This window comes from Pelagibius sp. (assembly GCF_028289705.1).
In the GTDB taxonomy this organism is placed as follows: Bacteria; Pseudomonadota; Alphaproteobacteria; order Kiloniellales; family Kiloniellaceae; genus Pelagibius.
The window spans coordinates 1-57,671 of sequence record NZ_JANQOI010000034.1 but is presented as its reverse complement, the minus strand read 5'-3'; the positions used below and the strand labels follow the sequence as shown (position 1 = coordinate 57,671).

Here is a 57,671-nt window from a genome sequence, read left to right as displayed (position 1 = left end):
CGAACTGGGCCCTTCCGGCATCCCGGCGATCGCCGGGCGGGGGCGCTGGTGCTTGATCTGCAGCCCGTAACCGACGGTGTCGCCGATCAGATTGTGCTCGATCAGGCCGCGGACGAAGGGAGCACTGCCGTCGGAATCGCCCAGGTAGAGGCCGGTTCCGACGTTGCGGATGCGGTTGTTGCGGATCACCCAGTCCCAGGCCGGCGCCTTGGTGCTGATGGCGACGTTCTGCTGGTGGGAAGCGTGGTTCCGGATCTCCAGGTTTTCCAGGGTGATATGATGGGTGACATCCTGGGCCTTCACGGCATCGATGAAGGGGATGTTGCGGCCATCGAGAGTGAGGTGGCGAAGGACGAGGTGGGAGGCGCGGCGCAGTTCCACGGTATTGTGGTTAACGCGGCCGAGGAACACCGCCGAGCCGTCGGGTGGGCCGCTGATCACGATGGGTCGGCCCGGGCTCCCGTGCAGGTCGATCAGAGCCAGGCCCTGGCGGTAGAGGCCCGGTTTCAACCGCAGGCGGTCGCCCGGCCTGAGGTCCCTCACCACCGACCGGTAGGTGGCCGGGTCGGCGGCGAAAGTGGCCGCGCCGGCCTGGACGGGGACGCCGAAGCCTGCCGTCAAGCCGACCAGTCCGGCGAAGCCGATCACTCCGGCCCGCACCTTATCCAACCTTTGCCGAGCCGGCATCGACCCTCCCTTGGCTGCAGGGACCCGCGGTGTGCCTGCGAGTATGCCAGCCGTCGGTGTTCTCCGCAGCCCGCCGCTGCTGGTCCGGCGGGACGGCCAATGGCAGCCCCTTGGCTGGGATGGTCGCTGGTTGGACTGTCGCCGAACCGGCGAGTTGGCTAGAATGCGCCCGGCGGAGAACCGGCGATGGCAGGAACAGCGGGCAAACCCTGCCGCAACGCCGAGGCAAGGGAGCGCTCCGAAACCGGGCCGTATCAGGTAGGACCAACAGATGCGCAGGACCGTCCAGAGAGACTCGCAGAGACTGACCAAGGGGGCCAGGGCGCTCGCCCTCGCTCTTGCATGTTGGTGGCTCGGCGCCGCACCGCTTTGGGCGAACACGCCCACCGAGGAGTCCCGGGTCTTCTACGACAAGGCGGTGGACTACGCGGATCAGGGCGACATTCGCTCGGCCATGATCGAACTGAAGAACGCCCTTCAGCGCGATCCCGAGAATGCCGAAGCGCGCCTGCTGCTCGGCCGCATGCACCTGCTTCTCGGCGACGGTGACTCGGCGGAGAAGGAACTGAAGGCGGCGGAGCGCTACGGCAGTCCCCCGGAAGAAACTCTGGTCCACATGGGCCGTGCCATGCTGCTGCAACGGCGCTTCGAGGAGTTTTTGAAAGCGCCGGTCCCGAGAGATCAGAAGCCCGAGATCGTTTATGAGCTGCTGCTGATCCGCGCCGAGGCCTTTGCCGGCCTGGAGCAGACCGAAAGGGCGCGGGCTGCCTATCAGGAGGCCTTCGAGCAGAACCCCGATGACCCGCGGGTCTATGTTGGGCTCGCCGGTCTGGACATGGCCGAGCGCAAGTTCGAGCTGGTGGAAGAACGCGTGGTGGCCGCCCTGGCACTGGACCCGAACATGGTGGAGGCCTCGGTTCTGCGCGCTGAGGCCCTGCGCCTGAAAGGCGACCCGGAAGCCTCGGTTCCGGTCTACCGAAGTATTCTGGACGCCGAGCAGCAGGAGGCGGTGGCGTCGGTTCGCGCTCACCTCGGCCTGGCCGCTGCACTTCTGTCGCTCGGCAATGACGAGGAGGCCGAGGCGGAGGTGCTGGCCGCCCGCGCGCTGGCGCCCTTCTATCCTCTGACCTCCTATGTTCACGCCCTGGTCAAGGTCCGTGGTGGCGACTACGAGGCCGCCAAGGAGATCCTGGACGGGGCAGCGCCGACGCTGGAATCCTTCGCGCCGGCTCAGTTCCTCTTCGGCTTCGTCTATTATAATCAGGGCAGGCTACAGACCGCGCGCACCTGGTTTTACAAGCACCTGGCCGCCCATCCCGGCAATCTGCAGGCGCGCAAGCTGCTCGCCTCCACGCTGCTCGGCCTTGGCGCGGCCACCGAAGCGATCAACGTCCTGGAGAGCGGCCTCGAGCAGGCACCGGAAGACCCCCAGATGCTCTTGCTGATGGGCAATGCGCATCTGCGGAACAATCAGCCGGACAAGGCCTCGGAATTCCTGCACAGCGCTGCCGACCACTCCCCGGGCGATCCGCAGGTTCTGGGCCAGCTCGCCATCAGCCAGTTGGCCATGGGCAGAAATGAGGAGGCGCTGGCGGTTCTCGACACGACCCTGGAGCTGGGAACCGACAACGCCGGTCTCGGTTTTGTCCTGGCCTTCGTTCATCTCCGCTCCGGCGCCTTCGACGAAGCCCTGAAGGTCGCCCAGCGCCTGCAGGAGAGCTTTCCGGAGAGCCCACTGGCGCCGAACCTGCAGGGCGGCGCCTACGTCGGCCTCGGCCGCTTCGAAGAGGCCCAGGCCGCCTTCACTGCGGCCTTGGACATCGATCCGGACTTCCACGAGGCCAGGGCCAACCTGGCCGCGCTGATGGGCCGCACCGGCGATCTGAAACAAGCGGAGATCGAGTACAAGACGATCCTCGAAGCCAACCAGAACAATATCACCGCCCTTGTCGGGCTGGCCGCGGTGCTCCGGCGCGGCGGCGACACGGCGGGATCCCGCCGCGTGCTGGAAACTGCGGTGAAGGCCGATCCTCAGGCCTTCAGGCCGCTGCGCGCCCTGGTCGAGGACCATATGGCGGCAGGCGAGGCGGAACAGGCAATGCAGGTCCTTGCCGACGCCGTACGCCGCAATCCCGACAGCGCCCAGATGCTCTCCGAACTGGGCCGTATTCAGATCCAGACGGGCCGCACCAAAGAGGCCGTCAGAACCTACGAACGTCTGGTGGACGCAACAGAGAATGCCAGCCCGGCGAACCTGCTGCTGGCGCGCGCTCACATGGCCCAGGGTGAGACCGAAAAGGCACGTGGCATTCTCGAACGCTCCTTCGATGCCGATCCGGAACACCTGCCAACCCTGGAAACCCTGATCCAACTCGTGCTTCGCACCGAAGGATCGGAGCAGGCGCTGAGCTATGCCGAACGCATCTGGCGGCGACACCCCAACGCCACCTGGGGCAACCAGATGGTGGGCGACCTGCACCTGCAAGCCAATCGGCTGGGCGAAGCCATGGCCGCCTACAAAAGAGGCTGGCGCGATCAACCGACGGGGCGGATCGCCATCGGCCTCTATCGGGCGAGACTGCAGCGGGACCGTTCTCCGCCGGTGGCCAGCGATACGCCCTTCACGCCGGTGGACGAGGTGCCGGCGCTGGTTTCCCTGCAAGACTGGCTTGCCAAGGAGCCCGGCGACGACGGTGTGCGCATGGTCCTGGCTGAAGCCCTGCTGGGCCTAGGCCGTCTGGAGGAAGCGCAGAAGGAATACGAAGCGCTGAAGGAGAGACAGGGCGGCAATCCCATCGTCTGGAACAACCTCGCCTGGCTCTACAGCCAGGCGGGCGATGCGCGCGCCGTCGCCCATGGCGAACGCGCCCTGGCGCTGGCGCCGGACAGTCCTGCGATCAAGGATACGCTGGGCTGGATCCTGCTGGAGCAAGGGGAGACCGCGCGTGCTCTGCCCCTGCTGCGCGAGGCCCATGAGGCCATTCCGGACAACGCGGAGATCGCTTTCCACTACGCCGTCGGCCTCCACCGTGACGGTCAGGGCGCGGCGGCCAAGAGCCTGCTGCAGTCCCTGCTGGCAAACGGGAAGAGCTTTCCGGGCAGCGCCGAGGCCGAGGATCTTCTGAACAGGATCTCGCAGTAAGGCACTCCGGTTCAGGGACGGCCCCGTATTCGGGCCGTCGTTTTTTATGCGCGGACGGCGGCGGCGCGATCCGCGCTGTCCGCTTCGACAATGGGGGAGGAACAAGAACCATGGCATCGCCTTTGACCGTCAGTCCACGGCAATTGCACCAGACTTTTCTAGGCTTCGATCTGGCTCTCGACCTCGAATCGCTGGACGCCGATGTTGCAATCTTGGGTATCCCTTACGGCGATGCCTACAACATCGACGAGGTCACCAACGACCAGACCAACGCGCCGACGGCCATCCGGCGTGCCTCGCGGCGGGTCAGCGGCGGCCTGGAACGCTGGGACTTCGATCTCGGGGCTCCGCTGCTCGACGGCAAAGCGGTCCGCGTCGTCGACTGCGGCGACGTGCTGGGCGATCCCCGGGATTTGCGCGGCCACTCGCGCCGGGCCGAGGACGCTGCGGCGCTGATCCTGAAGGCCGGCGCCCTGCCGATCGTCATGGGCGGCGACCACGGCGTCTCGATCCCTGTGCTGCGGGCCTTCCAGGGGCGCGGGCCCATCACTCTGGTGCAGATCGACGCCCATCTCGATTGGGTCGACGACAAGTTCGGCGTGCGCGAGGGCTACTCCAGCCCGATACGCCGCGCCGCGGAGATGGAGCATGTTGGCGAGATCTTTCAGATCGGCCTGCGCTGCCAGGGCAGTGCCCGGCGCGCGGAGGTGGAGGCGGCGATGGCCTATGGGTCCCACCTGATCACCGATCTGGAGCTGCAGGACTGCGGCATGGATGACGTGCTCGACCGGATTCCCGACGGCGGTTCCTATTACCTCACCATCGATGCCGACGGCCTCGACCCCTCGGTGATGCCGGCGGTGGCCGGCCCGGCCCCGGGGGGCGTTACCTATCCGCAGGCCCGCAAGCTGATCCAGGGGCTCGTCGCCAAAGGGCGCGTCGTCGGGATGGACATCGTCGAGATCACCCCCAAGCGCGACGTCAACCAGATCACGGCAATCACCGCAGGCAACCTGATGCTCAACCTGATCGGCAAGGCAGTGCAGGCCGGCTACTTCGACTGACCTGCGGACCGGGCTTCAGGCTTCGTTCTGCAGAGGGATCGGATGTTCGGCTGCCGGGGCTGCGGTGACAGCCTCTTCCTCTTTCCGGAGGATCAACTCGGAGAGCGGGCGGCGCACCGAGCGCGGCTTCGGCCCCTTGCGTTTCGGCGTTCCGATACGTCCGAGGAAAACAAGATCGTCGCCGCCGTAGCCGCCCTGCTGCAGGGCTCCGGCCAGGTCTTTGGCCCGTTTCCGAACCTTGTCATCTTCGGTGAAGGACTCGTCGTGGCGCCCGTAGTGGGCGAAGATGGCGGTCGCCAAGGCCGGTTGAAGGACCAGCCCGCGGTGTTCGGCAACGAGCCAGAAGCGCTGCAACGCGATGCCGATGCGCAGCAGAGCCTCGCTCTCAGACCCATTGGCGTCTGCCGGCCCTACGCGGCGTATGGTGAACAGTGCCGCTGAGAAGATTGCCGGCAGATAGTCCATCTGCAGGATCGTCGGCAGAAGGCCCCCGGGCATGCCGTTCATCCTTTGCAGGCGCCGCCAATCCTTGAAGCCCCAGCGCATAACCTTCAAGGTCCCGGCATCGAGCCCGACGGCCTTGGCCGGAATGCCGGTCGGGCTGAAATCGCGATCCCAGTCCAGCATTGCCCTGTGGACGCGAAAGGCTTCCTCGATGCGCAGGCGAATGTCGGTCGCCATGGCGTTGAGCCGCGCCAGCTTCAGCCGGTCACCCAGCGGCTCGTGCCATTCGATGGCCAACTCCTCGCCCAGCGCTTCGGCAAGTGCGGCCTTGTCGGCCTCGCCGAGCTTGCGCCGGGCGTAGGGGGTTCGGTCGACGGAACGGGTCTTGATGGTTGGGACCAAGGGGTCTTCGACGGTGCCGGGAGATTTGGGCAGTTCCACGCGGACCTGTTGAGTCAGTCCGCTCCCGCCGGCATGGGACCAAAGCATAATGCGGCCGAACTGAGAGGCGGCGATCCGGAGCGTCTCAAGCAGCATGCCGCCGGAGAAGTGCGTTGGCTGGCCGTCCTTGTAATCGTAAAGATCCCAGTCCGACTGAGCGCGCAAATGCACGATCAGCGAGTCTTCGTCGAGGATCTCGAACCGCCAGGGTTGTGAGTTGTCGCCGCTGGGCGCCCAGCGGGCGAGATCGAGGATCTTCTCGATCTCCGGGGCGTCTGCCGACAGGTCGCTGCGCTGTGCCTCCGCCAGAGCCAAGGTCATGGCAATGTTCTGCTCGACGATCTTGAGCTTCAGCCGCTGCAGGGGGTTTCTGTTGCCCATGAACAGCCGACCGCAAACGAACCGGCCTTGAAAAGCGTCGAACTGGTGGTAGTAGGGGGCGGCGCGGACCTTGCCGCGGCCGAGCAGGATCTTCACCGCTTCGCCGCCGACCACCCCGGCACAGAGCTGGACCGCCGCCGCCGAGGAGGGACCGCGCTTTTCCACCAGGTTCAGGCGGCTGGGGTCCACCAGATAGCTGCGGTGCAGGCCCTTGGGCGTCAGGCCCAGGAGGAAGCGCGCGTACTGGCGTTCCTTGGGCAGGCCTTCGATGCGGAAGTATTCCTCGAAGGTCATGCGCCCCGGCAGGAACACGATGTAGCTGGTGCCGAAACCGATGGGGCCGGCGGTGATCGCCGGAATGCCGCGTTCCGCGCAACGCCGGAAGACCTTGGCCCGGATGTCCGGCACGAAGAAGTCGAAGCCGTCGACGAAGAGGTCGACGCCGTCCAGAAAGGCGTCGATGTTGGCCTCGGTCACGCCGTCGCCGAAGGTCTGGAGGTCGAGGGCGGGATTGATGTCCTTCGCCATCCCGGCCATCACCTCGACCTTGGATTTGCCGATGGTCGAGAGGGCTGCCCCGGCCTGGCGGTTGAAGTTCGCCAGCTCGAAACTGTCGAGATCGGCGATGTTGAAGGCGCCGACACCCATGCGGGTCAGAGTAAGCAGATGCACGCCGCCGACGCCGCCCATGCCGGCAATCGCCACACGCTTGTACTGCAGGCTGCGCTGCTCGTCCTGGGTTACCCAGCCGATGTTGCGGTCGAAGGCTTCATCGTAGTCGAAGCCGGCGTCGGCCATGGGGTGCGCCGTCCGAAGCTGTCTCATTGCCGACTTACCCTACTGAGAGTCGGCTGCCAGGGCACACTCTAGTTGATCCCAGTGCCGTCCGCCATCGGTCAGAATTTGCCAGACGTCGGGACGTTCCTCGTGAACGCGGCGCAGCAGGGTCTCGAGGGGAATGAAACAGGGCTGGCGTCGGCCGTGGTAGTCCACCAGCGGTCCGATGTCGTTGAAGTGAATGCCCAGGCGCGAGAGCAGACGCAGCAGGGGTCGCTCCATCACAGCGCACCAATAGGTGATGCCGTTCTCCAGGCTCATGCGCACCAGGCCTTCGATCAGCCCCAGGGTCATATTGGGGATCACCCGGCGCTCGTCGCTGTTGTCCTCCGGCTCATTGCTCTGGGGATAGAGCCAGTCGCCCTGGCGGCGTCGGAAGTCCTTCGAGATGCAGAACCGCGACACCTCCGCCATCTTCGCAATGGGAAAGCGCTCGCGGTCGGAGATCAGCGGGTCCTGGCAAACTTCCTGGAGCGCGAAGCTACGGGCCGGATCGTCTTGGTTGGGCAGGACAAGGCGAACCGTGCCGGCCATGGCGCGGCTGCGCTTGTGCTGCAGAAGGCAGTGAACGGCACGCGCGTCGAAGGGATCGCTTTCAAGACCCTCGGGGTTGTCGCCCGGATCCTCAAAGGGGTTCTCGACGCAGTAGACCTGATAGCGCAGGCGAAGGGCCTCGTCGCGCAGCTCCTTGTCGTCGTCTGTGACCACCAGGGTATCGAAGTACTGCCGATAGAGATCGCGGGCGACTCGCGAGGCGACTGCGGGGTTCGGTCCGCTCTTCGAAGAGCGGGCGACGGCCGGAGGCTGTGCCTTCGTGAGACCCGGGTTTTCAACGATGATGGACATGGATTCTTGTCCTTGTGACGCAGTTTTCAGACGAAAGCCGACCCACTCAACCACCGTCCTCGTCACCTATGCCCGGTCACTGCTACAGCAAGACTTCCTGAGCGCTGTTAAATCACCGAGACGACCGATACATCTAATTTGTTGTCTCTGTGACACAAAAATACCTTGCCGCCGTTAATGCTCGGTAAATGCCGGCACCGGCGGAACACCCGTTCGATTTTGAGTTAACTGAAGCCTACGAGGAGTTTTACGTTTTAGTTGTTTACTCGTATGACTTGTTGACGGCAGGCAAGACTTCGTCCGGCGCGAGCCGGAGGCGCAGCGCGGCCCATTCGCACTGACAGGGTCGCGGCGGCTAGGCGGCCTTCATGACGCGGTTGGCGGGGGTCAGAAATCCGCCCTGCGTGATCACGCTCCAGAACTCCGGGCGCTCCTTCTCGGCCCGCTCCAGGAGGCTCTTCAGTTCGGCATAGCAGACCTGGCGCAATCCCCGGTGGTCGACCAGGGGGCCGGCATCCTTGAAGTGCAGGCCAAAGCCGCGCAGACGCCGCAGCAGGCTGGGCTCGGCTGCCAGGCACCAATGGGTGATGCCCTGCTCGATGCTGAGCCGCACCAGGCCGCGGATCAGGCCGAGGGACATATAGGGCAGCAGCCTTTCGCGCAAGCGCGGCTGCTCCTCCAGCTCGGTACCGTCCTGCCTGGGAACCAACCGCAGCAGCTTGCGCGCCGAGCGCGCGATGGCGAAGCGGGAGACTTCTGCAGTCGCGCCGGCGGGCAGCCGGAGCAACTCCTCGACGCTCTCCGGAGGAGCATAGGCGGCCAGGGGCAGCTCGGACAGCCAATCGGACGCGGCCTCTGGTTTGATGAGCCTGACAGTGCCTAGGGCATGACCGCTTTTCCGATCCGTCAGCAGCGTGTGGAAAGCGTCGTCGTCGTATTGGTCGCGCTCCATGCCGCCGGCGAAGGCCTCGGCCTCCTCGAAGCCGCGCTCCAGGCAATAGACCTGATAACGCAACCGAAAGGCCTCGGTGATCTCGTGGGGTTCACTCGCCGTGGCTTCCTTGAACACCTCATCGAAACGGCGCAGGGCCTCGGCCCTGGCGTTCGGAGGCGACGGCACCGGTGGATTCGTGCTGCTTCCGAGAGCGAGGGAAGTCGCTGGCAGTGAAGGGTGCAGGTCTTCGGACGAAGGGTAGTATCCCATTACTTTCCGTTCACGTTAGGAGGTTGGTCGAAACGGCCGTCCTGGCGGGTTTAAGACTCTCAAAGAGCCAAGAAAAAAAAGTTAACGCGGTCGGGCCGAAACGCCTGAATGAACAGAAGTCTCCGATTTGACACAGATCCCCGGTTTTTACTTCACGGCGTCTTGCAAGAGCCCCTATTGAACTCAAGCGATTACAAAACGCCTTGAATTTTTCGTTTAGAATCAAGACTCTGGGGATGAGGGCCGCTGGACGTGAGGTGAGGTCGGCGTTTTTGCGGGGCTTCAGAGCCGACTCCTTTCAGCGGCGAATCGGAAGGGATTTCCCTATTCGAAAGTGTTAACCATATATATCGGGAGCCCATCCCCTGACCAATGACATTTTTGGTTCTTGTTGTTTCTATTCAGCAAACTCCGCGGTTAGTCTTTATTTCTTGTTTCGCTAATTGAAACAGGTTGGTTGCTGGGCATCACTTTGGTTGCTGTCTTCAATCAATTGTCCCATGAAGGGTTCAATTTATTCCGAGTTTTATTTTCTAGTGGAATACAGCTATGGGTCGAGTCGCCGCTCTTTCCAGGTCTGTGCGGGCAAGCGCGATGCGTGAATGACCGAAGGCTCGCACACGGCGAAGCAGCCTTGTTGCGTCCCAGCGCGCCCTCTACCCTCCAGCGTCATGGAAATCCGAGGGTCCGAGCGGCCGCTGGGCAGAGGCGCGAGCGGCGAGGGGCCGGAGCGCGGTGGGCCCCATCGGCAGAACGAGCGGTCGCCGCGGAAGCCGGCGGGGCTGAACGGCGCGGTCGATCTCTGGCCGATCGCTCTGGATGAGGTCGCGGGGCAGGGCGAGGCGGCACTGCTCAGCGCGGACGAGACCGCACGGGCTGCGCGCTTCCGCTTTGACCGGGACCGGCAGCATTTCATTGCCGGCCGGGCGGCCCTGCGGCGGATCCTGGCCCGCTATCTGGACAGGGATCCTGCGGCCCTGCGCTTTGCCTATGGCTCGGCCGGAAAGCCGGCGCTGGGCGGACCGCCGCAGGGCGAGGATATCCAATTCAACCTCTCCCACAGCGCCGGCCAAGCCCTGCTGGCGGTGGCGCGCGGGCGTGCGTTGGGTGTCGATCTTGAGGCGCTGCGCCCGAGCGACGATCTGCCAGCCGTGGCCAAACGTTTCTTCGCCCGCGGCGAGCTCTCCGCCCTGGCGGCCATCCCGCAGGCGCTCTATGCGCAGGCCTTCTTTGCCTGCTGGACGCGCAAAGAGGCCCTCTTGAAAGCCTATGGCGGTGGCCTCAGCCTGCCGCTTGACGGGTTTTGCGTATCGGTGGATCCAAGGGCGCCGGCGCGGCTGATCTCCACCGACTTCGACCCCGGTGCGGCGGGGCGATGGTCGCTGATGGATCTAGCCCTCGAGACACCCCTCGACCAACGCTTCAGGGCCGCGCTGGCGATCGAGGGGCCGCCGCCGCTCTGCCGCTTCCGCAGCCTGGACCGCTAGTCCCCGCCGAGGGTCTTCTTCAGCAAATCGCTGAAGTTGGCGATGTGGTCGTCGTCCAGCCAGTTGCCGTGGTCGCCCGGCATGACCTGGACCGACCCGCCCTTCGTGGTGTTGTCATACCATTGCTGGTTCAGATCCCGGGAATTGCGCGGACTGGTTTCAGTGCGCACGATCACGACCTCACCGTCGAAGCGCCGGGCCGGAAGGTAGCCATCGATTGCCCGGAAGATCTTGTAGTCGATGTATTCGTGGCGCAGCTGATGGGACAGCGTGGCCCTGCGCAGGTTGCTGTAGGCGCCGCTGCTGACGAATTGATGCAGCTGCTTGGCCACCCGGAAGGGGAAGGTTCTGCCCAGCACGAAGCCCGGCGCTTCACGCATGGCCGGCGGGATCCAGAGAACCAGGCAGCTCACCTCCTGGCCTTTTTGCTGCAGTTGCAGGGCCGCTTCGAAGGCGACATAGGCGCCCTCGCAGCCGCCGCCCAGCTTATAGGGTCCCTCAGGCTGCACCGACTGGAGGTGGCGCACATAAGTGGTCGCCATGTCCTCAATCCGGTCAAAGGGCTTCAGACCCTGAGACATCCGCTGGCTTTGCAGCGCATAGATGTCGAGCTGGTAGAAGGGCTGGTCGGTACCCAGCCGCCGCGCCAGCTCGCGGTAGCGCGGATGGCTGCCGCCGGCGAAGAAGGGCGTGCGCGATCCGGCGCTCTGTACGGCAAGGAAGCTCTCCTCGCCGGTGAGCTGGTCCACCTGGACAGCGCTGGGCGCCGGTGCTTCCACCTCTGTCGCTCCCAGCATGCGGGCGATTGCCTCGATGGTCCGGCCCTGCAGCAGGGCGGCCAGGGTAATGCGCTGGCCCATGCGTTTCTCGATCGCCGCGACCAAGCGGATGGCGAGGAGGGAATGCCCCCCAACCTCGAAGAAGTCGTCGTGCACGCCAAGCGGCGAGACGCCGATCACCTCCTGCCAGATCTCCTGCAGCTCCTGCTCCACCGCATTGCGCGGGGCCAGGTAGCTGGCCGCTGCTTCGTCGCGAATGCCCTGCGGCTCCGGCAGGGCCTTGCGGTCGATCTTGCCGTTGGGCGTCAACGGCAGGCTGTCCAGCACCACGGCGATGCTCGGTGTCATGTAGTCCGGCAGATGATCGCGCAGACGGGAAAGGATCTCTCCCGTGGTCCCGTCGCCGCCCTCACCGGCCAGAACCAGATAGGCCACAAGGCGCTGGTCGCCCGGTACGTCCTCACGCAGCAGCACCACGGCCTGACGCACGGCGTCCTGGCGTTCCAGCAGCGTTTCGATCTCGCCCAGTTCGATGCGAAAGCCCCGCATCTTGACCTGGTGGTCGGTCCGGCCCAGGCAGACCAGCGTTCCGTTGGCTTGATAGCGCGCCAGATCGCCGGTGCGGTAGATGACGCCATCCGGCGCGTCGGCCACGGGATTCTCGATGAAACGTTCGGCGGTGAGCTGCGGGCGGTCGAGATAGCCGAGGGCCACGCCGGTGCCGCCGATGCAGAGTTCGCCGATGACCCCCGGCGGGACGATCTTGCCGTAGGCATCGATCAGATAGATCTGGGTGTTTGCGATGGGCCGGCCGATCGGCACCGGTCCTTCACCGCTCTCCACCGGGTGCACCGCCGACCAGATGGTCGTCTCGGTCGGGCCGTACATGTTCCACAGGCGCTTGACCCGCGGCAGCAACTGCTCCGCCAGCGTCCGCGGCAGTGCCTCACCACCGCAGAGTGCGGTGAATTGCGGATCGCCCTGCCAGCCGCTGTCGATCATCATCTGCCAGGTCGTCGGCGTCGCCTGCATGACTGTGGCGCCGGTTTCGCGAAGCTGCTCGGCCAGCAGCTCGCCGTTGGTCGCCACCGCGCGGCTGGCGATGATGACCCGCGCGCCGACGGTCAGCGGTAAATAGAGTTCCAGGCCGGCGATGTCGAAGGAGAGGGTGGTCACCGCGAAGAGCCGGTCCTCTGCCGTTAGCCCAGGTTTCTCGGCCATTGTCGTGAGGAAATTGACCAGGGCGCGATGCGGCAACCGCACGCCCTTGGGCAGGCCGGTGGAGCCGGAGGTATAGATGACGTAGGCGAGGTCCTCCGGGCCGAGGCCGACTCCCTCTGGCGGTGTCTTCGGCTGTTCCGCCAAGGCCGCGCTGTCGGCATCGAGGCGCACCAGGGTCACCGTTTCGCCCACCAGGTCCCGGCAAAGATCGCCTTCGCTCACCAGCAGCCCGATCTTGGCGTCCTCGATCATGAAGCTCTGGCGTTCGCGCGGGAAGGTCGGATCGATGGGCACGTAGGCACCGCCGGCCTTCATAATGCCCAGCAGGCCGATCAGCATGGCCGGCGAGCGCTCGAGGCAGAGGCCGACCAGCGTGCCGGGGCCGACCCCCAAACCGCGCAGGTGGTTGGCCAACTGGTTGGCGCTCAGTTCCAACTCGCCATAGGTGAGCTGCCGGTTCTCGAAGACCACGGCGACGGCGTCGGGGCTGCGCGCCGCCTGGGCCTGGATCAGGTCCGGCAGGCATCGGTCGCCCGGCAGTTCGGCCGCCGTGGCGTTCCACTCGACGAGCTGCTGGCGGCGCTCCTCCGGGCTGCCGATCGGCAGCTCGGAGATGCGCTGCTCGGGATCGGCGACCATGGCCGCCAGCAGGATCTTGTAGTGCTCGATCATGCGGGCAATGGTCGAGGTCTCGAAGAGATCGGTGTTGTGCTCCCAGATCATGGTGAGCGCATCCTGATCGCTGCCCTGCTTCAGGCCCACGTTCTGGGCGGAATGGGGGATGCCGATCACGCCGAGATCGAATTTCGCCGAGCCGTTGCTGAGCACCGGGGTCAGCTTGACGTCCAGCCCCTCCAGGGTCTCTTCCGGCATGGGCTCGTCGTGGAAGCTGAACATCACCTGGAACAGCGGGTTGTAGCTGAGGTCGCGCTTCGGCTGCACCGCCTCCACCACCCGGTCGAAGGGCACATCCTGGTGTTCGGCGCCTTCGAGCAGCAGGTCGCGTATCTGGGCGATGAATTCGCGCACCGTGGGATTGGCCTCCAGGGAGGCGCGGATCACCACGTTGTTCAGGATCATGCCGATCAGGCCTTCGGAGGCCTGCTGGCGCCGGTTGGCGAAGAAGGTGCCGATCGCCACGTCGTCCTCGCCGCTGTAGCGATGCAGCAGCGCCATGAAGCCGGCCAGCATGGTCATGAAGAAGCTGCTGCCTTCCTGCCGGCTGAGCGCGCGCAGGTCGTTACAGAGATCGAGCGGAATCTCCGGGCGCAGCGAGGTGCCGCGGAAGGTCTGGCTGGCCGGGCGCGGGCCCTTGTGCGGCATATCCAGAACCGGCGGAATGGTCTTGAAGCGCTCCTTCCAATAGGCCAGCTGGTGGTCCGATACGGCCCCCTGCATCCACTGGTGCTGCCAGGTGCCGAACTCGGCGAACTGGACCGGCAGCTCGGGCAGCGGCGAGGGCTCGCCCTTGGCATAGGCGCGGTAGAGATCCACCAGCTCGCGGAGGAAGACATTGAACGACCAGCCGTCGTGGACCAGGTGATGCTCCGAGTGCATCAGGCGGTGGTCATCCTCGCCCATCTTGACCAGGTTCCAGTGGACCAGGGGGATCGCACCCAGATCGAAACGGCGGTCGAACTCCTCGGCACACCAGGCCTTGAGCGCGGCCTCGCGCCGGTCTTCGGGCTGTACCGAAAAGTCGATCAGGGTGAGCGAATAGGGCTCGGCCGGATGGATCACCTGTTGCGGCCGGCCTTCGATCATCGGAAAGGACGAACGGTAGCTCTCGTGACGCCGGAGAATCTCGTCCAGTGCCTGTTGCAAGGCGGCGAAGTTGAGCTTGCCGCGGAAGGCAATCCAGGAATGGAAGTTGTAGGCCAGATTGTCGGGATTAAGCGTGTGGATGAACCAGATCCGCTCCTGGGCGAAGGTCAGCGGGATGTGCTCTCCCCGCTTGACCTCTACAAGCGGCAACTCCTCCAAGCCCTCGGCGCTGGGCGGCAGGGCCTCGACCCGCGGCAGCAGGTCCGCCACCGTAGGGTTCTCGAAGAGCAGGCGCAGGGGCATGTTGACCTTGAAGGTCTCGCGAACGCGCGTGGCGATCTGGGCCACCTTCAGGGAGTCGCCGCCAAGCTCGAAGAAGTTGTCGTTGACGCCGATGGTTTCGACCCGCAGCACCTCCGACCACAGCGCGGCCAGGCGCGTTTCGCCCTCGTTGCGCGGGGCCAGGTAGTCTTCGGCCAAGGAACCGCGGTCGATGCTGGGCGCCGGCAGGGCGTTGCGGTCCACCTTGCCGTTGGGGGTCAGGGGGAAGGCATCGAGGGTGACGAAGAGGCCCGGGACCATGTAGTCGGGCAGGCGGGCCGCCAGGGCCTCGCGCAGGTCGCGGCTGGTGGGTTGCTGCCCCTGCTTCGCTGTGAGGTAAGCCACGAGTTGCTTGTCGCCGGGACGGTCCTCGCGGGCCATCACGACGGCCTGATTGACGGCCTCTTGCTGCTCCAGATTGGCCTCGATCTCGCCGAGCTCGATACGGAAGCCGCGGACCTTGACCTGGAAGTCCACGCGGCCCAGGTGGTCCAGCGTGCCGTCCGGGCGGAGGCGCGCCAGGTCTCCAGTCCGGTAGAGACGCTTGCCGCTCGCCGTCTCAAGGGGATGGTCGAGGAAGCGTTCGGCGGTGAGCTCGGGTCGCTTGAAGTAGCCCCGCGCCAGACCCTCGCCGCCGATGAAGAGCTCGCCCGCTTCGCCAGCCGCCACCGGCTTCAGGGCCTCGTCAAGGATCTGGATTTCCGTGTTGGCGATGGGATGGCCGATGGGCACCGGCCCGTCGCCGCTCTCGACGCGCTGCAGTGTTGACCAGATGGTGGCTTCGGTCGGGCCATAGAGGTTCCAGAGTTCGGCACAGCGCGGCAGCAGCTGTTCGGCCAGATCGCGCGGCAGGGTCTCGCCGCCGCAGAAGATGCGCAGGCTCGCCTTGCCGGCCCAGCCCGCCTCCAGAAGCAGGCGCCAGGTCGCCGGCGTCGCCTGCATGACGGTGACTGCCTCTTTCTCGATGGCCTCCGCCAGCAGACGGCCGTCGCCGGCAAGGGTTCGGCTGGCGAGGACGACGCGGGCGCCCACCGTCAGCGGCAGGTAGAGCTCCAGGCCGGCGATGTCGAAGGACAAGGTGGTGACGGCCAGAAGCCGGTCATCGGCATTCAGCCCCGGCTCCTCGCGCAGGCTGGCGAGGAAGTTGGCCAGGGCGCGGTGCTGGATCTCCACCCCCTTGGGCCGCCCCGTCGAGCCGGAGGTGTAGATGATGTAGGCCAGGTCATCGGCCGTCGCCGCGCTCTCGGGAGCCGTCTCGGGGTGTTCGGCGATCTGCGGCCAGTCGCGGTCGAGACAGAGCAGCTCTGCGTCGCCGGCCGGAAGGCTGCCGAGCAGGCCTTCCTGGGTGAGGATCAGCTTGCTTTGCGAGTCCTCCAGCATGAAGGCGATGCGCTCGCCGGGGTAGGCCGGATCGAGGGGAATGTAGGCGCCGCCGGCCTTCAAGACACCCAGTAGGCCAACCACCATGTCCGCCGAGCGCTCGATCGCCAGGGCGACCGGCTGGTTGGGCTGCACGCCGAGGGATTGAAGTTTGTGGGCCAGCTGGTTCGAGCGCCGATCCAGCTCCTGATAGGAGAGGCTCGTCTCCCCGAACACCAGGGCCGTCGCCGCCGGTGTCCGCGCCGCCTGCTCCATGAACAGGTCAGGAAATGTGGCGCTGCGCGGGTCGCCTTCGAGCGGACCGCTCACTTGCCGGACAGTGTCGCTCAACGCGGTCTCGCCTGCGGTCACAGCGGAGTCGTTCATGATGCCTCGGCCCAGTTTGATTGATGCCCCGTATCGCCGGGCATTCTTAGCATAACGCCTAGCGGTTGTTCACCCTCCGATGCCCTCCGAACCCCCAAAGAAGGGGTGCTAAGGGCGCGGCGGCAACCCTTCAGTCGAACTCACAGATGGAGCACAACCATCGGAGCGGAAATTAACCATAAGACTTTGATTGCTTTGTGACTCAGCGCTGCGTAGCTGCACGGCAGGAGGCGGACGGAGCGGTACGGCTCGGCTGCTTGCGCCTCAGAAATACGCGCGCAACCAAGCCTCGGCACTCAACAGCCGCCAGAGCCGCCACATGGCGCCACCCTGGGCGCCGCTGTTCGCGAAAAAGTCGTCGACGATGGCGCCGAGAGGTTTTGGATGCAGGAAGGCCGCGAGCCTTGATGCCTTCTCATCCTTCAGCGACAGGGCAAGGGACTTGAGAGGACCGTTCAGCCAGATGGAGCCGGGGCCGGAGAAGGGCAGCTTCCGGAAGTCGTTAACGATGATGGGGGGAAGTTGACGGCGTTTCGCCTCGCGCAGAAGGTGCTTGGTCTTTCCCTTGCGGATCTTGAGGCCATTGTCCAGTCCGAAGGCAAATTCGATCAAACGGTGGTCGAAAAACGGTGATCGGCTGACCACTGTATGAGCCATGCTGATGCGATCGCCCATCTCGAGCCAGCGTGGCACATTGCTTTCCACCAGGTCGCTTCTGAGTGCGCGGTCGAGCTCGCTCGACCCGCCGAAGCCGGCGCGTCCCCTACCCTGGTCACGCAGTGGGCTGCGAAACAGCTCGGCATCGGGTGACTTGCGTTCGCCACGCAGGGCTTCAAGGGAACCCTGTAGACCGTCATGCCACCGGCGGGGCAGCATCGCGCGCACCAGCTCCTTTGGCACCGAACAGCCGTGCCAGCGTTTCATTCCTGTGAGATTGCCCATTGCCTCGCCGAAGCGCAGACCGTGCAGGCTGTCGCGCAGGGCCAATGGCAGGTGCCGGCCGTAGCCGGCAAAGAGCTCGTCGCCGCCGAGGCCGTCCAGGACGATTTGGGCATCGCTGCCGCTGACCAGCTTCATCAAACTGTCATTTACCAAGATAGCGGGGTTCCAAAAGGGCCCCTCCATGCTGAAGGCGACCGCGTTCAATCGCTCCTCGACGTTGGATTGTTCCGATGGAAAGATCTTGTGCACGGCGATGTCGATGGAGCGGCAGAGTTCCTCGACCTTGTCGGTCTCGTCGATCGGCATGCCAGGGAAACTGGCGGTGAAGGCCTGCAGTCGGTCACCGATCATGCGCCCGTCGCTGGGGCGGGATTCCAGGACAGTCCCGATGGATGAGATCACGCTGGTCGAATCAAGGCCGCCGCTCAGCATGGCGCCGACCCGCAGGTCGCCGCGCAGGCGAATGCGCACCGCATCGGTCAGCAGCTCGTCCAGCTCCTCCGCTGCAGCCGCGTCACTGCGGGGCGAGCGTTTGTCCATGGTGGCAATGTCCCAGAAGCGGGTCTTTGTGACGCTGCCGTTACTGAGGGTCAGATAGGTTCCCGGCTCCACCGCCTTGATGTCCGCGAAGTAGCATTCCTCGCCGATCGGTGACCAGCCGTTGGCCAGAAACTGCAAGAGGGACTGTTCGTTGGGCCGCAGGGCGATGCCGGGATGTTTGAGAAGGGCCTTCACCTCGGAGGTGAAGATCCAATCCCCGTCCAGGCAGGTGTAGAGCATTGGCTTTTCACCCAGGCGGTCGCGGGCCACGACCAGTTCCTTTGTCTGGTGGTCCCAGACGACAATGCCGAAGACGCCGTTCAGGCGATTGAAGCAGTCCGGCCCCCAGTCCTGATAAGCGGCGAGCAAGACCTCCGTGTCGCAGTCGGTGGAGAAGCGATGGCCCCGCTGAACCAGCTCCTCGCGCAGCTCCACGTAGTTGTAGATCTCCCCGTTGAACAGGATCGCGTACCGCTTGTCCGCGCTCACGAAGGGCTGCCGGCCGGCTGTCGAGAGGTCGAAGATGCTGATTCGGCGGTGGCCCATGGCCACGCCGCGCTCACGCAGCGGCGGGGTGTTGTGCGCATTGCGCCAGAGGACCGGGCCGTTGTCGCCGGCGAAACAGAAGCCGTAGTCGTCAGGCCCACGATGGGCCAGCGCGTGGGTCATGTCCTCGATCAGTTGAGGATCCAACGGCCTTTCAGACGCTTTGTAGTAAGCGATCAGTCCGCACATCGTGCTCAGGCCGGTCCTTTTCCCAATCGAGCCGCGGGTCCCGGGAACGCAGTGGTTTTCGTTGGATTAAGGCATTCAGCATATCGCATGGCGCCGCCGTCCCACAGTTCACACACCTGTTGCGCTCCCCGGGTCGATGCCGCTGCGACATCGCAAGCAGACCCTGGAGCCGTCATGCCCGCGTTCACAACATAACCGCGATCTGCGGTTTCCCGGCAGCGCTGGTGTCTCAAAGGGAACCCGGTCACGGCGCCATGCCACTGGCGTCCAGGCCAGCCAGGCCCGCTGAACCGCATCTTACACGGCAGCGAACGGTGATCGTCAATCATTCTCGAAGCCGAGGTTCCGGTTCTTCCGAGTTACGCACTTTCGGGCAGTTTCACGGATTGTTAATTGACTGAGAGGCCAATTAAATGACGTTACTAGGGCGGTGCCTTGTCGCACAACCTAGTGCGCTGAGCGAGCGACGCGGCCGTTGGGGGGGAGAGGTCAGTGTGCGGGATCTTTGGGATTGTCTACGCCGACGGCAGTCGCGAGCCTGACGACGCCCGGCTGCAACGCACGATCGCCTTGTTGGGGCACCGCGGACCCGACGGCAGGGGCACCTATCGGGAGGCGGGCGTGGGGCTCGGCCACACCCGGCTTTCCCTTCTGGACCTCGACGAACGCAGCAATCAGCCTCTGTGGGACCCGGAAGGGCGCTACGGGCTCGTCTACAATGGCGAGATCTACAACTTCAAGGAGCTTCGCCAGGATCTGGAGGCCCGAGGCCTGCGCTTTCGCACCACGAGCGACACCGAGGTGCTGCTGCTGTCCCTGATCACCGACGGCGCGGAAGCCACTCTGCCCCGCCTGCAGGGCATGTATGCCTTCGCCTTCTTCGACAGGCAGGAACGCAGCCTTGTTCTGTCGCGAGACCGTTTCGGCATCAAACCGCTGGTCCTTTACCAGGACGATCAACAGCTTCTCTTTGCATCGGAGGTCAAGGCCTTCCAGCCCTGGGTGAACTTGCGACCGAATGGTCCCTACATGATCCGCTACCTCATGCAGTTCGGCCAACCGGTGCGCGACAAGTGCCTTTTCGAGAATGTCACCATCGTGCCGCCAGGAGCATTGATCCGCATTAAGGTGGGGGAAACGCCGCGCTTCTCCAACCACTGCGATCTGACCGAAATGATCGACCCCGGCAAGGCCGAGGAACTGGCGCGGCTGAGCGACGAGCAAGTTATCGATCGCGCCGATGAGCTGCTACAGAGCTCGGTTGAGCAAATGCTCTTCGCGGACACGCCGGTGGGCGCCCTGTGCAGTGGCGGCGTCGATTCCTCGTTGCTTATGGCGATGGCGGCCAAGCGGCACAACAACCTGGCGATCTTTCACGCCAACGTGGTCGGCCCGCTCAGCGAGTATGACGCTGCGGCGGCCCTGGCCAAACACCTGAAGCTCGATCTCGTGACCGTCGAGGTGCACGACAGCGATTTTGTCGACCGGATGGCCGAGGTGCTACTCCACTATGAGCAGCCCTTTTCCTACCATCCGCACAGCATCCCTTTCCTCCTGGTCTCGAAGCTGGTTCAAGAGCACCGGGTGAAGGCCGTCTTGACCGGCGAAGGATCGGACGAATGCTTCCTAGGCTACAGCCGCCTCGCACAGAAGCCCTTCTGGGATTTTTATGGCCGCCAGATGGATCGTCTGGCCGGCCTGGTTCGGCGGGTGCCGATGATAGGCGACCAGCTCTGGCCCGCGCATGACAAGATGCACGCGCTTATCGGCCAAATGCTCGGACAGTTCGAGGGTCCCAGGCGCCAGCGGCGGGTCTGGGCCCGATATCGGGAACTCACCGGCAAAGAACCCGACCGCAATATCCAGACGCTCGAGCAACTCGGTTTTCACCTCCGCACCCTCCTGCATCGAAACGACACCATGGGCATGACCGCCTCCATCGAAGCGCGCTTTCCCTTCCTCGACGAGAGACTGGTGGAGACTGCGATCAATCTGCCGTTCCGGCATAAGATCCGATGGGATTCGGGTGTCTGGGAAAAGGAGCACCCCTTCGTCCGCGACAAGTGGATCCTGCGCCGCGTTGCCGACCGCTACCTGCCGAAGTCGCTGAGCCAAAGAAAGAAGCTTGGCTTTCCGGTCTCTGCCTATCGACGCATGGACATCGCCTGTGACTACTTCAAGGACGCGCTCGTCGCAGACTGGTTTGATTTGACCGAGAGTGACCTCGAGTTCCTCTTGGGCGAGGCCGACCAGCGCCTGAAGACACGCCTTGTGATGCTGGAAACTTGGGGACAGGTTTTCTTCAGTGGCCAGTCTTTGGGGGCCATCAGCGACAAGCTCCGACAGCATGTCTCTTTTCGATCGGTGCAAAAATGAGGACCGGCGTCCCCTTAATGGCTGTTGCGCGTCTCTGATCGTCGGCAACGGCGCTGCCCTGGCGCGTGCTTCTTGCGCTACGTTTCCTGATGGCCGACGAGCCGCTTGGGCTCGTTCCGGTGCCCCCGGCTCCAGGCGATCAGCGCCTTGCGTGGCCAGACGCGCATGTAGATGGCCGGGATGTAGGTCCCCTCGGCGAAGAGCCGACGCCGGGTGGCGGAGTTCGACAGCGCCCCCGATTTGCCCTCTTGGTCGCGGCTCACGAAGAGCAGGGCCGCACCGTTCTCGGTCGGAACTTCGCGAAGATGCACCAGGTGGGGGCTGATGGTCTCCAGCGCCGGGTCGAGAAACCAGCTCGCACTCAGCCAGCCCTTCATTTGCGGGTTCAGATCCAACAGTTCGGCGAGCCGGTGATAGGTCCTGCGCCAGCCCTCGAGGTTGAAGTCCTCCAGGGACAGCGTGTGGGCATGGAGGGCAAAGAACGGCGCGAGGCCGCGACAGCGAAAGAGGAGGAGCCAAAGGGCGGCAAACATCTGCTTCGGCCCGCCCGCGATGATCAGCCGCCGGGGAATGCCGGCGCCGCCCTCGGCGAATTCCGCACCAACGGGAATCAAGCGGTGTGTCAGGATCGCCAGGTCCTTGAGAAAACCATCGTCGGCGATGTCGAAAAAGCCGTCTTCGAAACTCTCGATCTGGCGCAGGATCCGCTCGATCTGGCCGACGTAGAGGGCCTTGATGGAATGTGGCAGGCGGTAGCGGCTCTGCTCCCGGGAAAAGCAGGCGATGTAGTGCAGAAGGACATATCTGTTGAAGTCGTGCAGCCGGGCCGGCCGTGAGTCTCGCAGGCGCCGATTGATCTTTTCGATGTTCTCCGGCACCCAGGTGTATTTCTCGCTGCCCCCCTCCGCATCCGGCCCCAGGGCGACCCAGTCTTGCGGCACGGCTTCCCCCAGACGCGCCTCCAGGCGAGCCATCTCCTCCTTTGCCGCGCGTTTCAGGTTGGCAAGACTATCCATTAGATTTGATTCGCCTAAATATTCGTCGAGTTTTCTCGACCAAGAATTATAGGTTCTGCTATTGGAACAAACCTGTGGTGAAAATCGGGTAAAGTCATCGATTGAATTTCTTCGCTTCTTATTTGTATCGCTTACTAGTGGTTGTTATTGGGAACAGATAGCACTTAAAGATAGCGTTTTCTGCGTGCAATACAATTCTCCCGGCAAATGAAGGCCGAACGGGCACCTTTGGCCCTGGGCCGGATATCCTTCAGATTGGGTGCCGGACCTGATAAGACCACTGTCTGTTATCAGTGCAGCGCGGCGCGCGCGAGAACGGCGCCAGGTCATTCACGAGGGTCCGGCTTCCCCAATGAAACTTCTGGTTTTCCGCTTCGCCAAGGCTTGCGGCCTCTTTGCTCTCAGCCGCTGGCTGACCCGCCGGGGCTTGCGGATTCTCTGCTACCACGGCATCTGGTTGGGGGAGGGTCATTACGGCAACTTCCTGTTCATGACGGCGGAGAAGTTTGCCGCGCGCATGGCCTTTCTCGCCCGTTCCGGCTACCCGGTCCTCTCCCTGGAGGATGCGGTCGCGGGTTTGAAGGACGGAACGCTGCCACCCGGTGCCACGGCCATCACCATCGACGACGGCTGGCACGGCACCTATCGCCACATGCTGCCGGCGCTGGAGGCCCACCGCCTGCCGGCGACAGTCTATGTGACGACCTACTTTGCCGAGCGTCAGTCCCCGGTCTTCGATCTCGTTGTCCGCTATCTGCTGGATCGGGCGGGACCGCGGGAGCTGGACCTGGCGGCGCTGGGCGTTGCCGGCGGCGGCCGCGTCGCGCTGGGCGAGGCCGAGGCGCGGGCCGAAGCCGGGGCGACGATCATGGCCCATGGCCGCGAGCGGCTCGACGGTCCCGGACGCGACGCCTTCGGTGCGCAACTCGCCGATGCGCTGGAACTCGACTACCAGGTGCTTTTGGAGCAGAAGGTCTTTCACCTGATGGCGCCCTCGGAAATCGAAGATGCGGTCCGCCGCGGCTACGACATTCAGCTTCACAGCCATCGGCACAGCATTCCGCTCGACGACTTCGATGGCCTGGCGCGGGAGATCGCCGACAACCGCGCGCGGCTGGAACCCGTCGCGAAACGGCGTCTGCGCCACTTCTGCTATCCCAGCGGGATCTACGAGCAAAGCGTCTGGCCGCACCTCGAGGCCCTGGAAATCGACAGCGCGACGACCATCGAGCAAGGGATCAATTTCGCCGGGGCGCCGCCGCTGGCGCTCAAGCGGTTGCTGGATGGTCAAGAGGTGGAACTGATCGAGTTCGAGGCTGAGCTGTGCGGCTTCGTCGAGCTGACGCGGCGCCTGCGGCGGGCCTTTCGCCCACGCCGGGGCGCGGGCGCTGTGCCGGCTCCCGCCGATCAGGGAGCCGGCTGACCCGGCCGAATCACGGCGCTGCGCCTTCCAGGGCCTGTGCCTTGATGCGCGCGTGGCGCTTCAGGCTTTCGGCGGCGCGCTCTGCGGTCCGCCCGTCCCAGAGCTCGGGGCGGCGGCCGGACTTGCCGCGGCCATCCAGGATCGCCTGCACCTCCGCGGCCAGGGTTCCGGCCTTGACCAGGCGGTTGGTGCCCTGGGTGATGGTGATGGGCCGTTCGGTATTGTCCCTGAGGGTCAGACAGGGAATGCCGAGGTAGGTGGTCTCTTCCTGCAGGCCACCGGAATCGGTGATCGCCAGCCGCGCGGTCATCACCAGACTCATGAAGGCGTTGTAGGTCTGCGGCTCGGTCAAATGAACCGCCGGATGCGCAGCCAGCCGGTCAAAGAGGCCGAACTCGGTGAGCCGCGCCTTGCTGCGCGGATGGATCGGGAAGACCAGGGGCAGCCGCTGGGCGATTGCCAGAAGCGCCTCGACGATGGTCGTCAGCACGGCAGGCTGATCGACGTTGGAGGGCCGGTGCAGAGTCACGACGCTGTAACCGCCGGGCGCGAGGCCCAGGCCGTCGGCCATGGCCAGAGCCTCGATCTGGGGACGCTGCAGCTCGAAGGAATCGATCATGATGTTGCCGATGCGGTCGATCTTCTCCGCCGCGACCCCTTCGCTCCGGAGGTTCTCGTCGCCGTCGGGCGAGGGGGTCCAGAGCAAGTCCGCCAGCCGGTCGGTGACGATGCGGTTGATCTCCTCCGGCATGGTGCGGTCGCCGCTGCGCAGCCCCGCTTCCAGGTGGGCGATGGGGATCAGCAGCTTGGCGGCCACCAGACTGCAGGCCAGGGTGGAGTTGACGTCGCCGACGACAATCGTCCAGTCGGGGCGGTCGCTGAGACAGACCTGCTCGTAGGCGGTCATGACTCCGGCGGTCTGCTCGGCATGGCTGCCGCTGCCGACACCGAGGTGATGGTCCGGATCGGGCAGGCCCAGATCGGCCAGGAAGGCGCCGGACATGTTGTGGTCGTAGTGCTGGCCGGTGTGGATCAACAGCGGATCGCACCAGGGCGCCCGCTTCAAGACGTGGTAGAGCGGCGCGACCTTCATGAAGTTCGGGCGCGCGGCGGCGATCAGATGAACTTTTATCGCTGCGCTCATGAGGGCCTTTTGGATGCCCGCAGGGGCCGCCTGGGCGCAAAAAGGGATTCTTTCACGGCGGCAAACATGCCATGTATCTCCACGCTGTCGGGCGGGATGGCGGCGGCGTCCACGGTTTCTTCCATGGCGGCTCCAACCCCAGGATGCTGGTTTGCTAACACAGTTTAATGAAGACTTTCCATGGGCATTCCGGCCGGCTTGAGCACGCCGCATGGCTGATTTCATTCTCTGTCGGGGCCGGGACCCCGAGACGGCGGCGCAGCGGCTGCAGGGGCGGCTGGAGCGGGCCGGGCTGACATTTGCGCCCCTGATGGCCGGTCCCGGCAGCAGCCTGCTCTGGCGCAGTGGGTCTGAAGCGCCGGACGATGCATTTTGGCAGACGGCGGAGGACAACTGGATTCTGCGGTCCGGTCTGTTCAGCCATCGGGGAAGGGCCGGCGCGGATGGCCTTCGAAGCTTTCTCGCGGCCTTCGATCCGGCCGATCCGGACCTGACGGAAACGCGCGGCCAATTCACTCTGCTGATCCGCAAAGCCGCACGCCTGTACCTGCTCGGCGATCCGCTGGGGACCAACAAGATCTACCATGACGGGGATCAGCGGGTTTTCTCCAATCTTTTCGTCGGCGTGGCCGAAGGCCTGGAGACCCCGCACCTCGATGCGCAGGGCTGCTACGAATACGTCTGGAACGGCGTGCCCTCGGGGGAGCGCAGCTTCTTTCAAGAGCTGAGTAGCCTGCCTGCCGGCCGCATGGCGGTGATCCCGGCGGAGGGAACGCCGAGCCAGGTCTTTCTGCCGCCGCTCGATCTGGACGAGACTGAGGCGGTCCCCGGCGAGTCCATGGCCGTGGCCGCCCGGCGCCAGTGCGACCGGCTGACCGCGCTGACGGAAGAGACAGGCAGGGCGTTCGGGGAGCGGGTCAACCTGCTGTTCTCCGGCGGCTACGATTCCCGCCTGCTGCTGGCGCTGCTGCTCGCGGCCGGCATCCGCCCGCGGCTGACGGTCTATGGGCCGGAGGGCGACCGCGACCGGGAGATCGCCGCGCTGGTGGCCGGAGGCGAGGGGCTCGACTTCAATCCGGTGGACAAGTCGCAGGTGGCGACACCGCCGCCCGAGGCCTTCGGGGATGTCGTGCTTGCCGACTATGCCGCTTTCGACGGCTGGCGCGTGACCGGGCTCTTCGACAGCGGTGCCGACCGCCTCGACCGCGAAGCCCAGGCCGCCGGCGGCTGGGCCAAGATGAACGGCTCCCTGGGCGAGATACACCGCAACTTCTTCTATCTCCCCGACCGGCCCTTCACCGCCCGCCAAGTGGTCCAGGCCTTCTATGCACGCTACGACCCCCGGGTGACGACGGCACGTTTCGATGCCGTGGCTTACGAAGAGGGGGTGGCCGAAGCGCTGATGGCCGCCCTCGGCGCGGCCGGGCCGCGGCTGACCCGGCGCCAGGTGGAGCTGGCCTACCCGCTCTATCGCGGCCGCTATTGGAGCGCGCGTGAGGTGCCCCTGAACCAGGGCTTCGGGCTCTATCTCACGCCCTTCATGGAACCCGCCGTCATCAAGGGAACGCCGGACTGGAAGATTGCCTGGAAGAGCCACGGCCTCATCGAGGCCGAGATGATCCGCCAGCTCTCACCGCGTCTGGCGGCCTATCCCTCGGTCTATGGCCGGCCCTTCGACCAGCCGCCGGGCTGGCTGGAGCGTCTGCGCGCCCTGGCGAGCTACCGGCGTCCGATCTGGCTGCGCCGCCGCAGCTATCGCCTCCAGCAAGGCACGCCGGGGCCGAAGCCGGCCTATCTGTCGCCCGCGCATCTGGCCGCCGTCATGGAGCCCGGCTTTCCCAACATGCGTGCCCTCTTCGCGGTGGACCGGGTTGCCGACGAGGAGGTCTTCAACCGCATCGCCACCCTGGAGTTCCTGGCCCAGCGCTATCAGGCCAAGCCGCTCTAGCCGACAGCCTTTCAGCGAGTACCGGTCCCGTCCTTGGCCGATCCGAATTTTTTAACAATAAATCAGTAGGTTAATGGCTCTTTCCAGACAAACAGGTTTTGCCCTATGGTCTCCGCTCCCTGGGGGCGGCCATAGCCAAGCCGGTATGAGAGAAGGACAGTCCATGGCGGTCATCGACGAGGTCAAGCAGGTGCTCGGCGAAACGCTTCAGCTTGGCGCGCGCGCCGACGGCTTCTCAGAGGAGACCAAACTGTTCGGTGCCGTCGCGGAATTCGACTCCATGGCCGTGGTGACGGTGGTAACCGCCCTTGAGGAGCGCTTCGGGATCTACGTCGAGGACGACGAGATCGAAGCCGAGGTCTTCGCAACGGTCGGCAGCCTCGCCGATTTTGTGAACCAGAAACTCACTTCTTGACCACCCCCCTGGTCGTGACCGCATCGCAAGCCCAGACAGACCTTGCCGAGGCGCCGCCGCCTCAACCCCTCTATCTCACCGGCGATGCCGGTCCGCTCTTCGGTCTGCTTCACCCACCGGCTGACGGAACAGATCCGAAGGGCGCTCTGCTTTACCTGCCGCCTTTTGCGGAGGAGGCTAACCGATCACGCCGCATGGCTTTCCTGCAGGCGCGGCGCCTGGCTGGGCGAGGCTGGGCAGTGTTGCTGCTCGACCCCTTCGGTACCGGCGACAGCGCGGGGTCGTTCCATGAGGCGCGCTGGGAGATCTGGCTGGCCGACGCCGGGCGCGGGGCGGACTGGCTGGCGGAGCGCTGGCCCGGGCGGCCGGTGAGCCTCTGGGGCCTCCGGCTCGGCGCGCTCCTGGCCTGCAGCCTGGCAGCCACCGCGCCGCGCCGCTTTGCGCGGCTTTTGCTCTGGCAGCCGGTGGTCCGGGGCGATCAGTTCGTGACCCAGTTCCTGCGCCTGCGCGTCGCCGCGGCCATGGCGGCGGGGGAAAAGGAAAGCGGCCAGGATCTGAAAGCCCGTCTGGCGGAGGGCGAAATCCTGGAGGTCGCAGGCTATGAGTTGGCCCCGGAGTTGGTGGCGGGAATCGAAGCCCTGCGTCTGGAGGGCCTGCTGGCGGGCTTGCCCGGCTGTCGCGTCGACTGGCTGGAGCTCTCCTCGCCGGGAAGCGAATCCGCCCTGTCCCCGGCCAGCCGGCGCGTTTTGGAGTCCTTGCCCGCCGAGGGCGGCCCCGAAGTCACCAGCCAGGCGGTTTCGGGCGAGCCCTTCTGGACCATCCAGGAGATCACCCTGGCCCCGGCGCTGCTCGATGCCACCGATGCCCTCTTTGCCTGATCAGCCGCGTTCGGCCCTGGGCGAGGAAGCGGTTGCCTTCCCCTGCGGCGGCCGCCAGCTCCTGGGTATCCTGCATCATGGCGAAAGCGCATCGAAGCTCGGCATCCTGATCGTCACCGGCGGGCCGCAGTACCGGATCGGCAGCCACCGCCAGTTCCTGCTTCTCGCCCGCGCCTTTGCCGCCGCGGGGGTCCCGGCCTTCCGCTTCGATCACCGGGGCAGCGGCGACAGCGAAGGCCCCTTTCTCGGCTTCGAGCAGATCGACGATGACATCGCCGCCGCGATCGATGCCTTCGTCGAACGCGTGCCCGGGCTTGAGCGGGTCGTGCTCTGGGGCATCTGCGATGCCGCTTCGGCCATTCTCTTTTACGCCCACCGCGATCCGCGGGTCGCCGGGCTGGTGCTGGTCAACCCCTGGGTCCGGGAGGAGGAGGGGGAAGCCCGGGCCATGGTGAAGCACTATTACGGGCGGCGGCTGTTGGACCCGGCCTTCTGGCGCAAGCTGGCCTCCGGCGAGGTGGCTCTCCTCGCCTCGTTGCGGGACTTCGGCGGCAGCCTCGCCGGCTGGCTGCGGACTGCGAGTCCGGCCCGATCCAGTCAAGGCCAGGACGCGGCGCTTTCGCTGCCGGACCGCATGGCCGAAGGCCTGGCCGCCTTTCAGGGACCGGTCGGGCTGATCATCTCCGGGCGCGACCTGACGGCCCGGGAGTTCGAGGACGCGGCTGGCGAGCCGCACTGGCGGCGCCTGCTCGCGGACCCGCGGGTCGCGCGCCACGACCTGCCGACAGCGGACCACACCTTCTCGCGGCGGGTCTGGCGCGAGGCGGTGGCCGACTGGACGCTTTCCTGGCTGAAGAGGATCAATCAGGACGGCGCGACAGAGCGCTGATCCCCGGGGGCTTCGGCGCCGGCGGGGACTCTGGCCGCTGATTCCTCGCCGCTTGCCGCCAGCGTCCGGTCGATGATGCGGTCGAACTTTTCCATGGCGCCGGCCCAACTGTGGTGGCTTTCCATGCGCGCCCGACCGGCCAGCGCGAGGCGCCGGCGCTCCTGCGGGTCGGTCATCACCGAGAGCAGCGCCGAGGCCATGGCCGCCGGTTCCTCTGCCGCTAGCAGGTGCTCGCCGGGCACCGCATCGAGGCCCCGCGCCGCCAGGGTGCTGGCCACCACCGGCACTCCCATGGCCAGGCTCTCCAGGATCTTGTTCTGGGTGCCGCGGGCGATGAGGAGGGGGGCGAGGGAGCAGGCCGAAGCGGTGAGAAAGGAGCGGACGTCCGGCACCCGCCCGGTGACCGTCACGCCCTCGACCTGGGCCAGGGCGCGGACCGCCGGGGCGGGCGACGAGCCGACGATGACCAGCCGGGCATTGGGCCGCCGGGCGCGGACCAGCGGCAAGACCTCCCGCACGAAGGTGGTCATCGCCTGGACGTTGGGGAAGTAGTCCATGCGTCCCAAGAAACAAAGTTGGTCGGGGTCGTAGTCGCCGTTCTGGGGTTGGAAGAACGCGAGGTCGACGCCGTTGGGAAACCAATCGCCGGTGGCACCCGGCGCGATGGCCTGGAGGCTCTCCAGTTCGGCCGGCGTTGCGCAGGTGGCGCAGTCGAAGTCCGCTGCCAGGCGTCGCTCGACCCGGCTCAGCTTGTTCCCTTCCAGCCCATAACCCAGGGACAAGGGGAAGGACCGGTGGTCCCGATAGACCAGCCACTTCTGCGAGTCCATGTCGCAGAAGTCGATGATCTTCGGCACGGCGGCGAAAGGGGCGGCATAGGGCCCCACCGAGGAGCTGTGGGCGATCAGCAGGTCGAAGTGCTGCTCCGCCGCCAGGATCCGCAACTGCCGAGCCAGGGCCTGGGACGCGAAGTATCCGAAGGACGACGGCTGCGGGGTCGGCAGCGCGAGAATCGTCTTCATCCAGGCGCTTGCCGGCCCGATGGGCGCGGTGACGACCGCGGCACAGTGTTGACCGAGGTCCGTGATGGCGGCGCGCTCCGCCTCGCTGCGGGTGAGGGAGGCCACGACCACGCTGTGGTCTTCGCTCAGATGGCGGATCATGTTGAAGGAACGGATGTTGCCGCCGGAGTTGGGCGGGTAGGGAAAGCGGTGGCAGAGAAAGAGAATACGCATGGGCGGGCGCGCGGAGGAGAATTCAGCTCATGCGCGGAAATCGGGGCGTCGCCCCGGCATCATGAACTGCTTTCCTGCTTTGCATCCTGTTCCAAGGAATGCTGTTTCAACAGTTGGTAGAGCGTCGGACGGCTGACGCCCAGCAGGCGGGCCATCTCCGAGCGGTTGCCGTTGGCGATGGCCTGGGCGCGCCGCAGGGCCCGGCCCTCGGCTGCGCTGCGCACGGTGGCCAGATCGACGGGCTCCTCCGCGTCGCCTTCCGGCAGGTCAAGGCGCAGGTCGGACGGGCTGAGGTCCGGCCCGCGCGAGGCGGCGACCGCCCGCTTGATGGTGTTCTGCAGCTCGCGCACGTTGCCGGGCCAGCGGTAGGCCAGGATGGCCGCCAGGGCATCGCTGGTGAAGCCTCTGATCGGGCGCTTCAGTTCGTCGGCGTAGAGGCGCACCAGGCGGTGGGCGATGAGCACCGCATCCTCCGGCCGCTCGCGCAGCGGCGGCAGGAAGAACTCGCTTTCGCTGAGCCGATAATAGAAGTCCTGGCGGAAACGGCCCTGGGCGATCAGCTCCTCCAGGTTCTGGTTGGTCGCCGCCACGACGCGCACGTCGACGGGGATCGAGGTGCGCCCGCCGATGCGCTCAACCCGCCGCTCCTGCAGGAAGCGCAGCAGCTTGGCCTGCAGCGCCACGGGCATGTCGCCCACCTCGTCGAGAAAGAAGGTGCCCCCCTCGGCCTGCTCCACCTTGCCGATGGTGGTCTTGATGGCGCCGGTGAAGGCCCCTTTCTCATGGCCGAAGAGCTCGCTTTCCAGGAGCGTCTCGGGGATGGCCGCACAGTTGACCGCCACCAGCTTGCCCTTGCGGCGCGGGCTCAGTTCGTGCAGCGCCTGGGCCAGGACCTCCTTGCCGGTGCCGCTCTCGCCGGTAACCAAGACCGTGATGTCGGTGGTCGCCAGGCGTTTCAGCTCGTCGCAGAGCTGCAACAGTTCGGGATGGGTGGTGATGAAGCCGGGCAGGGCCTCGCCGCCGCGGGCGCTGGCGAGCTGGCGGTTTTCCGCCTCCAGTTCGTGCAGGCGTTGGGCCCGGGCGACAATGAGTTGGATTTCCTCCACCTTGATCGGTTTCTGGTAGAAATCGTAGGCGCCGAGGGCGATTGCCTTGAGCGCATAGGCACGGTCGGTCTGCCCGCTCATCATGATGACCTTGGTGCCGGGGGCGGCCTGCAGGACCGCCTGGAGGATAGCCAGCCCCGCGCTCGGCCCGTCGGGATCCGGCGGCAGGCCGAGGTCGAGCAGGACCACCTGGGGCCGGGCCTTGGCCAATTGGGCCAGGGTGCTGGCCTGATCGTCGGCCACCGCCACGTCGTAGTCCTCGAACGACCAGCGCAGTTGCTTCTGCAGGCCGGCGTCGTCCTCCACTATCAAGAGCGAGCCGTCTTTTTTCGCTGTCTTCCTGGCGGCCATAACCTATTCGCTAATGAAATCGTTTCGCTGGGAAAAAGGTACTTTCAGGATCCTGCACACTTTATGTTTGGCACTAGGCCCGCGATACAGTTTTTTCCGCCGGTTCACGGGGCAGGATCAGACGCATCGTGGTGCCGGCGCCGGGCGCGGAAATGGCTTCCAACTCGCCGCCCAACTCCCGGGCCAGAACTCTACATTGATAGGCACCGATTCCGAAGCCGCCGCTCTTGGTGCTGCGAAAGGGCTTGAACAGCTCTTCCTCGATAAAGCGCGCCTCCATGCCGGGTCCGTTGTCGCGCACCTCGATCACCATCTGGTGGTCCTGGTCGCGCAGCGTCACGGTGATGCGGCCGTGGGCGCCGGCGGCCTCGATGGCGTTCTGCAGCAGGTGGTTGAGCATGGTCTCGATGCGCGCGCAATCGGTCCTGGGACCGCACTGCGCGGACTGGCCGGACAGGGAAAGGTCGAGGGTATCGACGCTGTCTTCGTACTTGGTGACCAGCCGCTGTAGGAGGGGAACGAGGCCGGCCTCGGGCTCTGCGCCGTTCTTGCCCTTTGCCGGCCCGGTCTCGCTTTTCCCCGCTTCGTTCTCCCGCGCGCCGAGGTTGCCGCCGCTCAGGCGCGCCATGACGTTCTCCATGCGGGCCACCGCCGACTTGATGGTTTCGATCATGTCCTCCTGAAACTCGGGCCTTTCTCCGAAGCGCTCGTGATTTTTCACCATCAAGGAAAGCTGGCTCACCAGGTTCTTCAGGTCGTGGGCCACGAAGGCATAGCGCTGGTTGAAGCGCTCGAACTGGCGCGCTTCCGCAAGGTCGCGGGCCAGCCGCTGTTCGGCGAGCAAGCCGGCTGCCTGGCGCGCGGCCGCGGCGAGCAGTTCCCCGTCCTCCGGCGTCAGGTCGCGGGGCGAGCGCGAGCGCGTCAGCAGCAGCAGGGCGACGAGGCGGTCCTGATGCAACAGTGGGATCAGAACCCAGGCATCCGGGATCGCCTTCAGGGCCTCCAGAAGGCGCGCGCAGGCCTCCGGCGCGTCCGCGATGTCGTCTTCGTCGTCAGCGAGGTCCAAGACCTGATCGCGGGACTTCAGGTAGTCTTCGACGCTCGCCATTTCGACGGCGCTGAGGCTGGTCGGCGAGAGGTTCCAGGCTGCCGCGATGGGCAGGTGATTGTCGCCCACGCTCCACAGCGCGCCCGCCGGGCTGTCGACGATGTCGGCCAGCGCCCGGATCACCCGCCGCTCGAAGCTTTCGTCGCTTTCGGCGGCTGCCAGGCGCCCGCTGAAGCGCAGCCATTCGCCGCGGTAGTCGTACTTGTCCGCCAGCACATGATGCGACAGGAAGTAGCGGACCTGGGCGCGGAACGACCCTGACATCAGGAAGGTCACCAGCAGCAGCAAGGCAGCGAAGAGGAAAATGATCTGCACCGCACTGCCCCAGGCGCCGCCCATGATCCTCACGTAAAAAGCGGCGACCGCCATGATGACCAGATAGATCCCGGCGCCGAAGACAACGGTGGAGCCGAAGACCAGCCGCTGGGAGAGCCCAAGGGCGAAATGGCGCACCTGGCTGCGACGGATGTTGATGATCAGGAAGGGAACCACCAAGGCCTGGGCTAGGCCGCGGATGTCCATGAAGGCCGGGTCGATGGCGCGGAAGATCAGGCCTTCGCCATAGAGAAAGATGTCGTAGGCGAAGAGGCCGCCGGTGGCGAGGCAGAGATATTTGACCCCCCAGCGCTCGGCGGAGCGGTAGCCGCGGTAGAGCGTTTCGGTGAGGGACAATCCAAAGAGCGCGATGGCCAGCCCCATGAGCAGAGGCAGCAAGGCGGAATTGAACCCAAAGAAGCCCAGATTGACCCAGGGCAGCCCAAGCAGAAGGTTCACGCCCAGGATAACCAGAGTGGTGACGCTGAGCAGGGAGATGAATATCCAGCCCAGGAGCAGGCGCTGGGGAAAGCGGGCCTTGTAGGGCTCAAGGGACGCGATGAAGTGCCAGAGAAACCAAGCCCAGGCGAGCATCGCGAACTGCTTGAGAAGCAGGGTCCAGGCGGCGAACCGCGGAATGACGTCGTGGCCGGAGAACGCGACCAGCGCCCAGAGCACGGTGGCTGCGACGGCGGTCAGGAAAAAGGGCCCGTGGCTGCCCCAGCGACCGCGCCAGAGATAGAAGCCGGCCAGGACGAGGTAGGCGAGGGCCGCCGTCCCGTAGCTCAGGTATCCAATGGTCAGTCCCTGCAAGGGTTGTAAACTCCCCTGGCCAAACCCGCCTGAGGCGTATCGATCCGCCCCGGGCTGCGCGCCTTCTATGCAAGAACCAGGATACTAGATCAATCCTCCCTAAGCGCCTGTCAAGAAATGCGGCGGAGGTCTGAGATGCAGCGTTCTCCGGGCGGCCTGCGGAGGTCGCCGGCCAGGGCCGCATTGCGGACAGTCCGGCTTTCCCGGTCGGGGCAGGATAGATCGTCGAGGCGCGGCAAGGGCGAACAGCCGCGCTCCATCTTACACACTATGGTTAAGCGCGGGATCCGGGGCCTTGGGCAGGGCGCCGCGATGGGCGATAACGGCCGGGACGGTTGGCAGCGCGCCCGCCCGACGGCCTGCCTAAATGCTTGAAGCAGAGCCCCTTATAGTGCTTTTTGGTCCCGGTCGCGGCCTTCCTCGAAGTGCGCCGCTGACCTATACTGGCGGCCAATTGACTTGGAGCGGCCTCGAGCGGCCCAGATAGGGAAACCACCATGAAGATCCATGCAGTTTCCGCAATCGGCAAGGCAGCCTGCGCAACCATGGTTGAACGCTCTGCCCGGCCCCCGCTGATGGTCCTGGTGGCGAGCTGGCTGCTGGCCGCGGCGCTCATCCTGGGGCCCATGCCCGCCTGGAGCACAAGCTTCCTGGAGCGCGCGCAGCAGTATTACGAGGAAGGTGACCTCGCTTCCGCAGCGGTAGAGCTGAAGAACGCCCTGCAGCGCGAGCCCGACAACGCCGAGGCGCGGTTCCTCCTCGGCAAGGTGCTGTGGCAGTTGAACGACGTTTCGGCGGCGGAAAAGGAACTCCAGCGGGCAGAGGAGCTGGGTTACGGCGGCGAAGAACTCAACCTTCTACTGGCGCAGACGCGGCTCAAGCTCAGGCGGTTCCAAGATGTCGTCAGCGAGGTGCCCGACGATATCGTCATCGAAAGCGATCTGCAGCGGGATCTCTATGTGGCCCGTGGCGAAGCGCTTTTGAACCTTGGCCAGTTCGACGAAGCTCTGGCGATCTTTGACCGGGTGCTGCAGGACGGCCCCCACGGCGCAGCCCTGGCCAACAAGGCACGCATCACGGTTTCGCTCGGCGATATGGCGGCGGCGAGGGAAATGCTCGATCAGGCTCTGGCCGCAGATCCCGACAATCCCCTGGTGACGACGACCGATGCTGCGTGGTCTCTAAGGGCCCGGCAGTTCGAAAGCGCAAAGACCAGTTACACCCGCAGCATCAAGCTGGATCCCACGAGTCCAATACCCTATGTCGGCCTGATCGAAGCCCATATCGGCCTCGGCGAACTGGACGAGGCCGCCCGGATTGTCCGGACCCTCAAATCTACCCAGCCTGACAGCATCCTTGTGGTTCTGCAGGAGGCCATTGTCCTGTTTCTGCAGCACGACTATCGGGCCGCCAAGGTTGCGGCCGACCGCGTCTTGGCGTTTTACCAAACGCAGCCGCAAGCCGCTTTGATCGCGGGCTATAGCTCCTATCAGCTTCTGGAATTCGAACAAGCCAGGCGCAATCTCGCCGTCTATCTGACTCAACGACCCCAAGACGACGCGGCTCGCGCGGTGCTGGGGGCGACGCTGCTGAAACTGGGATACACGAAGGAAGCTTACGGTTTGATGGCGGAGCCTGGTGAGGACATTCCGGATACCACCGCCTATCTGGGTGTTCTGACATCGGCGGCTGCCAGAATGGAGGACCAGAGCGCAACCCTCAAATACCTGAAAAGGCTGGCCGCGAGCGCGCCGGAGGATCCCGAGATTCAGGAGGATCTCGGGCTTTCCCAGATTGCTGCAGGGGAAATCGAGCAAGGCGTGGAGACCCTGAACAAAGCACTGGCGCTCAACCCACGTTCAGAAAAGGCCTACTCACATCTGTTCGGCGTGCATGTTCAAAACCGCAATTACTCTAGTGCCATCCTGTTGACCAAACAGATGCAGCAAAGCCTGCCGGAGCAGGCCGCCGGCTTTACCCTTGAAGCTATGGCCCTCTTCGCTCAGGGCGATGTGGCCGGCGCGGAAGCGGCACTGCGGCTCGCATTGGAAAAGGAGCCCGACAACCCCGAGGCGGTTGGCAATCTCGCCCAACTTCTGCGGGCTGCAGACCGGGCCGATGAGGCGGTCTCTGTGATCGAAGAAGCCCTAAAGCAGAGCCCCGAAGATCCGGCCTTGCTTCTTGTGTATGCGACCTTGGCAAGAAGTGCCGGCGACGAGGCCAAAGCCCAGTCCCTATTGCGCCGCATCTTGGATAACAATCCCGATGCGTGGCAGGCGCGCGCGCTCTTGGCCCGCAGTTTGTCCGAGACCGGCGATTTCGCCGAGGCCGTCGCAGTCGGCGAGTCGGCATTGGATGCCAACCCGAACAATCCTCAATTGACGAAGACCGTAGGCCTGGCCTTGCTGAAGAGCGGCGAAGTGTCGGAGGCTCTGACCCTCCTGGACCGGCTGGTCTCGAAGACCCCCACCGACGCGCGCGCCCATGAGTATCGCAGCCTGGCCCTGATACAGCTCGGGCGAACAGAAGAGGCCTGGACCGCCATCGAAAAGGCTGCACGGCTGGAGCCCGACAATGCAGCCATCAAGCTGGCACAGGCGAACCTGCTATTCTTGTTGGGGCGCTTGGACGAGAGCCAGGAACTCGTCAGTGCTCTGAAGCAGGACGCGCCGGAGGACGAAAGGCTCCTGGTAATCGAGGGCAAGATCGCTCTGGAAGAAGGAAGACCGGAACAGGCGGCAGCGGCCTTCGAGGCCGCTCTGGCGAAAGACGCAAACAGCCTGATTTTTCTGGATCTTGTGCATGCCAGATTTCAAGCCGGTCAGGGCGAAAGGGGCTTGGCTTCGATGGCGGACTGGGTCGCAGAGAATCCGCAAGATGCGGTGGTCCGGCATCGCCAGGCAGAGTACCTGATGGCGCTGGGCCGCTGGGAAGAAGCAGCCGAATCATACGAAGCTGTCTTGGCGCGGCAGCCCAACGATGCGCGGGCTCTGAACAATCTTGCATGGGTCAAGATTGAATTGGGCGATTCCCAGAGCGCCCTCGCCGCGGCGCGCAGGGCCGCCGACTTGGTGCCGCAGAGTATCAGCGTCTCCGATACCCTGGCCATGGCATTGCTGCATGCCGGCCAGGAACTAGACGCGATCGAACTGTTGAAGACCATCACCGAAGACGCTCCGGATGACCGGACCTTCCGATTTCATCTTGCGCAAGCGCTGAGCGCGGCCGGCGATATCAGCCAGGCCGTTATCGAACTGGAGCGGATTCTGAGCGATCCCGAAGCGTTCCGCGAGCGCGAGGATGCTGAAGCCCTTCTCGCCGCCCTGACTCGATGACCGTCTGACAGCGTCGACGCCGCACTGGATCAACGCCCGACCGAATCGACGCCTGACTGCCTGGTCGTGCCTTATGTCGGTTGTGGCGGGCGGAACATCTTGGCCACCTGCTTGATGACCATCGATGGCGGCGCGAGACTGGCAAAGAGACGCTGCTTGCCGGTGCCCTTGGCACTGGTGATCAAGGGCTTCTTGCCGCCCAGTTGTCCGATTGCCGCTTTGACCGCCAGGGCGGGTGGGTCGCGCTTTTCGCTCAACGCACTCCCGTAGGCTCCCGCCCGTTCGTCGAACGCGCTCTGGGTGGGCCCCGGGACGAGGGTGTGAACTGTCACGCCTTTGTCTTGCCATTCGCCGTGCAGCGCCTGGCTGAAGCTGTGGACGAAGGCCTTGGAGGCGGCATAGACCGCCATGTAGGGCACCGGCTGGAGCGCCGCCGGCGAGGAGACGTTGATTACCGCGCTGGTCGGAAAGCGCGCCAGATCGGGCAGAAAGTGATGGCAAAGCGAAACCAAGGCGGTCGCGTTGAGGCCGATCATGGCCTCGTAGGTGTCGGCCTCGGAGTCTTCGAAGCGGCCCCAGCGGCCGAAGGCGGCGTTGTTGATCAACAGCCGTATCGGAATCTCCGCTTCGGCCAGCCTGGCGCGTAAGGCAGCGGCGGCACGGGGCTGAGAGAGGTCGATGGCGAAGGCTTTGGCTTCGATTCCCTGCTCGGCGGCAAGGTCCTTGGCCAGTTGATCGAGGGCAGCCTGGTCCCGTGCCGTCAGGGCGAGATTGAGCCCGCGCGCGGAGAGCTGCCGGGCGAACTCCTTTCCGATCCCGGATGACGCTCCCGTCACCAGGGCCCAGTGGCCTCTGAACTCGTCCATGGCTGTTCCTTTCGCTTCAGTCTTTCTAGCCGCTCCGGTCTCACTGGAGCATGTCGGCGACGCGAAGAGCGTTGGCGGCGATGGTCAGACTCGGATTGGTGCCGCCGCTTGAAGGAAAAAAGGAGCTGTCGACGACATAGAGATTCTCCAGGCCGTGGGCCCGGTTGTTGCGGTCGAGCACGCTGTCCTCTGGATCGTCGCCGAACCGGCAGGTACCGCAGACATGAGCGATCCGCTGGTTGTTTTCCGCCTGTTTGATCACTGTGACGTCATAGGGCTTCAAAAGCGCGGTCATGCGCTTACGAAACTCCGCGATTCTCGTTCTCTCGAAGGGATGCAGCCGGTAGTGCAGGATGGCGTCGCCGCCCTGCTGCTCACCGCCCGCCGTTTCCATGGGAAGCACTCGGTTGTCGCGGTAGGGCAGGTCTTCCAGCAGACTGGCCAGAATCACCGACCGGGAGAGCTTCTTGCCGAGGGCCGAACGAATGAAGGGTTTGGCCAGGCGAAAGCATCCGGAGAGCCAGGGAAGGGGGCCTTCCCGCAGATCCTGCTCCATGGTGTCGACGATCATGGCCGGCGGTGGCAGACGGCCGAAGGACTGGACCGATCCCAGCCTGGCGCTTTCGGCGCCGTAAAAGTCGTTGAAGGCGATCTCCTTGTGGTTCTCCTCCGGGCCAGGCGCCGCCTTGGGCTTGAGGGCATAGAGATCGACGCAATGGCGCATCAGATTGCGGCCGACGAGATCGTGTTCGTTGGCGATCCCCTGGGGCCAGTCCGGGGAACGGGAGCGCAGGAGCAGAAGCGGGCTCTGCAAGGCCCCTGCCGCCAGCACGATCGTCGCGCCCTTGAGCGACAGGTCCCGGCCCCGATGACGGCAGATGACGCTATCGACACGCCCTTTCGTTGCCTCGAGGCGCAGGGCACGGCATTGATCCAGAAGGACGGCGCCATGGTCGCGAAGAGCCGGTGCCAGGCAGATGCGCGCGCTGTCGTTCTTGCATGGCTTGGTACAGAGAAATCCCTGACATTCCTTGCAGTCCGGCAGGAACTCGCAGGCGCTCGGCAGGCGGTAGGGGTGGACGCCCTTGGCGCTGAGGAAATCGAACAGCTCCTGGTTTGCGGCGGTGAGCGGCGGCGCCGATTGAAGGGCGTCGCCTGGCTGCTCGCCGCGCAAGGGATCTTTGCCGCCGCGCACCCTGTAAAGGCTTTCGGCCTGGGTGTAGTAGGGCGCCAGCTCCTCGTAGGCGATGGGCCAGCGTTCCGGCAGGCTGCTCTCGGCCGCCCCCTCCAGCATGCCGGCGAACTTCTCGCGCGGGCGAAAGTCTTCCGGCAGGAAGCGCTCCAGGGCCATGCCGTAGAGGGCGCTGGAACCGCCGGTTCCCGCACCGATGAAAGGCACAAAGCGACGCCGGCGCGGCCCCGAGCGATCCTCTATGAGATCGCCGTAGCGCCCGGCCCTCGACAGGGCATCGCGGTTCTGTGCGTGGGGCAGGCACAAGTCCGCAATTCCGGTCTCAGGATAGTCGCCGCGCAGGGCCGCTTCATCTTCCAGATGCGCGCGGCCCTGCTCGCAGAAGAGAACGCTCTTACCGGCCTTTGCGAGAGCATGTCCGAGGGTCGCCCCGCCCATGCCGGTGCCGATGACGATGACGTCCCAGGCTCGGTTCGCGATGTCGCTCGTGTCGGTCATGGGGCGCCGGTCTCAGATCAGGCTGGCGATGAGTTCAGGGAACAGCCGCTCGGGCCGGTAAATCTCCATCTGCGCTTTGACCGCCGCGGCCTGCTCCCGGTAGGCGCGCTCCCTCAGCAGGCGGTTCACCGCTTCCACGAGCGCCGAATCGCGGTGGCGCTCGGCCCGCAGCGTGAGCCCGGCCCCCCGCCGCTCGATGTAGGACATGTTCAGGTGCTGATCCAGGTTACTCGCGATCCCGATGACCGGAACGCCCGCCTGCAGGGCCTGGGTCGTGGTCGGGCTGCCACCGTTGCAGATCACCAGACTGGCGCGCTGCGCGGCATCGCTGCCCGGCAGGAAATCCGCGACGAAGGCGTTTTCCGGCACGCTCCCCAGCTTCACCCGTTCGGCGGTCGCCGCCAGGACGGTGACGGGCATGGGGGCCAGGATTTCCAGTATTCGCGGCAGGAGTTCGGCCGCGCCCGTGGAGCCGAGGGTCACATAGACCGCCGGTCGGTCTTGCGGAATGTTGTCCCACCACGGAGGTTTGGGGATCTCCGGCTGCCAGGAAAGGGAGCCGATGTATTGGTGATGCGCCGGAAGTGGGCGGGTCGGAATCAGTTCGGGAACGTCCGAGTAAAGCGTCAGGTCGGCGTTGGTATAGGTCTCGCCGAGATTGAACCCGAGATCTTTCAGCCCGTGCTCGCGTCTCACCCGGTTCAGGGGCCGGGTATGAAGGGCGAAGGCCAGGGGCCGTACGGCATTGAACAGCAACTGGCCCAGGCCAGGGCCCAGGACGCGCGCGAACGGCAGGTCGGGGACCCGATAACTCGGTTCCGCAAAGGGGCTCCAATAGGCGTTGGTGATCGTCGCGTAGGGAACCTTGGCGAGGCGCGCGCTGATGGCGAGCGACAGCCGGAAATCGCCAATCACCACATCGGGCTCGACCGCAGAAATGAGTTCCAGATCCGCCTTGACATAAGTCCGAAGGGTTTCGGCATCGTAGAGGGGGCTGCCCTTCGCCAGCGCCCGCAGAAACTGCTGACCCGAGATCGACGTCAAGGGGTGCCGGCGATAGCTCCCGTCCGGAAAGATCGCGTCATAGCGCGGGTCGCAGGCGATATGGACGTCGTACGGCCCAGGGTCCAGAGAGCGGGCAAGGGCCAGCGGCCGCGCGACATGGGCCAGCGTCACGGCTTCGCAGAAGAACAAGAGGCGCACCCCTTGGCCGGGCCGGCTTTCCTCGGCCCCGCCCTGCCCAGGCTCGCTCTGCCCGGGCCCGCCACGCATAGTCCGGCCCTGCTCGCGACGACCATGCTCGGCCCGGCTCTGTTTGGCCCGGTGAACCTCTGGTGATTGCATGGGTCATTGCTAGCAAATTTATGGTTAACAAAGAACTAGGCTAAGGCTGTTCCAAAGCATCTCCGGACAAAAATCTCATCGTGGGCGACAGGCTGCTAGTGTCGTTCTGAGGCCGTCGAATGGCGCTCCGGATTCGATGGTGTAAACCATCGTAGTACATTGAAAGACTTGTCTGTTCTCGGATCTTCGAGGATGTTTTGCGGGATTTTTGACCGTGCCGGCGTCAAATTGTCAAAATATCTTACAGATTTTCCCGATGGTGCCCTCCGTCAACGAGCTATGGGCAGTTAAGGTTTTGTAATTATGGGAAAGTATCGATCTGGCATAGGGATTGCATTTATAGAGCGAACTATGGCGGGCTCCTTTGGGCCTGGAGTTTGGAGAAGGATCAAGGCAATGAATTTGAAGCAGCTTACCCTCGCCGCCGGTGCGGTTGCTATGCTGGGGCTCGCCCCGGTTACGGCTGACGCCGGCCCGCTGACGGATGTGGATCTGCTGGATGGCAGTGGCGGCACCCTTGCATCGAATGTCAGGGAAATGGACTGGACCTCCAGCTCCGCCGGCCTGGCCATTGGCATCGGGCCCTTCGGCGCACCGCTGGCGGTGGGCCAGACCTTCGACTTCGTTTACCAATCGATTCTGACCGGTGCGACGGATCCGGGCGGTGGTGCGGTGTCCTTCGCGTCAACGCTGAACTCAAGCGGCACTGGTGGTGCGCTTGCCGGTACGGAATATCAGTTCACGATCGTGGCCCGCTTCCAAGAAGTCGTGACCGCGGTCTTGGGCGGTGGAACGTCCGCCATCTTTGGTCTTGGCGGTGCCGGCGGCACGATCTCGATCTTCTATGACGAAGTAGGACTGGGCGGGGGCGGCACGGAAGCCAGCATCGCTGCCGGTACCGGTTATGACGACGGCACCGAGGTCGCGCGCTTCTCACTCGTTTCGCAGACCTCGACCTTCACGGCAACCACCGGAAGCAGCGGGGTTGGCGTCGCGACCCTCGACGCTCAAGTCCAGGCGGCATTGGACTTTGTGCTCGATGAGTTCATTCTCGGCCTGATCGATACTGTGTTCGATCTTGAGTTCTTCGGCACGCTGCAGTTTCCTCCTACGCCTCCTGCGGCCAACACAACGGACTTCCATGTCGGCGGGTCGGCCTTCTATCCTGACACTGCGGTCGCGGCGAACGACATCTTGTTCCAGGTGGACGGCAACAACACCTTCTCCATCGTTCCGGAACCGGTGAACCTGCTGCTCTTCGGCATCGGTCTGCTGGTCTTGGGTGTCTTCTCGCGGAAGCGGCTCACGGCGGTCTGACCGGACAGCACGCCGCCTAGGCTCCAAACGCCATAGTTACGGGCCCGCGGGGAGATCCCCGCGGGCCCTTTCTTTTGGGTCATTTTTCCGGGGCGCTCCGCGACCCTCGTAAGCTCCGCCAGTGACGCGCGTGCCTCGGCTCTGCCGAGCCCGAACCTGAAACACCTTGATCCGATCTCCGCTATCGGTTAAGGGCCCGGTGATGCGCATCCTCCACGTTCTCGATCACTCTTTGCCGCAGCAAAGCGGCTATGTGTTTCGAACCTTGGGGATCCTGCGCGCCCAGCGCGCCCGTGGCTGGGAGACCTTTCAGCTCACCACCCCGCGCCATCCCGAAACCCACGGGCCCGAGGAGTCGGTGAACGGCTGGCATTTCTACCGGACGCCGATTTCGAATTCCGCCATCGCCACCCTCCCCCTGGCGGGGGATTGGCGCCAGATGGCCGCCACCCGTGCCCGCCTGCAACGCCTGGTGCGGGAGGTCCGCCCGGATATCCTGCATGCCCATTCCCCGATCCTGAACGGGCTGCCGGCGCTCTCCGTCGCCCGGCGGGAGGGCTTGCCGCTGGTCTACGAGGTCCGCGCCTTCTGGGAGGACGCCGCCGTCAACCTCCACGGTGCCCGGCCCTGGGGGCTCCGCTACCGCGCCACCCGTGGATTGGAGAGCTACCTGTTGCGCCGGGCCGATGGCGTGGTGACCATCTGCCAGGGCCTGCGCCGCGACGTTCTGGACCGCGGCATCGCCGCCGACAAGGTGACCGTGGTGCCCAACGCCGTGGATCTGACCACCTTCCAGAACGCGCCGCCGCGTGACCACGCGCTGCTGGCCCGCCTGGGCCTGGAGCCGGGCGCGGCCATCGGCTTCATCGGCTCCTTCTATGCCTACGAGGGGCTCGACCTGCTGATCGAGGCCCTGGCGGAGCTGCGGGGAGAGCTTGCCGGGTTGAAGTTGTTATTGGTGGGCGGGGGCCCGCAGGAGGCCCGTCTGAAGGCCCTGGCGCGCGATCTGGGGGTGGAGGACCGCGCCATCTTCACCGGCCGCGTGCCCCACGAGGAGGTGGAGCGCTACTACGGCCTGCTCGACGTGCTGGTCTATCCCCGCCACCGCATGCGCCTGACCGAACTGGTGACCCCCCTGAAGCCGCTGGAGGCCATGGCCCAGGGCAAGCTGGTCTTCGCCTCCGACGTCGGCGGCCATCAGGAGCTGATCGAGGACGGCAAGACCGGTTTCCTCTTTCCTGCCGACGACAAGGCCGGCCTGGTCCGCGCGCTCCACGACCTCTTCGCCCGGCGCCCCCGCTGGCCCGAGATCTGTGCGGCAGGGCGCGCCTTTGTCGAGGGCCAGCGCAGTTGGGAGGCCAGTGCCGCCCACTACGACCCGCTCTATCGAAGGCTCGTTAAGCCGTAGGCTGTAGCGCGGGCCGGACCGTCGAAATACGGGAGACCTCAGCGACGCGAAGAGGTCCTCGGTGTCTTCCGCTGCCTGTCGGCCGGCAGCTTGTGGCGCAGGTGGTAGAGGTTGACCTGAAGCAGGCGCTTCAACTCCATCATCTCAAAGCAGCTTCGCTGCAGCGCGGAAACCCGCGGCCGTTCAGGCAGCACCGGGTATCCATGCTTGGCCAGGACGTCGCCGGCGAGGGCCTCGTAGACCCGGCGGTCGCCGTCGGACAGGCGGTCCGGCCACTTGTTGAAGTTGTCTTTCCTGGGGTTGCTTTGGGACTCCGCAAGGGCCGCGGCGCGCTTCTCCGGCGTCAGTGCGATGCCGAGGAAGGCCTCGATCCTGGTAAAGATCTCAGCGGGAGAGGCCAGCAGGTCCTCATATCGCAGCAGCAGAAACCGCTCTGGCCCGCAGCGCTTCTGAAAAGCCTCGATGGCGGTCAGCGCCCGGCACCACTGCCGGGCCGCCGCATAGGGCGATTGGCCACCCCAGGTCATCTCCTGTAGGGAGAGGAAAACGTCGCGGCCGTCGCGCAGGATCGCGATGTACTTGGCCTTCTGGGGAAAGAGCTCGTCCAGCAAGTCGAGATGGGACCAATAGCCGGGGTTCTTGTTGCCGACCCGGGTCTTGGACTGCAGGTCGGCGAGGCACTGGAAGACCGCATAGACGACGCCGGCATAGCTCGGCTCCAGGATCCGCGCCCGGATCTCCTCAGCGGTCACGTCCAGGCGCGCCTCGTCGCGATAGCGGTGGCGCATGATCTCCAGCATCTGGCACTTCGAGATGTCCTCCACCAGGCGGGAGAGGTTATCTGTCTTCGAGAGGTCACCGTAGCGCCCCAGGCGGCGATGGAAGTGCTCGATGAAGGTGCCCTCCGGTCCCATGCCATAGTCGAACCAACGGTCCAGCAGGTTGTTCAGGAAGGTGGTGCCGCTGCGCGCCGGTCCCAGAACGAAAAGGATCTCTTTTTCGGCAAGGTCTGACATCGTCCCGGCTATCCTTGCTGGGCCGCTTTGGCGGGGGCGGATCCCGGGGACGTTCCCGGGGCAGTTTCCGGACCCCGACCTGCGGTCCTGCCGTCCGCAGCAATGTCACGGGAGGCCATCCAGGTTTCCAGAACCGCCAGGTCCCAGACGATCCCGGCTTGGCTGCCGGGCTCGCCGCGGCGGACGTCTGCGATCATCCGGTCGAGGAACCCGGTGTCGAAGAAGAAGCGGCGCTTCAGATCGCTGAGTGCGTCGCAGAAAAACGTTGCGAGGTCCGGGGTGTCGGCAATGTAGTGAAACATCGGCAGACCGAAGCCCTGTTTGGGCTTGTCGATGATCGCCTGAGGCAGAAAGCCGGCCAGCGCCTGCTTGTAGAAGTGCCGGATCTTGCCGCCCTCGGTCAGCAGCGCCGCCGGAAGCGTGGCGGAAAAGATGGCGAGATCGTCGTCCAGCATGGGAAAGCGGACCCGCATGCCGGCCAGCGTGCAACTGGTCAGCACTTTGCGCAGGTCGCTGTCGGCAAGGGTCACCTGCAGATCGAAATGCATCATCTTCTGGATCTTGGCGTCGCCGTCGGCCGCCTCGTAGATCGCATCGGCGAAGCGCATCGGACCCTTCGGATCCACGCTGGCGAAGGCCTCGGCGCTGAAGACCCGCTCCACCGGCGTGAAGGCAAAGGCGTTGTGGCTGTTCATGCGGTCGGCGACAGACCGCTTGGCCAGCGCGATATAGTTGTTGGCGCGCCGCAGGAGGGAAAGCCGATCCCGCCCCGGCAGGTGGGCCAGCAGCGGCTCCAGCAGGCCACCGCGTAGCGCGGCCGGCAGCTTGCCGTAGAGGTCGAAGACGTCGTCCTTCAGGTAGCGGCTGTTGCCGCCGAAGAGCTCGTCGCCGCCGTCGCCGGCGAGCATCACCGTGTTGCCGCTTTCCCGGCCCACCAGGGCGCAGTAGTAGCAGGGCACGACCGAGGAGTTGGAGTAGGGCTCGTCGAAGGCGTGGGAGAGCTTCGGCAGCACTGCCAGAACCTCCTGCGGGCCCACCATGAAGACCTCGTGCTTCAGCCCGAAGTGCTTGGCGGCGCGCTCGGCGTAGGGGGTCTCGTCGAAGGCGTCGTGTTCGAAAGCAATGGTGACGCAGCGCCCCTGGCCCTCATTGGCCTTGGCGAGAAAACCCGTGACGGTGCTGCTGTCGAGGCCACCGCTCAGGAAGCTCGCGGTCTGGTTCGCCGTCTCCCCTTCCAGACAGCGGGCCACGGCCTGTTCCAGCCGGTCGCGCAGGGCCCGATGCTGGTCGTCCCGCCCGGCGCCGGAGGGGTGGCGGTAGTCCATCTGCCAATAGCGCCAGCAGCGCAGCGCACCGTTCTCGAAAAGCAGCGCCTCGCCGGGGCGCAGCTTGCTCTGCTCTTCATAGATCGTCCCGGGGGCGGCCACGCGGTCGATGAAGTAGAGGTACTGATAGAGCGTTTGCGGGGCGATCGTAGCCGTCATTCCGGGATAGCTCCGGATCGCGTCGACGGAGGTTGCGAAGATCAGATCGCCGGGCCGAGGGTTGGCATAGCAGAGGCGATAGACTCCGAAGCGGTCGATGGCGCTGAACAGGCGATCCCGCTTTGGGTCCAGCACGGCAAAGGTGAAATGCCCAAACAGCCGCCCCAGAAGGTCGTGGCCGTGGCGGCGGTATGCCTCCAGCAGCGCTGCCCCCTGGCCCTGCCGGCGCGCCAGGGCATCGAGCGTCGCGTCGGCCCAGCGCGGATAGCCGATGATGGCGGCGCAGAGCCCGTCCTCCTCCCGCCAGGCAGTCTCCTCAGGGGCGCCGCGCAGCGCCAGGGCAGCGGCCGGCTGTACGCTGCAGGCCGAGCGGATAGCGGCGGGCTCCGCAGCAGGGTCGGCCAAGGGGCGCGTGAGGGCCGCGGCCATTCGATCCAACAGCAGAGGCGCTGACTCCGGGCATCCCTCTTTCGCAAGCCACCCGCAAAAGCCGCTCATACCCTGTCCGCATCCTCTTGATCCTGCCGTGCCTTACAGGGCACCCGCACCCCTGCTCGAGGGCCCGCTATGCCATCGATCCGGCATCCGTCCCTTGGCACCTCAAGGCCCGCAGCGGCCCCCCGCGCCGCTGGCACGCTACCGTCCTTCCCCTAGGCGTTCAACACACCTTTGGGCCGGGGCCAGCCTAGGTTCGAGTTACGTCGAATTGGTTAAGGCCCACGCCCTAGCCCCGGCCAGCGGCGCAGATCTCGCACAGCCGATCGATCATCCACTGGATTTCCTCGGGCAGCAGGCTTTGATGACAAGGGAGTTGCAGGCCGTGGTGCGACAGGTCGCTGCTGACCGGGCAGAGCGCGTCGTCCAGCTCCGTCGAGAGAAACTGGCCGAAGCGCTGCATCGGAACGGCCCGGTCCTCCAACTGGGCGAAGACGCGGCGCAGCGCGGGGATCCGCAGGGGAACCATGTAGGGCACGATACCTTCCTCCAGCTCAGGCTTCACGGGGTTGATGCCGGGCTGCCCGGCAAGGGCCTGACAGATGGTCCGGTAGTTCTCGCGGCGCCGCGCGGCGATCTCCCCGGGGTTGCAGGCGCGCTGGATGGTTCCACCCATCCGGCCGGCGCCATAGTCGAGGCTGGCGGGGGTGTCCCGTAGCCCCGCCATGTCGCGGCCAAGGCCCAGCAGCGACAGCGCCTTGAGCAGCGCCGCCGTGCCCGTCGTGATGGGCCCCAAAGGCCGCAGGCGTCCGTAGTAGTGGGTGGTCTGGAGATCGCGGACCAGCGAGCGCAGGTCGGCCAGAGACCCGGGGGCGGCCAGCGGTTCGGGGGGCAGCGGGCGGCGGGCCGAGACCAGGCAGCCGCCGCTGCCTACAGGAAAGAACTTCGGCAGGCTGCCGATGGCAAAGTCGCCGAAGGATCCCAGGCGTTCTTCGCCTCGGTGCCCGAAGAAGCTGTGGGCACAGTCTTCGATCAACGACAGCCCGTGCTGCGTGCAGAATTCTCTCAGCCGCGGGCCGTCCTGCGGAAAGCCGAAGTAGTGGACGGCCACCAGGGCCTTGCAGCGCTCATCCAGGCGGGCTTCCAGCGCGGCGTAATCGATGCTGAGATCCTCGTGCAGCCGATAGAAGACGGGTTTCAGCCCCAGCCAGGGCAGGGGCTCCACCATGGCAAGGCAGTGATAGGCCGGCAGCAGCACTGCTGCGCCCGGTTGCAGCCCAGAGGCCCGGAAGGCCCAGGCCAGGGCGGTCTTGCCGGCGGTGGTGAAGAATGCGGGCCCGATGCCGAAGAGGCCCTTGTCCTGGTCACCGTTGTCGGCGCCGCGGCCCGCTGTCAGAAGTCGAAGGTCGTTGTGGACGGGATAGCAGGGCACCTCCGGCTTGGGGATGAGCCGGCCCTCCCGCGGCCGGTTCGGCCCTTCGCCGTCGACTGTGATCGACCGTGTCTGCTGCGGCCGGCGGCGGGGCAGAAGTCCGAGGGGAGGGTGACGGGTCAGCAAGAACAACTCCGGGAAGCGGGACGGCCGGGGGGCCTGGGAAAAGCCGGCGAAGAGTAGCAAAAATGTAAGAAAAACAAATGATGATCGCCGGTCGGCTCAATGGGCGACAAGGTCGCGAAAATAACTGTTTGATTCTATCGTGCGCGTAAGTACCGGGTCGTCGGCTGCTGTCCGGGCCGTGCGGCTTCTTGCTTGAGGGGCCGCGCCTGCGCCGATAGCTTCTTCTGGTGCCGCCGTCCGGCCACCGCGACCGTAAGCTGCGGCTACGCCAATCGAGGGGCGCAAGGCGATCTTGCAGGACGTTGTCTGAGGGAAACGAGGACTGCCCATGGAAGTGAGACGATACGACGGTCTAGAGGCACTTCCTGAGAGCTATGAGGCATTGTTCCGTACGGCGGAAAAAGAGAGTTTTTTCAACAGCGCTCTCTGGTACCGCGTCCTCTTGGCGACCACCGCATCGCCAGGTGAGGAGCAGCGTTTCTACGGCCTGGAGGAGAGCGGCAGCGGACGTCCTCAGGCACTTTTGCCGGCGATCGGCATGCCGCGACAGCGCGGACCATACGGATCACGCCTCCTGAGCGGTTGCCACAACGTCTATACCTTGCGCTTCTCTCCTCTTGTTGGCGAGCATGTCTCTGATCGCCGGAAAATCGTTCATGAACTCGTTGGCGCTCTCTTGCGTGACAGGCCGCGTTGGGATGCCGTCTCGCTTCGCATGCTGGACCGTGATTCGGAGGTGTTCGACTATCTGTTGGAAGCCTTCGATAGCTGTGGGCTGGTTACTGAACCCTATTTTCAGTTCGGTAACTGGTATGAGGATGTTGCCGGCCGTTCTTTCGACGACTACATCGCGGATCGCGGCAAGAGCGTCAAAAAAACTCTTGCTTGGAAGGCCCGGCGATTTGCCCGCCGGCCCGATGCTTCTTGCGAGATCTACAAAGGCGGCGAGGGGGCTGAGCGGGCGATCACTGCGTTCAAGACGGTCTATGGAGCCAGTTGGAAGGAGCCGGAACTCCATCCCGATTTCATGGATGGCTTGATGCGCAGTTGTGCGGAGCGCGGATGCTTGCGGCTGGGCAACCTGTTTCTTAGCGGTGCGCCAGTGGCAAGCTGGCTCATCATTGTCTCCAATGCGACGGCTATTGGATTTAAGACAGCATACGACCCAATGGCGCCCAGCAATCTCTCAGTGGGTGGCGTGCTTACCTATAACGTCATGCAGTACCTCATCGATGAGGAGAAGGTATCACGAATCGATTTCGGTATCGGTGACGAAGCCTACAAAACCCAGTGGCTGACCACGCGCCGCGAACTTTGGGGCATCATGGCCTATAATCGCCAGACACCGCGCGGAGCCATGCTCGCGGCCATGATGCAGGGCCGCAACTGGGCGCGCCGGGCACGAGCAGTTTTGCGCCCCAGCGCTGCGCAGTAGCCTCGCCGGTCATGACCGGGAGCTTTTCCGTCTATCTCGATCTGGTGCGCTTTCTCGCCGCCTTTCTGGTGCTGCTGCACCATGCCCGCTATCTCTACAATCCCGGCCATTTCCTGGTCGGTCTGGGCCACGAGGCGGTCATCGTTTTCTTTCTGCTCTCCGGCTATGTCATCGCCTATGTCAGCGACACCAAGGAGCGCACGCTCAGGGCCTATTCGATCTCACGCCTGGCGCGCATCTACTCGGTGGTTCTGCCGGCCATCCTGCTCACCGGCGCTTTCGACTTCATCGGCTACTCGGTCGACCCGAACGCCTATCCGGTCGGATACCAAGCCTGGGACCTGATCCCCATCCGGGTGATCGCAAGCCTGCTGTTCCTCAACCAGGTCTGGTTCCTTTCCATTCAACCCTTCTCCAACGTCCCCTACTGGAGCCTGGGCTATGAGGTCTGGTACTACGCCGGCTTCGCCCTGGTCACCTATTTGGGTGGCCGCAAGGGATGGCTGCTGTTCCTCATGCTCGCCCTCTTGCTCGGCCCGAAGATCATCATCCTGATGCCGCTATGGTGGGCCGGGGTTTATCTCTATCGGTCCCAGACCCTGCGCAGAATCTCTCCGGGCCTCGGCTGGGTCCTGGTGCTGGCCTCCATCCTGGGCCTTGCCGCCTATGTTGATTGGAACGTCGCCGGTTGGGGCCGGGGTCTGCTGCTTGCGTTGGTCGGCCCGGAATGGACCCGGGAGTTCGTCTCCAGTCAGCGCTTTCCGGCGGACTACGTCCTGGCGCTCTGCGTTGCCACCCATTTCGTCGGTTTGCGGGCCATCTGTGAGCGCCACCAAGAGGTGTCCGCCCTTTGGGCCAGGCCGATCCAGGCCCTGGCCGGTTCCACCTTTACGCTCTATCTGCTGCACGGCCCTATGATCCTGTTCTACTTCGCGCTCTTCGGAACCGAGGGCGTGGGCGACACGCGGGTCGGTCCGGGCGCCTATGTCGGCTACATTCTGCTCATCGTGGCGACGGCCTATGGAATTTCCCTGGTGACCGAGCAGAAGAAGCACATCGTCAAGCGGTGGATCACCGCCCTCTTCGATTGGGTCGGGCAGTTCATGGCCGAGGTCTTCGGCACCCACCGCGGGCTGGTGCGGCTGGTCATCGCCAACATCCTTTGGATGTTCGGCCCTTATCGGCGTTATGGCCGGGTCGAATTCACCAAGGTCAGACGATTGGTCTTCGTCTGCCAGGGCAATGTCTGCCGCAGTCCCTTCGGGCACCATCTGGCGCAGAAACTGATGGGGGATTTGCCGGTCGCTTCATTGGGACTGGGGGCAGGGAGCGGCCATCCGGCGGACAGTGTCGCCAGCGAGGTCGCGCGCGACTTCGGCGTCGATCTCTCCCGGCACAAGACCACCGCCCTGGCCGATTTCGCCATCCAGAAGGGCGATCTTTTCCTGGTGATGGAGGACCGGCATCTGCGGGCGCTGGCACCGCACCTACAGGGTCACGAGGTGCAGTTGGCGTTGCTGGGGCTCTGGTGCCGCCCGCCTCTCGCCCTGCTCTACGATCCCTATCGGCTGTCGCGAAGCTACTTCAGGACCTGTTTCGGCCGTATCGAACAGGCGGTGGAGGCGTTGCGGGATGCCATGGGCGCGCCCGGTGCAAGAAAGCTGTAGGCCAAAAGCCAGGAACGCCCTCTTCCGTCAACGTCGCTTCACCAGCTTCACCAGCACCGCGGCCAGATCCGCGAAGAAGGGTTTGGGATCTGAGAGCTGGAAGACATACCAGCGGCTCGAGAGGCGCAGGGGAAAGCTGAGATAGGAAATCAGGGAGCGCCAGGGATCGGGCCGGTAGAAGGGGTCCTGGATCTTTCGGCGCTCTAGCCACAGGCGCAGCAGGCGCTTGGTCTCCGGAATCCAATAGCAGGCGGTCAGGGCGGCGTAGCTGCGTGGCAGCGTGAGACTGCGCGTGCCACCGCCGCAGTGCGCCACCAGCGCGGCGGCGAAGGGCAGACCGGCGGCGATCGCCAGCGGCAGGCTGCCCCAGAAACGCCCGTTGATTTCCATGAAGACGTAGCCTTCCGTCGCCGGGTCGTAGCGATACTCGACCATGGCGACGCCGCTCCAATTCAGGCGCCGCAGTAGAGCGCGGGCTTTCTCTCTGGCTTCCCCGTGCTCAGAGAGCGGGACGCTGCGGCAGAGGGTCGAGAAGCCCCCTTCCGGTGGCCATTCGTGCAGTCGCTCGTGCTGAAACTCCAGGAGCACCTCGCCGTCCTGCGCCAGAAACATCTGCCCGAGCCCGTGGCCCGGACAATAGGCCTGGACGAGGGGGAAGGCGCCGATGGCGTCGTAGGGCGCCAGGCGTGCCACCAGATCCTCCGGGTTCTGTGCATAGTCCGTCTTGATCAGCGCCAAGCCGGCGGCTTTCAGGGCATCGATCACCTGATGGGGGTCGGGCCACTTGAGCACTAGGGGATAGCTCAGACCCGGCGCAGCTGAGCGTACGTCCTCAAGCGACCGGAAGCGGTGGGTTTGCGGGGTCGCGATGCCGGCGGCTTCGGCGTGCGCCTGGCAGGCGGCTTTGTCGAGCACCTGCGCCAGGCGGTCGCCGCTCGGTGTCAGGACGCGAAGCTCTGTCTCAAGCGCTTCGCGATGGCGGTTCAGCAACAGCAGATCGTTCTCGCCGATGGCCAGTAGGTAGCCGGCCCCGTACTTTGTGGCCAGATCTTTGATCTGTTCGATCAACCCGGCCTCGTCGTCTCGGCGAACGGCATGGTGATGGCAGAACCTTGAGTATCCGGCCAAGGCCTCCCTGGAGCGGCCGATGCCGATGGTGCGATAGCCGTGACGGCCGAGGTCGCGGACTACCGCCAGGCCGATTGGCGTGTCGGTGCCCAGGAGGATCACCGTCTCCTGCTGGTTTGGCTCCTGATTGCCTGGCGCTGCGCCGGGCCCGCTCACAAGAGCCGGTCGTTCACAACGTTGGCGGCGGCGCGCAGGGCCGCGCGCAGGGCATGGCCCTTCAATGGTGGCGCGTTCTCCGCCTCCGTGTCCTGCGCCGCCTCTTCCAGGCTGACGACGTCGAACCTGTCGTCGTTCGCCGCCAGAAAGGCGCAAAGCCGCTCCAGCCTTCCCTGGACCAGGCGATTGGCCTTCAGCCCGCGGAAGCGAAAGTCTCTTTTCTTCAGGTACTCGAAGGGGTGGGTGACGATAACGACGACCCCCCTCTGTCCGTCGTGGGCCTGTTGCAACAGGGCGATCATTTCGTCGGCGCTGAGGGCGGTTACCTGCAGGGGGCGCAGCCTGCCCCGTCCCACCGGGCCGCTGTCGGTGAAGCAGGTTACCGGGAGTTCACGGATGCCGGCCAGGCGGTGGCTGCCACCGGAGAGCCAGAGTTTCTCTTCCGGCGGCTGGTAGACGGCCAGGCAGATGTTGGAAGCGTTTTCCAGCCCGGCGTCGTTCATCGCCTCGAAAACACTGAAGGCGGTGGAGAAGTTGCCGGTGCGCATGCCGGTCGGCCGCCGGCCCGTCCAGGACGCGATCTGTTCGCAGCCGCGCCGGATCACCTCCACCAGCCGTTCCCGGCCCAACTCGCTGCAGTGGTCGGTGACCTTTTCGCCCACCGCCAGGCGGCCGTTCTCGAACGACAGCCAGCTCGGATGCAGGTGCAGTTGGACGTCCTGGCCGGCGGCCTGCAACTGTTCGACATAGCGGCCCATGCTGGCGGGGGGGAAGTAGGCGGTATGCAGCGTCTCGACGAAAAAGGTGGCCCGCAGGCCATGGCGTCCCAGGGTCGAGATCATGAACCCCAGAGCCTCGCTCCTGCCCGCCACCTCGCCGGCCACAGGCTCGTCGATCAAAGGCGGATTGGCCTTGGGATCGATGAAGGCCCCTGCGATGGAGGGTTCGGTATCGACCGTCAGGACGACCTTTGTCTTCATGGCGAAAGCCCGGCCATGACCTGCCTCAGGCGCTCAATCCCGGTTGTTGAGAGGGGTGGAGGTGAGGCCGACCAGCCGCAGTTGGCTGATCTGATCGGCAACCAGGCCCAGAACGCCGACCAGCAGGCCGACCAGCATCACGAAGGCCCCCAGCACCGGAATGCCCTCGCCCTTGGTCAGGGCGATGTAAAGGCTGTAGGCCAGGCCCAGCAGCAGCAGGTTGAAGCTGACCCTGAGGAAGATCCGCATCGGGGCGAAGAGGGTGATGACCCGCAGCACCAGCAGCATGGTGTTGAAGCCGTCCGCCAGGGCCACCTTTGATTGCCCGATGCGCTGGTTGATCTCGATGGGGTGAAAGGCGAAGGGATAGCGTTGTTCGATCAGGATGATGGTTGAAGTCAGGCTGGCGCTGTAGCTGTCGGGCAGGACCGGGATGTAGGGCAGGATCACTTCGCGACGGAAGACCCGGAGGCCGCAGTTCAGATCGCTGCCCGACTTGACCTTGAGGAGCCGGGCCAGAAGCCGAATGACGTATTTGCCGACACCGCGCACGACGGAGACGGACTTGGGCCGCTGGCCCAGGACGGCGGCCAGCTTTTCCCGCTCGATCTGATCGACCATGGCTTGCAGGAATTCGGCGCGGTGCTCGTTGTCCGCATCGAACCAGGCGATCAACTCGCGGGAGGCCTGGCTCATCCCGGTCTTCAGGGCCCCGCCGTAGCCGCGGTTGAAGCGGTGCACCAGGAGCTTCACTTCGGGAAACCCGGCGACCCGTTCGGCCGTCTGATCATTGCTGCCGTCGTCCACGACGATGATCTCCGCCGCGGGGAAGGCGCCGCGCAGGGTTTCCAGGGTCGCCAGGATCCCGTCCTCCTCGTTGAACGCCGGAATGACGATGCTGAGGTTCTGATAGTCCTTGACCGCCGGGGCGGGAGAGGAGGCTTCGGTGGAGGTAGCGGCCATGAGGGTTCACTCGATCATCGTGACGGTTCGGTATCGCGGGTGTCGTCGGTCATGCTAGCGGCTTCAATGGGAAATGCCAGGGCGACCAGAAAGTAGACGATATCGCCCAGGATGGTGAGCAGGCGGTAGGCCAGGGCAGCGAAGACAATGGCGTCGCCGGCGAAGGGCTTCAGGGCCAAAATCAGAAGAGCATCGCGCACGCCGATGCCGCCCGAAGCGCCTGGCGTGACGAAGCCGGCCAGCCAGGCTCCGGCGGAGACCGACAGGACGATCAGAAAAGACGGGGCCTGTCCGTCCGTCGCCTCGTGGAGAAGCCACCACAGTAGGGCCGCCGTGCAGAGAAAGAACGGCAGGTAGAGAAAGAAGGTGCCGTAAAGCCGCAGGTAGGCGCCAAAACCGCGCGCCGGCAGGCCATAGGGCTGCAGTTTCGGCATGCGTTGCAAGACCGCCCGCATGATCCAGGGCAGGACCAGGGGAACCACCAGTGCCATCGCGAGCAGAGGCACCTCGACCAGTTGCGACGTCCCCCCCAGATCGGCGGCGCCGAAGGCAAAGAGCAGGGCGGCGATGAAGGCCATGCCGAGGATTTCCAAGGCCGCCGCCCAGAGCAGCGCGCGGTCGCCCATGCCACTTCGGCGGCCGAGCACGTGGCGGCCGGCGATGGAGAAGATGTTGCCCGGCAGATATTTGCCGAGCTGCGAGCGGCCGTAGATGCCGTGGCAAAGCCCGGCCGGTGCCCGTGTCCCGTCGCTCCAGGAGAGCAGGTGCCGCCAAGTGTAAGACAAGCTCAGGCTCACCAGGCCATAGAGGAGGGCGCCGACGAGCACGACGAGCGACAGATCAAACCAACGTTCGCTCGGGATCTGTTGCAGGTCGAGGCCGAGAAGCTGTTGGACCACGAAGCCCAGGCAAATGAAGACCAGGAGCAGGCCGACCAGCTTTGCGGTAGAGGCCTTCAGTCGCGGCATGCGCTCTCCTCGCCAACGCGATAAAGCGTCACCGGGGCATTCGGCTGCAAGAGGCGCCGCCCGATGCTGGGGTGTAGCAGTCCTTCGAGCCCGAGACCGCGGACCACCAAGCCAATCAGCTTCGGGTCCTCCCGAACGATCTCAATGACATCCCAGTCGTTTGCCGGTCGGAAGGCGCAGTGGTCCGGTTTATTCGAAACGCGGTTGGGGTTGTAGAGGAACAGCGCACCTGGATCTGGGGCCTTCGGGCTGGCTTGCGACAGCGCGCCTTCGCCCAAGAGGAGGAGATGGCCGCGGCGGTACGTTTCCGGATCGCTGTGAATCGCCGTCTCGCTGGCGGCCGCCAGTTGGCTCAAGGTCCGGGCACCGAAGATCGGATTGCGGTTTTCCAGGTAGATTCCGGCCGTTCCCACTGCCATCACCAGAGCAGCGAGACCCAAACAGATCCTAGGGCGGCGCGGGTAGAGGCTTCGGGCGAACCAGATGGCCGCGGCCAACGCCACTGCATAGCCCGACACCGTGAAATAGCGCGGGTGATAGCGTGTCACCGCAAAGGAGGTGACAAGAAACCAGAGGACGGCGAAGCCAAGCAGCAGCAGACCCAGGCTGCGGACGGAAGGCGATAACTGCTTATCCTTCCAAAGACCCCAGGCCACCAGGGGCGTGAGATAAAAGATCAGCCCCACCTCATGATTGACCAGCAGGGCCAGCAGAGGATCGAAAAGCGGATGCAATTGGACGTTGCCGATATCGTTGAACAGCTCCCCGGCCTGGGGCCGCATCCCGGAGAAGCCAGACCGCGCCAGGAAGATCTCCGTGTAGCGGTGTAGCGGCGAGCCGGCCACGATCCAGAAGTAGAGGGCATCGGCGAACACCGGGATGAAAAAGCCGATGGCCATGATCCAGTAGAGCCGTCTGGGCATGCCGAAGCCGGCAAGGAAGAGAAGGCCGTAAAAGAGCAGGAGGGCAGCCGTAGTCTCGCGGGTGAGCCAGCCGGCGCCGGCCAGGACGCCAGCAAGCAGCAGCCAGGCGACGCGCCCCTCAGGGCGCTCACAGCAACGCAGAAAGCACCAGAGGGAAATCAGGACGAAGGCCGCCTCGGCAATGTCGGAGTAGGCGACGGTGGCACGGACCGCGAAGATCGACAGGCTGACCAGAAGTACGACGGAGAGAAGCGCGGTGGCACCATCCACCCGCCGGTTCATCTCATGCAGGGTAACGGCGATCAGGGCAAAGAAGTAAACCAGGATCGGGAGCACTGCGCTGACGTCGCTGATGCCGAAGAGTGCGAAGCTCAGGGCTGCCGGAAGAGCGATGAAGTGGCGGAACTCGCCATGGTGTTGCGGCAGATAAGGAAACTGCTCGTACCACCCCAGGGCCCCTGAGATATGCCGCGCATCGTCGCTGCCGATCCAGCCCACCCAGGCCAGCGATACCATCAGCCCGGCCAGGGCCAGTCCGATTACGACGACGAGGCGATGGTCGAGCTTGCGGCGAGCCAGCGGGCCCTTCTCCGCTTCCGCCTTCATGGCCATCTCGCTTCTATCCCCCGACGTCGTGGGTTGGGAACGGGCCACGCGCGCCGTATCGGTTAGCGCCCGTCGCAGCGCAGATTGCATAGCACAAATCGCTGCCTTGTCCGTCCGAAAAGCAACTACCCCTTTGGAACTGTTAACTATTCTTATTGTGCCGGGCGCGCAAAGCGCTGTCAGGCAGATTAACCAAGACCGGCCAGTACTTGGGTCTTCAGGGCAAACGAGCTGCCACGAGAACTGGATATTCTTGACCATGATTGGTAAAGACCTGGCTGCTAATGTCGACGCGTCGGCGAGGATGGAGCGAGCCAAGCATGTCTCTTCATGAAGAAGAAACAGTAGCGACCCTGGACCGGTTCCCCGGTCTGGTGTGCCCTCAGTGCCGGTCGAGCGACTTGGTGGAGCGGGACCAGACCCTGTCCTGCCAGTCCTGCCAGGCGGTCTATCAGATCGACAAGGGGCGGCCGGTCATGCTCGCCGGTGACATGGTTCGCTTCGCCCAGGAGATAGCGGTCCAAGACCGGGTCGCCCTGGAATACGAAGCTGCGCGCTACAGCAACGAATACGCGCTTCGCTATCATCGCTGGTGGACCGATCTGATGCTGAAGGCGGTGAAGGTTGAGGGCCGCATCCTCGACAATGGCTGCGGCATCGGCCCCTTGTTCGAGCGCCTGCCCTCCGCCGACATCGTTGGCCTCGACATCTCGAGCGCCATGCTGGAGTCCGCCGCCAAGCACTCGGATCGTCTGATTCAGGGAAACAGCCAGAACCTGCCCTTTGCGGACGGG

The 57,671-nt window shown here is 64.9% G+C and carries 37 protein-coding genes (1 of these 37 running past the window's edge); 15 read left to right on the top strand and 22 right to left on the bottom strand.

Going from position 1 to position 57,671, the window contains the following annotated elements; genetic code table 11:
* Nucleotides 1–687, bottom strand: partial view of a right-handed parallel beta-helix repeat-containing protein gene (locus Q0996_RS04465; RefSeq protein ID WP_299616458.1) — the 5' portion only. 660 nt of this gene lie to the left of the window's left edge; only the first 687 of its 1,347 coding nucleotides appear in the window; the start codon lies at nt 685–687; the stop codon falls past the left edge of the window.
* Between the two features lie 271 nt (nt 688–958).
* On the opposite strand from Q0996_RS04465, the gene prsT (Q0996_RS04460) reads away from it, so the two are divergent.
* Nucleotides 959–3,829, top strand: a complete 2,871-nt coding sequence (gene prsT / locus Q0996_RS04460) for an XrtA/PEP-CTERM system TPR-repeat protein PrsT (RefSeq protein WP_299616456.1) — start codon at nt 959–961, stop codon at nt 3,827–3,829.
* A 110-nt stretch (nt 3,830–3,939) separates the two neighbouring features.
* The gene (locus Q0996_RS04455; protein ID WP_299616453.1) at nt 3,940–4,893 is read left to right on the top strand and encodes an agmatinase; all 954 of its coding nucleotides are present in this window, start codon (nt 3,940–3,942) and stop codon (nt 4,891–4,893) included.
* A 15-nt stretch (nt 4,894–4,908) separates the two neighbouring features.
* Here the strand turns inward: Q0996_RS04455 and Q0996_RS04450 are convergent, their stop codons facing one another.
* The 3 genes from Q0996_RS04450 to Q0996_RS04440 form a co-directional block, all read right to left on the bottom strand.
* Nucleotides 4,909–6,984, bottom strand: a complete 2,076-nt coding sequence (locus tag Q0996_RS04450; RefSeq protein WP_299616451.1) for a ThiF family adenylyltransferase — start codon at nt 6,982–6,984, stop codon at nt 4,909–4,911.
* A 12-nt stretch (nt 6,985–6,996) separates the two neighbouring features.
* On the bottom strand, nt 6,997–7,842 hold the full coding sequence (locus Q0996_RS04445; RefSeq protein WP_299616448.1) for a PEP-CTERM/exosortase system-associated acyltransferase: 846 nt from the start codon (nt 7,840–7,842) through the stop codon (nt 6,997–6,999).
* Between the two features lie 355 nt (nt 7,843–8,197).
* The gene (locus Q0996_RS04440) at nt 8,198–8,962 is read right to left on the bottom strand and encodes a PEP-CTERM/exosortase system-associated acyltransferase (protein ID WP_299616445.1); all 765 of its coding nucleotides are present in this window, start codon (nt 8,960–8,962) and stop codon (nt 8,198–8,200) included.
* 686 nt (nt 8,963–9,648) lie between these two features.
* Between Q0996_RS04440 and Q0996_RS04435 the strand changes: the two genes are divergently transcribed.
* The gene (locus Q0996_RS04435) at nt 9,649–10,533 is read left to right on the top strand and encodes a 4'-phosphopantetheinyl transferase superfamily protein (RefSeq protein ID WP_299616442.1); all 885 of its coding nucleotides are present in this window, start codon (nt 9,649–9,651) and stop codon (nt 10,531–10,533) included.
* Here Q0996_RS04435 and Q0996_RS04430 read toward each other — a convergent pair.
* Together Q0996_RS04430 and asnB (Q0996_RS04425) are read right to left on the bottom strand one after the other, a co-directional pair.
* Entirely contained in the window at nt 10,530–16,364 is a 5,835-nt protein-coding gene (locus Q0996_RS04430) for a non-ribosomal peptide synthetase (RefSeq protein WP_299616439.1), read from the bottom strand. The genes Q0996_RS04435 and Q0996_RS04430 overlap by 4 nt on opposite strands.
* A 264-nt stretch (nt 16,365–16,628) precedes the next feature.
* A complete protein-coding gene (asnB, locus tag Q0996_RS04425) occupies nt 16,629–18,581 on the bottom strand; it encodes an asparagine synthase (glutamine-hydrolyzing) (RefSeq protein WP_299616436.1) in 1,953 nt (650 codons plus the stop codon).
* Between the two features lie 492 nt (nt 18,582–19,073).
* On the opposite strand from asnB (Q0996_RS04425), the gene asnB (Q0996_RS04420) reads away from it, so the two are divergent.
* Entirely contained in the window at nt 19,074–20,957 is a 1,884-nt protein-coding gene (gene asnB, locus Q0996_RS04420) for an asparagine synthase (glutamine-hydrolyzing) (protein ID WP_299616433.1), read from the top strand.
* 77 nt (nt 20,958–21,034) lie between these two features.
* On the opposite strand, the gene Q0996_RS04415 is transcribed toward asnB (Q0996_RS04420), so the two are convergent.
* Nucleotides 21,035–21,973 (bottom strand): hypothetical protein, encoded by a 939-nt coding sequence (locus Q0996_RS04415; protein WP_299616430.1) that lies wholly within the window; start codon nt 21,971–21,973, stop codon nt 21,035–21,037.
* Between the two features lie 352 nt (nt 21,974–22,325).
* Between Q0996_RS04415 and Q0996_RS04410 the strand changes: the two genes are divergently transcribed.
* Nucleotides 22,326–23,396 carry a polysaccharide deacetylase family protein gene (locus Q0996_RS04410; RefSeq protein WP_299616428.1) on the top strand — a complete coding sequence of 357 codons (1,071 nt, stop codon included), beginning with the start codon at nt 22,326–22,328 and terminating at the stop codon, nt 23,394–23,396.
* A gap of 10 nt (nt 23,397–23,406) precedes the next feature.
* On the opposite strand, the gene wecB is transcribed toward Q0996_RS04410, so the two are convergent.
* On the bottom strand, nt 23,407–24,540 hold the full coding sequence (wecB, locus tag Q0996_RS04405; protein ID WP_299616427.1) for a non-hydrolyzing UDP-N-acetylglucosamine 2-epimerase: 1,134 nt from the start codon (nt 24,538–24,540) through the stop codon (nt 23,407–23,409).
* A 211-nt stretch (nt 24,541–24,751) separates the two neighbouring features.
* Between wecB and Q0996_RS04400 the strand changes: the two genes are divergently transcribed.
* From Q0996_RS04400 to Q0996_RS04385, 4 genes are all read left to right on the top strand, one after another.
* Nucleotides 24,752–26,488, top strand: coding sequence for a hypothetical protein (locus Q0996_RS04400; RefSeq protein ID WP_299616425.1), 1,737 nt, complete (start codon nt 24,752–24,754; stop codon nt 26,486–26,488).
* 163 nt (nt 26,489–26,651) lie between these two features.
* Nucleotides 26,652–26,903: an acyl carrier protein gene (locus Q0996_RS04395; protein WP_299616423.1), complete on the top strand. Its 252-nt coding sequence runs from the start codon at nt 26,652–26,654 to the stop codon at nt 26,901–26,903.
* A gap of 14 nt (nt 26,904–26,917) precedes the next feature.
* Nucleotides 26,918–27,781 carry a hydrolase 2, exosortase A system-associated gene (locus Q0996_RS04390; RefSeq protein ID WP_299616490.1) on the top strand — a complete coding sequence of 288 codons (864 nt, stop codon included), beginning with the start codon at nt 26,918–26,920 and terminating at the stop codon, nt 27,779–27,781.
* Nucleotides 27,765–28,670, top strand: coding sequence for a hydrolase 1, exosortase A system-associated (locus Q0996_RS04385; RefSeq protein ID WP_299616420.1), 906 nt, complete (start codon nt 27,765–27,767; stop codon nt 28,668–28,670). The genes Q0996_RS04390 and Q0996_RS04385 overlap by 17 nt, the downstream gene beginning before the upstream one ends.
* Here Q0996_RS04385 and Q0996_RS04380 read toward each other — a convergent pair.
* The 3 genes from Q0996_RS04380 to prsK form a co-directional block, all read right to left on the bottom strand.
* Nucleotides 28,646–29,905: a TIGR03087 family PEP-CTERM/XrtA system glycosyltransferase gene (locus tag Q0996_RS04380; RefSeq protein WP_299616418.1), complete on the bottom strand. Its 1,260-nt coding sequence runs from the start codon at nt 29,903–29,905 to the stop codon at nt 28,646–28,648. The two genes, Q0996_RS04385 and Q0996_RS04380, sit on opposite strands and share 25 nt — an antisense overlap.
* Nucleotides 29,906–29,964: 59 nt before the next feature.
* The gene (gene prsR / locus Q0996_RS04375) at nt 29,965–31,362 is read right to left on the bottom strand and encodes a PEP-CTERM-box response regulator transcription factor (protein WP_299616416.1); all 1,398 of its coding nucleotides are present in this window, start codon (nt 31,360–31,362) and stop codon (nt 29,965–29,967) included.
* A 73-nt stretch (nt 31,363–31,435) separates the two neighbouring features.
* Nucleotides 31,436–33,598 (bottom strand): XrtA/PEP-CTERM system histidine kinase PrsK, encoded by a 2,163-nt coding sequence (gene prsK / locus Q0996_RS04370; RefSeq protein WP_299616414.1) that lies wholly within the window; start codon nt 33,596–33,598, stop codon nt 31,436–31,438.
* 497 nt (nt 33,599–34,095) lie between these two features.
* Here prsK and prsT (Q0996_RS04365) point away from each other — a divergent pair, with 497 nt between their 5' ends.
* Nucleotides 34,096–36,933, top strand: a complete 2,838-nt coding sequence (gene prsT / locus Q0996_RS04365; protein WP_299616411.1) for an XrtA/PEP-CTERM system TPR-repeat protein PrsT — start codon at nt 34,096–34,098, stop codon at nt 36,931–36,933.
* A 71-nt stretch (nt 36,934–37,004) separates the two neighbouring features.
* Here prsT (Q0996_RS04365) and Q0996_RS04360 read toward each other — a convergent pair whose 3' ends face one another.
* Genes Q0996_RS04360 through Q0996_RS04350 form a run of 3 tightly spaced genes read right to left on the bottom strand, consistent with a single transcriptional unit; the run spans nt 37,005 to nt 40,761 of the window.
* Nucleotides 37,005–37,799, bottom strand: a complete 795-nt coding sequence (locus Q0996_RS04360; protein WP_299616408.1) for an SDR family oxidoreductase — start codon at nt 37,797–37,799, stop codon at nt 37,005–37,007.
* Between the two features lie 40 nt (nt 37,800–37,839).
* On the bottom strand, nt 37,840–39,489 hold the full coding sequence (locus Q0996_RS04355) for a GMC oxidoreductase (protein WP_299616405.1): 1,650 nt from the start codon (nt 39,487–39,489) through the stop codon (nt 37,840–37,842).
* 12 nt (nt 39,490–39,501) lie between these two features.
* Nucleotides 39,502–40,761: a glycosyltransferase gene (locus Q0996_RS04350; RefSeq protein ID WP_299616402.1), complete on the bottom strand. Its 1,260-nt coding sequence runs from the start codon at nt 40,759–40,761 to the stop codon at nt 39,502–39,504.
* A gap of 468 nt (nt 40,762–41,229) precedes the next feature.
* Here Q0996_RS04350 and Q0996_RS04345 point away from each other — a divergent pair, with 468 nt between their 5' ends.
* Entirely contained in the window at nt 41,230–42,150 is a 921-nt protein-coding gene (locus Q0996_RS04345) for a PEP-CTERM sorting domain-containing protein (protein WP_299616399.1), read from the top strand.
* 202 nt (nt 42,151–42,352) lie between these two features.
* The gene (locus tag Q0996_RS04340; protein ID WP_299616396.1) at nt 42,353–43,558 is read left to right on the top strand and encodes a TIGR04063 family PEP-CTERM/XrtA system glycosyltransferase; all 1,206 of its coding nucleotides are present in this window, start codon (nt 42,353–42,355) and stop codon (nt 43,556–43,558) included.
* 38 nt (nt 43,559–43,596) lie between these two features.
* Here Q0996_RS04340 and Q0996_RS04335 read toward each other — a convergent pair whose 3' ends face one another.
* The 3 genes from Q0996_RS04335 to Q0996_RS04325 all read right to left on the bottom strand — a co-directional run bounded on the left by Q0996_RS04335 (nt 43,597) and on the right by Q0996_RS04325 (nt 48,051).
* Nucleotides 43,597–44,574 (bottom strand): sulfotransferase, encoded by a 978-nt coding sequence (locus Q0996_RS04335; protein WP_299616393.1) that lies wholly within the window; start codon nt 44,572–44,574, stop codon nt 43,597–43,599.
* Nucleotides 44,575–44,582: 8 nt separating this feature from the next.
* Entirely contained in the window at nt 44,583–46,487 is a 1,905-nt protein-coding gene (locus Q0996_RS04330) for an asparagine synthetase B (RefSeq protein WP_299616390.1), read from the bottom strand.
* A 295-nt stretch (nt 46,488–46,782) separates the two neighbouring features.
* Nucleotides 46,783–48,051 carry a DegT/DnrJ/EryC1/StrS family aminotransferase gene (locus Q0996_RS04325; protein WP_299616388.1) on the bottom strand — a complete coding sequence of 423 codons (1,269 nt, stop codon included), beginning with the start codon at nt 48,049–48,051 and terminating at the stop codon, nt 46,783–46,785.
* 328 nt (nt 48,052–48,379) lie between these two features.
* Here Q0996_RS04325 and Q0996_RS04320 point away from each other — a divergent pair, with 328 nt between their 5' ends.
* Together Q0996_RS04320 and Q0996_RS04315 are read left to right on the top strand one after the other, a co-directional pair.
* Nucleotides 48,380–49,486 (top strand): GNAT family N-acetyltransferase, encoded by a 1,107-nt coding sequence (locus Q0996_RS04320; RefSeq protein WP_299616386.1) that lies wholly within the window; start codon nt 48,380–48,382, stop codon nt 49,484–49,486.
* Between the two features lie 11 nt (nt 49,487–49,497).
* Nucleotides 49,498–51,153 carry an acyltransferase family protein gene (locus Q0996_RS04315; RefSeq protein ID WP_299616384.1) on the top strand — a complete coding sequence of 552 codons (1,656 nt, stop codon included), beginning with the start codon at nt 49,498–49,500 and terminating at the stop codon, nt 51,151–51,153.
* Between the two features lie 27 nt (nt 51,154–51,180).
* Here Q0996_RS04315 and Q0996_RS04310 read toward each other — a convergent pair whose 3' ends face one another.
* Genes Q0996_RS04310 through Q0996_RS04290 form a run of 5 tightly spaced genes read right to left on the bottom strand, consistent with a single transcriptional unit; the run spans nt 51,181 to nt 57,195 of the window.
* Nucleotides 51,181–52,437, bottom strand: a complete 1,257-nt coding sequence (locus Q0996_RS04310; protein ID WP_299616382.1) for a hypothetical protein — start codon at nt 52,435–52,437, stop codon at nt 51,181–51,183.
* Nucleotides 52,434–53,417, bottom strand: a complete 984-nt coding sequence (locus Q0996_RS04305) for a hypothetical protein (RefSeq protein WP_299616380.1) — start codon at nt 53,415–53,417, stop codon at nt 52,434–52,436. Before Q0996_RS04305 ends, Q0996_RS04310 begins: the two co-directional genes overlap by 4 nt.
* Before the next feature lie 33 nt (nt 53,418–53,450).
* Complete coding sequence (locus Q0996_RS04300) at nt 53,451–54,380, bottom strand: glycosyltransferase family 2 protein (RefSeq protein ID WP_299616377.1); 930 nt, start codon at nt 54,378–54,380, stop codon at nt 53,451–53,453.
* Nucleotides 54,381–54,394: 14 nt separating this feature from the next.
* Nucleotides 54,395–55,348, bottom strand: coding sequence for a hypothetical protein (locus Q0996_RS04295; protein WP_299616374.1), 954 nt, complete (start codon nt 55,346–55,348; stop codon nt 54,395–54,397).
* Nucleotides 55,336–57,195: a glycosyltransferase family 39 protein gene (locus Q0996_RS04290; protein WP_299616371.1), complete on the bottom strand. Its 1,860-nt coding sequence runs from the start codon at nt 57,193–57,195 to the stop codon at nt 55,336–55,338. Before Q0996_RS04290 ends, Q0996_RS04295 begins: the two co-directional genes overlap by 13 nt.
* Nucleotides 57,196–57,281: 86 nt before the next feature.
* Between Q0996_RS04290 and Q0996_RS04285 the strand changes: the two genes are divergently transcribed.
* On the top strand, nt 57,282–57,671 hold a 390-nt coding region (locus tag Q0996_RS04285; protein ID WP_299616368.1), incomplete at its 3' end, for a class I SAM-dependent methyltransferase.

Coding starts and splice junctions, on each gene's coding strand:
- prsT (WP_299616456.1), top strand. CDS start 959: ATGCGCAGGACCGTCCAGAGAGACTCGCAGAGACTGACCAAGGGGGCC.
- Q0996_RS04455 (WP_299616453.1), top strand. CDS start 3,940: ATGGCATCGCCTTTGACCGTCAGTCCACGGCAATTGCACCAGACTTTT.
- Q0996_RS04450 (WP_299616451.1), bottom strand. CDS start 6,984: ATGAGACAGCTTCGGACGGCGCACCCCATGGCCGACGCCGGCTTCGAC.
- Q0996_RS04445 (WP_299616448.1), bottom strand. CDS start 7,842: ATGTCCATCATCGTTGAAAACCCGGGTCTCACGAAGGCACAGCCTCCG.
- Q0996_RS04435 (WP_299616442.1), top strand. CDS start 9,649: ATGACCGAAGGCTCGCACACGGCGAAGCAGCCTTGTTGCGTCCCAGCG.
- Q0996_RS04430 (WP_299616439.1), bottom strand. CDS start 16,364: ATGAACGACTCCGCTGTGACCGCAGGCGAGACCGCGTTGAGCGACACT.
- asnB (WP_299616436.1), bottom strand. CDS start 18,581: ATGTGCGGACTGATCGCTTACTACAAAGCGTCTGAAAGGCCGTTGGAT.
- Q0996_RS04415 (WP_299616430.1), bottom strand. CDS start 21,973: ATGGATAGTCTTGCCAACCTGAAACGCGCGGCAAAGGAGGAGATGGCT.
- Q0996_RS04410 (WP_299616428.1), top strand. CDS start 22,326: ATGAAACTTCTGGTTTTCCGCTTCGCCAAGGCTTGCGGCCTCTTTGCT.
- wecB (WP_299616427.1), bottom strand. CDS start 24,540: ATGAGCGCAGCGATAAAAGTTCATCTGATCGCCGCCGCGCGCCCGAAC.
- Q0996_RS04400 (WP_299616425.1), top strand. CDS start 24,752: ATGGCTGATTTCATTCTCTGTCGGGGCCGGGACCCCGAGACGGCGGCG.
- Q0996_RS04395 (WP_299616423.1), top strand. CDS start 26,652: ATGGCGGTCATCGACGAGGTCAAGCAGGTGCTCGGCGAAACGCTTCAG.
- Q0996_RS04385 (WP_299616420.1), top strand. CDS start 27,765: ATGCCCTCTTTGCCTGATCAGCCGCGTTCGGCCCTGGGCGAGGAAGCG.
- Q0996_RS04380 (WP_299616418.1), bottom strand. CDS start 29,905: ATGCGTATTCTCTTTCTCTGCCACCGCTTTCCCTACCCGCCCAACTCC.
- prsR (WP_299616416.1), bottom strand. CDS start 31,362: ATGGCCGCCAGGAAGACAGCGAAAAAAGACGGCTCGCTCTTGATAGTG.
- prsT (WP_299616411.1), top strand. CDS start 34,096: ATGAAGATCCATGCAGTTTCCGCAATCGGCAAGGCAGCCTGCGCAACC.
- Q0996_RS04360 (WP_299616408.1), bottom strand. CDS start 37,799: ATGGACGAGTTCAGAGGCCACTGGGCCCTGGTGACGGGAGCGTCATCC.
- Q0996_RS04355 (WP_299616405.1), bottom strand. CDS start 39,489: ATGACCGACACGAGCGACATCGCGAACCGAGCCTGGGACGTCATCGTC.
- Q0996_RS04350 (WP_299616402.1), bottom strand. CDS start 40,761: ATGCGTGGCGGGCCCGGGCAGAGCGAGCCTGGGCAGGGCGGGGCCGAG.
- Q0996_RS04345 (WP_299616399.1), top strand. CDS start 41,230: ATGAATTTGAAGCAGCTTACCCTCGCCGCCGGTGCGGTTGCTATGCTG.
- Q0996_RS04340 (WP_299616396.1), top strand. CDS start 42,353: ATGCGCATCCTCCACGTTCTCGATCACTCTTTGCCGCAGCAAAGCGGC.
- Q0996_RS04335 (WP_299616393.1), bottom strand. CDS start 44,574: ATGTCAGACCTTGCCGAAAAAGAGATCCTTTTCGTTCTGGGACCGGCG.
- Q0996_RS04330 (WP_299616390.1), bottom strand. CDS start 46,487: ATGGCCGCGGCCCTCACGCGCCCCTTGGCCGACCCTGCTGCGGAGCCC.
- Q0996_RS04320 (WP_299616386.1), top strand. CDS start 48,380: ATGGAAGTGAGACGATACGACGGTCTAGAGGCACTTCCTGAGAGCTAT.
- Q0996_RS04315 (WP_299616384.1), top strand. CDS start 49,498: ATGACCGGGAGCTTTTCCGTCTATCTCGATCTGGTGCGCTTTCTCGCC.
- Q0996_RS04305 (WP_299616380.1), bottom strand. CDS start 53,417: ATGAAGACAAAGGTCGTCCTGACGGTCGATACCGAACCCTCCATCGCA.
- Q0996_RS04300 (WP_299616377.1), bottom strand. CDS start 54,380: ATGGCCGCTACCTCCACCGAAGCCTCCTCTCCCGCCCCGGCGGTCAAG.
- Q0996_RS04295 (WP_299616374.1), bottom strand. CDS start 55,348: ATGCCGCGACTGAAGGCCTCTACCGCAAAGCTGGTCGGCCTGCTCCTG.